This window comes from Streptomyces sp. NPDC001536 (genome assembly GCF_042894505.1).
Classification (GTDB): Bacteria; Actinomycetota; Actinomycetes; order Streptomycetales; family Streptomycetaceae; genus Streptomyces.
In genome coordinates, this window is sequence record NZ_JBIAVQ010000004.1 from 224,835 (window position 1) to 281,484 (window position 56,650).

At 71.4% G+C, this 56,650-nt stretch carries 50 protein-coding genes and 1 pseudogene (2 of these 51 only partly in view); 20 read left to right on the forward strand and 31 right to left on the reverse strand.

All coding sequences use genetic code 11. The features are described 5' to 3' along the window. Together ACFY0U_RS13920 and ACFY0U_RS13925 are read left to right on the forward strand one after the other, a co-directional pair. A protein-coding gene (locus ACFY0U_RS13920; protein WP_388634792.1) for an SDR family oxidoreductase crosses the window boundary here: on the forward strand, positions 1–600 show its 3' portion. It extends 186 nt beyond the left edge of the window; the window shows 600 of its 786 coding nt (coding positions 187–786); the start codon falls outside the window, past its left edge; its stop codon occupies positions 598–600. 125 nt (positions 601–725) lie between these two features. Beyond that, positions 726–2,294, forward strand: coding sequence for a sodium:solute symporter family protein (locus ACFY0U_RS13925; protein ID WP_388634794.1), 1,569 nt, complete (start codon positions 726–728; stop codon positions 2,292–2,294). A gap of 337 nt (positions 2,295–2,631) precedes the next feature. Here ACFY0U_RS13925 and ACFY0U_RS13930 read toward each other — a convergent pair whose 3' ends face one another. The 9 genes from ACFY0U_RS13930 to ACFY0U_RS13970 form a co-directional block, all read right to left on the reverse strand. After that, positions 2,632–3,747: an ADP-ribosylglycohydrolase family protein gene (locus tag ACFY0U_RS13930; RefSeq protein WP_388634796.1), complete on the reverse strand. Its 1,116-nt coding sequence runs from the start codon at positions 3,745–3,747 to the stop codon at positions 2,632–2,634. A 136-nt stretch (positions 3,748–3,883) separates the two neighbouring features. Continuing rightward, entirely contained in the window at positions 3,884–4,144 is a 261-nt protein-coding gene (locus ACFY0U_RS13935) for a hypothetical protein (RefSeq protein ID WP_388634798.1), read from the reverse strand. Further along, entirely contained in the window at positions 4,141–4,488 is a 348-nt protein-coding gene (locus ACFY0U_RS13940; RefSeq protein ID WP_388634800.1) for a DUF6247 family protein, read from the reverse strand. The genes ACFY0U_RS13935 and ACFY0U_RS13940 overlap by 4 nt, the downstream gene beginning before the upstream one ends. 100 nt (positions 4,489–4,588) lie before the next feature. After that, the gene (locus ACFY0U_RS13945; protein WP_388634802.1) at positions 4,589–5,356 is read right to left on the reverse strand and encodes a helix-turn-helix domain-containing protein; all 768 of its coding nucleotides are present in this window, start codon (positions 5,354–5,356) and stop codon (positions 4,589–4,591) included. Between the two features lie 331 nt (positions 5,357–5,687). Continuing rightward, positions 5,688–8,738 (reverse strand): tetratricopeptide repeat protein, encoded by a 3,051-nt coding sequence (locus ACFY0U_RS13950; protein ID WP_388634804.1) that lies wholly within the window; start codon positions 8,736–8,738, stop codon positions 5,688–5,690. A gap of 66 nt (positions 8,739–8,804) precedes the next feature. Then, complete coding sequence (locus ACFY0U_RS13955) at positions 8,805–9,350, reverse strand: hypothetical protein (protein ID WP_388634806.1); 546 nt, start codon at positions 9,348–9,350, stop codon at positions 8,805–8,807. A gap of 35 nt (positions 9,351–9,385) precedes the next feature. Further along, positions 9,386–9,946, reverse strand: a complete 561-nt coding sequence (locus ACFY0U_RS13960) for a L,D-transpeptidase (protein ID WP_388634808.1) — start codon at positions 9,944–9,946, stop codon at positions 9,386–9,388. A gap of 343 nt (positions 9,947–10,289) precedes the next feature. Next, positions 10,290–12,875: a bifunctional FO biosynthesis protein CofGH gene (locus ACFY0U_RS13965; RefSeq protein ID WP_388634810.1), complete on the reverse strand. Its 2,586-nt coding sequence runs from the start codon at positions 12,873–12,875 to the stop codon at positions 10,290–10,292. A gap of 79 nt (positions 12,876–12,954) precedes the next feature. Then, a complete protein-coding gene (locus ACFY0U_RS13970) occupies positions 12,955–13,800 on the reverse strand; it encodes an LLM class F420-dependent oxidoreductase (protein ID WP_388634812.1) in 846 nt (281 codons plus the stop codon). Positions 13,801–13,929: 129 nt separating this feature from the next. On the opposite strand from ACFY0U_RS13970, the gene ACFY0U_RS13975 reads away from it, so the two are divergent. Further along, positions 13,930–15,447 (forward strand): CehA/McbA family metallohydrolase, encoded by a 1,518-nt coding sequence (locus ACFY0U_RS13975; protein ID WP_388634814.1) that lies wholly within the window; start codon positions 13,930–13,932, stop codon positions 15,445–15,447. 11 nt (positions 15,448–15,458) lie between these two features. On the opposite strand, the pseudogene ACFY0U_RS13980 reads toward ACFY0U_RS13975, so the two are convergent. Further along, positions 15,459–16,290: pseudogene (locus ACFY0U_RS13980) on the reverse strand (endonuclease/exonuclease/phosphatase family protein). 36 nt (positions 16,291–16,326) lie between these two features. Between ACFY0U_RS13980 and ACFY0U_RS13985 the strand changes: the two are divergent. Beyond that, complete coding sequence (locus ACFY0U_RS13985) at positions 16,327–16,722, forward strand: nitroreductase family deazaflavin-dependent oxidoreductase (protein ID WP_388634816.1); 396 nt, start codon at positions 16,327–16,329, stop codon at positions 16,720–16,722. A 21-nt stretch (positions 16,723–16,743) separates the two neighbouring features. On the opposite strand, the gene ACFY0U_RS13990 is transcribed toward ACFY0U_RS13985, so the two are convergent. The 7 genes from ACFY0U_RS13990 to ACFY0U_RS14020 form a co-directional block, all read right to left on the reverse strand. Beyond that, a complete protein-coding gene (locus ACFY0U_RS13990) occupies positions 16,744–17,517 on the reverse strand; it encodes an alpha/beta fold hydrolase (protein WP_388634818.1) in 774 nt (257 codons plus the stop codon). An 86-nt stretch (positions 17,518–17,603) separates the two neighbouring features. After that, a complete protein-coding gene (locus ACFY0U_RS13995; protein ID WP_388634820.1) occupies positions 17,604–19,055 on the reverse strand; it encodes an aldehyde dehydrogenase family protein in 1,452 nt (483 codons plus the stop codon). Continuing rightward, complete coding sequence (locus ACFY0U_RS14000) at positions 19,052–20,773, reverse strand: amidohydrolase family protein (RefSeq protein WP_388634822.1); 1,722 nt, start codon at positions 20,771–20,773, stop codon at positions 19,052–19,054. Before ACFY0U_RS14000 ends, ACFY0U_RS13995 begins: the two co-directional genes overlap by 4 nt. 94 nt (positions 20,774–20,867) lie before the next feature. Further along, positions 20,868–21,986 carry an LLM class flavin-dependent oxidoreductase gene (locus ACFY0U_RS14005; protein WP_388634824.1) on the reverse strand — a complete coding sequence of 373 codons (1,119 nt, stop codon included), beginning with the start codon at positions 21,984–21,986 and terminating at the stop codon, positions 20,868–20,870. 100 nt (positions 21,987–22,086) lie between these two features. Beyond that, entirely contained in the window at positions 22,087–22,857 is a 771-nt protein-coding gene (locus tag ACFY0U_RS14010; RefSeq protein ID WP_388634826.1) for an SDR family NAD(P)-dependent oxidoreductase, read from the reverse strand. Positions 22,858–22,868: 11 nt separating this feature from the next. After that, positions 22,869–23,780 carry a TIGR03619 family F420-dependent LLM class oxidoreductase gene (locus ACFY0U_RS14015; protein ID WP_388635352.1) on the reverse strand — a complete coding sequence of 304 codons (912 nt, stop codon included), beginning with the start codon at positions 23,778–23,780 and terminating at the stop codon, positions 22,869–22,871. Further along, on the reverse strand, positions 23,777–25,015 hold the full coding sequence (locus ACFY0U_RS14020) for an amidohydrolase family protein (RefSeq protein ID WP_388634828.1): 1,239 nt from the start codon (positions 25,013–25,015) through the stop codon (positions 23,777–23,779). The genes ACFY0U_RS14015 and ACFY0U_RS14020 overlap by 4 nt, the downstream gene beginning before the upstream one ends. A gap of 208 nt (positions 25,016–25,223) precedes the next feature. On the opposite strand from ACFY0U_RS14020, the gene ACFY0U_RS14025 reads away from it, so the two are divergent. Both ACFY0U_RS14025 and ACFY0U_RS14030 read left to right on the forward strand, forming a co-directional pair. Then, positions 25,224–28,178, forward strand: a complete 2,955-nt coding sequence (locus tag ACFY0U_RS14025; protein ID WP_388634830.1) for a BTAD domain-containing putative transcriptional regulator — start codon at positions 25,224–25,226, stop codon at positions 28,176–28,178. Positions 28,179–28,383: 205 nt separating this feature from the next. Continuing rightward, positions 28,384–28,584 carry a hypothetical protein gene (locus ACFY0U_RS14030; RefSeq protein WP_388634832.1) on the forward strand — a complete coding sequence of 67 codons (201 nt, stop codon included), beginning with the start codon at positions 28,384–28,386 and terminating at the stop codon, positions 28,582–28,584. Between the two features lie 151 nt (positions 28,585–28,735). On the opposite strand, the gene ACFY0U_RS14035 is transcribed toward ACFY0U_RS14030, so the two are convergent. Next, entirely contained in the window at positions 28,736–30,313 is a 1,578-nt protein-coding gene (locus ACFY0U_RS14035) for a FadD3 family acyl-CoA ligase (RefSeq protein WP_388634834.1), read from the reverse strand. 94 nt (positions 30,314–30,407) lie between these two features. On the opposite strand from ACFY0U_RS14035, the gene ACFY0U_RS14040 reads away from it, so the two are divergent. The 3 genes from ACFY0U_RS14040 to ACFY0U_RS14050 are packed head-to-tail and all read left to right on the forward strand — an operon-like array spanning position 30,408 to position 32,737. Next, on the forward strand, positions 30,408–31,556 hold the full coding sequence (locus tag ACFY0U_RS14040) for a lipid-transfer protein (protein WP_388634836.1): 1,149 nt from the start codon (positions 30,408–30,410) through the stop codon (positions 31,554–31,556). A gap of 3 nt (positions 31,557–31,559) precedes the next feature. Further along, positions 31,560–31,967 (forward strand): Zn-ribbon domain-containing OB-fold protein, encoded by a 408-nt coding sequence (locus ACFY0U_RS14045; RefSeq protein WP_388634838.1) that lies wholly within the window; start codon positions 31,560–31,562, stop codon positions 31,965–31,967. Next, entirely contained in the window at positions 31,964–32,737 is a 774-nt protein-coding gene (locus ACFY0U_RS14050; RefSeq protein ID WP_388634840.1) for an enoyl-CoA hydratase/isomerase family protein, read from the forward strand. The genes ACFY0U_RS14045 and ACFY0U_RS14050 overlap by 4 nt, the downstream gene beginning before the upstream one ends. A gap of 1 nt (position 32,738) precedes the next feature. On the opposite strand, the gene ACFY0U_RS14055 is transcribed toward ACFY0U_RS14050, so the two are convergent. The 3 genes from ACFY0U_RS14055 to ACFY0U_RS14065 all read right to left on the reverse strand — a co-directional run bounded on the left by ACFY0U_RS14055 (position 32,739) and on the right by ACFY0U_RS14065 (position 36,706). Beyond that, positions 32,739–33,227 (reverse strand): hypothetical protein, encoded by a 489-nt coding sequence (locus tag ACFY0U_RS14055; RefSeq protein WP_388634842.1) that lies wholly within the window; start codon positions 33,225–33,227, stop codon positions 32,739–32,741. A 216-nt stretch (positions 33,228–33,443) separates the two neighbouring features. After that, positions 33,444–35,789, reverse strand: coding sequence for a PQQ-binding-like beta-propeller repeat protein (locus tag ACFY0U_RS14060; RefSeq protein ID WP_388634844.1), 2,346 nt, complete (start codon positions 35,787–35,789; stop codon positions 33,444–33,446). A 170-nt stretch (positions 35,790–35,959) separates the two neighbouring features. After that, entirely contained in the window at positions 35,960–36,706 is a 747-nt protein-coding gene (locus ACFY0U_RS14065; protein WP_388634846.1) for a VOC family protein, read from the reverse strand. A gap of 145 nt (positions 36,707–36,851) precedes the next feature. On the opposite strand from ACFY0U_RS14065, the gene ACFY0U_RS14070 reads away from it, so the two are divergent. Next, on the forward strand, positions 36,852–37,487 hold the full coding sequence (locus ACFY0U_RS14070) for a TetR family transcriptional regulator (protein ID WP_171147642.1): 636 nt from the start codon (positions 36,852–36,854) through the stop codon (positions 37,485–37,487). A 72-nt stretch (positions 37,488–37,559) separates the two neighbouring features. Here ACFY0U_RS14070 and ACFY0U_RS14075 read toward each other — a convergent pair whose 3' ends face one another. Further along, entirely contained in the window at positions 37,560–38,012 is a 453-nt protein-coding gene (locus ACFY0U_RS14075) for an Lrp/AsnC family transcriptional regulator (RefSeq protein ID WP_388634848.1), read from the reverse strand. A gap of 82 nt (positions 38,013–38,094) precedes the next feature. Between ACFY0U_RS14075 and ACFY0U_RS14080 the strand changes: the two genes are divergently transcribed. Beyond that, a complete protein-coding gene (locus ACFY0U_RS14080) occupies positions 38,095–38,700 on the forward strand; it encodes a LysE family translocator (RefSeq protein WP_388634850.1) in 606 nt (201 codons plus the stop codon). 16 nt (positions 38,701–38,716) lie between these two features. Here ACFY0U_RS14080 and ACFY0U_RS14085 read toward each other — a convergent pair whose 3' ends face one another. Beyond that, complete coding sequence (locus ACFY0U_RS14085; RefSeq protein ID WP_388634852.1) at positions 38,717–39,193, reverse strand: nitroreductase/quinone reductase family protein; 477 nt, start codon at positions 39,191–39,193, stop codon at positions 38,717–38,719. Continuing rightward, positions 39,190–40,362 carry an acyl-CoA dehydrogenase family protein gene (locus ACFY0U_RS14090; RefSeq protein ID WP_388634854.1) on the reverse strand — a complete coding sequence of 391 codons (1,173 nt, stop codon included), beginning with the start codon at positions 40,360–40,362 and terminating at the stop codon, positions 39,190–39,192. Before ACFY0U_RS14090 ends, ACFY0U_RS14085 begins: the two co-directional genes overlap by 4 nt. A gap of 83 nt (positions 40,363–40,445) precedes the next feature. Here ACFY0U_RS14090 and ACFY0U_RS14095 point away from each other — a divergent pair, with 83 nt between their 5' ends. Next, the gene (locus ACFY0U_RS14095; RefSeq protein WP_388634856.1) at positions 40,446–41,597 is read left to right on the forward strand and encodes an acetyl-CoA acetyltransferase; all 1,152 of its coding nucleotides are present in this window, start codon (positions 40,446–40,448) and stop codon (positions 41,595–41,597) included. A 3-nt stretch (positions 41,598–41,600) separates the two neighbouring features. On the opposite strand, the gene ACFY0U_RS14100 is transcribed toward ACFY0U_RS14095, so the two are convergent. Next, a complete protein-coding gene (locus ACFY0U_RS14100) occupies positions 41,601–42,911 on the reverse strand; it encodes a hypothetical protein (protein ID WP_388634858.1) in 1,311 nt (436 codons plus the stop codon). Between the two features lie 268 nt (positions 42,912–43,179). Here ACFY0U_RS14100 and ACFY0U_RS14105 point away from each other — a divergent pair, with 268 nt between their 5' ends. Continuing rightward, on the forward strand, positions 43,180–43,608 hold the full coding sequence (locus tag ACFY0U_RS14105) for a pyridoxamine 5'-phosphate oxidase family protein (protein WP_388634860.1): 429 nt from the start codon (positions 43,180–43,182) through the stop codon (positions 43,606–43,608). 26 nt (positions 43,609–43,634) lie between these two features. Continuing rightward, positions 43,635–44,300 carry a pyridoxal 5'-phosphate synthase gene (locus ACFY0U_RS14110; RefSeq protein ID WP_388634862.1) on the forward strand — a complete coding sequence of 222 codons (666 nt, stop codon included), beginning with the start codon at positions 43,635–43,637 and terminating at the stop codon, positions 44,298–44,300. Positions 44,301–44,384: 84 nt separating this feature from the next. Here the strand turns inward: ACFY0U_RS14110 and ACFY0U_RS14115 are convergent, their stop codons facing one another. Genes ACFY0U_RS14115 through ACFY0U_RS14125 form a run of 3 tightly spaced genes read right to left on the reverse strand, consistent with a single transcriptional unit; the run spans position 44,385 to position 45,899 of the window. Further along, entirely contained in the window at positions 44,385–44,987 is a 603-nt protein-coding gene (locus ACFY0U_RS14115; RefSeq protein WP_388634864.1) for a GNAT family N-acetyltransferase, read from the reverse strand. A gap of 55 nt (positions 44,988–45,042) precedes the next feature. Beyond that, complete coding sequence (locus ACFY0U_RS14120) at positions 45,043–45,435, reverse strand: Zn-ribbon domain-containing OB-fold protein (protein ID WP_388634866.1); 393 nt, start codon at positions 45,433–45,435, stop codon at positions 45,043–45,045. 14 nt (positions 45,436–45,449) lie between these two features. Further along, on the reverse strand, positions 45,450–45,899 hold the full coding sequence (locus ACFY0U_RS14125) for a DoxX family protein (RefSeq protein ID WP_388634868.1): 450 nt from the start codon (positions 45,897–45,899) through the stop codon (positions 45,450–45,452). Positions 45,900–46,121: 222 nt separating this feature from the next. Between ACFY0U_RS14125 and ACFY0U_RS14130 the strand changes: the two genes are divergently transcribed. From ACFY0U_RS14130 to ACFY0U_RS14145, 4 genes are all read left to right on the forward strand, one after another. Beyond that, positions 46,122–47,312, forward strand: a complete 1,191-nt coding sequence (locus tag ACFY0U_RS14130; RefSeq protein ID WP_388634870.1) for a flavin-containing monooxygenase — start codon at positions 46,122–46,124, stop codon at positions 47,310–47,312. A gap of 177 nt (positions 47,313–47,489) precedes the next feature. Beyond that, entirely contained in the window at positions 47,490–49,013 is a 1,524-nt protein-coding gene (locus ACFY0U_RS14135) for a flavin monoamine oxidase family protein (RefSeq protein ID WP_388634872.1), read from the forward strand. 163 nt (positions 49,014–49,176) lie between these two features. Continuing rightward, positions 49,177–51,402, forward strand: coding sequence for an acetate--CoA ligase family protein (locus ACFY0U_RS14140; RefSeq protein ID WP_388634874.1), 2,226 nt, complete (start codon positions 49,177–49,179; stop codon positions 51,400–51,402). Further along, entirely contained in the window at positions 51,402–52,193 is a 792-nt protein-coding gene (locus ACFY0U_RS14145; RefSeq protein ID WP_388634876.1) for an enoyl-CoA hydratase/isomerase family protein, read from the forward strand. The genes ACFY0U_RS14140 and ACFY0U_RS14145 overlap by 1 nt, the downstream gene beginning before the upstream one ends. On the opposite strand, the gene ACFY0U_RS14150 is transcribed toward ACFY0U_RS14145, so the two are convergent. Continuing rightward, the gene (locus ACFY0U_RS14150) at positions 52,180–53,136 is read right to left on the reverse strand and encodes a hypothetical protein (RefSeq protein WP_388634878.1); all 957 of its coding nucleotides are present in this window, start codon (positions 53,134–53,136) and stop codon (positions 52,180–52,182) included. The two genes, ACFY0U_RS14145 and ACFY0U_RS14150, sit on opposite strands and share 14 nt — an antisense overlap. An 82-nt stretch (positions 53,137–53,218) precedes the next feature. Here ACFY0U_RS14150 and ACFY0U_RS14155 point away from each other — a divergent pair, with 82 nt between their 5' ends. Beyond that, complete coding sequence (locus ACFY0U_RS14155; protein ID WP_388634880.1) at positions 53,219–53,812, forward strand: flavin reductase family protein; 594 nt, start codon at positions 53,219–53,221, stop codon at positions 53,810–53,812. Here the strand turns inward: ACFY0U_RS14155 and ACFY0U_RS14160 are convergent. Then, positions 53,809–55,113 (reverse strand): MFS transporter, encoded by a 1,305-nt coding sequence (locus ACFY0U_RS14160; RefSeq protein ID WP_388634882.1) that lies wholly within the window; start codon positions 55,111–55,113, stop codon positions 53,809–53,811. The genes ACFY0U_RS14155 and ACFY0U_RS14160 overlap by 4 nt on opposite strands. Positions 55,114–55,184: 71 nt before the next feature. Between ACFY0U_RS14160 and ACFY0U_RS14165 the strand changes: the two genes are divergently transcribed. Next, positions 55,185–56,186 (forward strand): GlxA family transcriptional regulator, encoded by a 1,002-nt coding sequence (locus tag ACFY0U_RS14165; protein ID WP_388634884.1) that lies wholly within the window; start codon positions 55,185–55,187, stop codon positions 56,184–56,186. A 123-nt stretch (positions 56,187–56,309) separates the two neighbouring features. On the opposite strand, the gene ACFY0U_RS14170 is transcribed toward ACFY0U_RS14165, so the two are convergent. After that, positions 56,310–56,650: the 3' end of a Zn-dependent alcohol dehydrogenase gene (locus ACFY0U_RS14170; RefSeq protein WP_388634886.1), read on the reverse strand. It continues 709 nt past the right edge of the window; 341 of the gene's 1,050 nt are visible here — the last part of the coding sequence; its start codon lies off the right edge, out of view; the stop codon is at positions 56,310–56,312.

Sequence of the window (56,650 nt, forward strand, 5' to 3'; positions counted from 1 at the left end):
GACATCACCGACGAGCGACAGTGCGTGGCGCTCGCGGAGTTGGCGAGCGAGCGGTTCGGGCGGATCGACGCGGTGGTCCATGTGGCCGCCTGGGACAGCTACTTCGGCGGTGTGGAGGACGCGGACTTCGCCACCTGGCAGTCGGTGATCGACGTGAATCTGCTGGGGTCGCTGCGGATGACGCGGGCGTGTCTGCCGGCGCTGAAGACGTGCGGCGGCTCGGTCGTCTTCATCGGGACGCAGTCGTCCGTGGCCGCCCCCTCGCAGGTGCGGCAGGCGGCGTACGCGGCCTCCAAGGGGGCGCTGACGAGCGCCATGTACTCCCTCGCACGGGAGCTCGGGCCGCACCGGATCCGGGTCAACACCGTGCTGCCGGGCTGGATGTGGGGACCGCCGGTGCAGGCGTACGTCCAGTTCACCGCGCACACGGAAGGGGTCGAGGAGTCCGAGGTGCTGGGAAGGCTCACCGAGCGGATGGCCCTGCCCGAGCTGGCCACGGACGGGGATGTGGCGGACGCGGCGGTGTTCCTGGCGTCGGATCGGGCGCGGGCGATCACCGGACAATCACTGCTGGTCAACGCCGGGGAGCTGATGCGTTGAGTTCATATAGGTGAACCAAGGCCATCATGTCGAATACTTTTACCTCCCTTTGACCTTACGCTCACTTGTCGTGTTCACGCGACAGCGCCCACGATGAGCGCCGGGCTGACCCTGGGAGGGCGCACATGAACGGTCTCGACTGGGCCGTACTGATCGGCTATTTCGGCGTGATGGTCGCGATCGGCGTGTGGTCGCACAAGCGCGTGGACAATGTCAGCGACTTCTTCACGGCCGGCGGCAAGATGCCCTGGTGGCTCTCCGGCATCTCGCACCACATGTCGGGCTACAGCGCGGTGATGTTCACGGGCTACGCGGGCATCGCCTACACCTACGGCGTCACGTCCTTCGTGACGTGGTCCTTCCCCATCGCCCTCGGTATCGCGATCGGTTCGAAGCTGTTCGCGCCGCGCATCAACCGGCTGCGCTCACGGCTCCATGTGGCCTCCCCGCTGGAGTATCTGAAGAACCGCTACGACCTGAAGACCCAGCAGGCGCTGGCCTGGTCCGGCATGCTGCTGAAGATCGTGGACGTGGGCGCCAAGTGGGCGGCGATCGCCACCCTGTTGTCGGTCTTCACCGGCATCTCGCTCAACCAGGGCATCCTCATCACCGGCACGATCACCGCCGTCTACTGCACGATCGGCGGCCTGTGGGCGGACGCGCTGACCGAGCTCGGCCAGTTCGTCATCCAGCTCCTCGCCGGTGTCGCGATGTTCGTCGCGGTCGTCGCCGAACTCAACGACAAGGGCATCGGCTTCTTCGAGGCCTGGGACCGTCCGGAGCTCGAAGGCCACGGCGAGCCGCTGGTCGGGCCGTACGGCACGGTCTTCCTCCTCGCGTTCCTCTTCATCAAGCTCTTCGAGTACAACGGCGGCATGCTCAACCAGGCCCAGCGCTACATGGCCACGGCCAACGCGTACGAGGCCGAGCGCTCGGCACGCCTGTCCGCGATCCTGTGGCTGGTGTGGCCGGTGGTCCTGTTCTTCCCGATGTGGATGTCCCCGCTGCTGGTGGAATCCCAGAAGCCGGACGGCTCCGATTCGTACGGCCTGATGACCGAACAGCTGCTGCCGCACGGCCTGTTGGGCCTGGTGATCGTCGGCTTCTTCTCCCACACCATGGCGATGTGCTCCTCCGACGCCAACGCCATCGCCGCGGTGTTCACCCGGGACTGCGCGCCGGTGGTGTGGCGCAGGGCGCGGGCGTGGAGCGAGGGTCAGGGGCTGAAGGTCGCCCGCATCACGACCGTCGTCTTCCTGGGCCTGTCGATGGCGGCGGCCACCCAGGTCAACTCCCCCGCGTTCAAGGACATCATCACCGTCGTCATCAAGTGGGTGGCCGGTCTGATGGGCCCGATGGCGATCCCGATGATGCTCGGCCTGCTGCGGCCCTTCCGCCGCTCCGGCCCCACCGCCGCGCTCACCAGCTGGTCGATGGGTCTGCTCACCTTCTGGCTGGTCAACTACCCGATCAACTGGAACGTCGACGGGGGCGTCCCGCTCCAGTACCAGGTCTCGATCCCGCTCGCGGTGTCGCTGATCCTCTACGTCCTCATCGGCTTCGTGAAGCCGGAGGACACCCCGGAGCGGCTCGCGATCATCGAGAAGATCAACACGGACGGGGACGGGGCGGCCGCGGCGGCCGTGCCGGTGCCGGCGGGGCCGGTGGACGAGGTGGTCCGGACGAAGGACTAACGCGGGTGCGGCGGTGGGGGTGCGGGTGGGGTTTCCTCGCCCCCGCCGCCCCTACCCGTCCCATCCCCCAGGGGCGCTGCCCCTTCGACCCCGGTCCCTGGGGGCTCCGCCCCCAGACCCCCATCGGCCCCTGAGGGCCTCGTCCTCAAACGCCGGACGGGCTGAAAGGCACGGACCGGCGTTGAGAGGCGCAGCCCCCCGCGGGCGGGTGGGGGATCGGGACGGCTGCCCTCGTCCTCAAACGCCGGACGGGCTGAAAGGCACGGGTGGGTGGGGGATCGGGACGGCGCGGTCTCGTCCTCGAACGTCGGGCGGGCTGAAAGGCATGGGCCGGGCGTCAGCCCCTCGGATACCTGGCCAGCCACCCCGGGGACGAGCCCGCCGGGCCGTGGAGGGCGGGGCCCTGGGTCATCTCCATGGCGAAGTCGTCCGCCAGTTCCAGCAGCGTGGGACGGCCCTCCAGCTCGGCCAGCCAGGCCGGGGGGAGGGCCGTTTCGCCGTGGAGGGCGCCGAGGAGTCCGCCGGTGAGGGCGCCGGCCGCGGCGGAGGGGCCGTCGTGGTTGACGGAGAGGCAGAGGCCGTGCCGGACGTCCTCGCCGACGAGGGCGCAGTACACGGCGACGGCGAGCAGCCCCTCGGCCGTCCCCTGCCCCATGAGCTCCCCGACCCGCTCCGGGGTCGGCATGCCCTGCCGTACGGCGCCCAGCGCGTGCTGCAAGGCCTCCGAGACGGGCTGATGCCCCGGCCGGGCGGCCAGGAGCGCCAGCGCCCGCTGCACGGCCCCGTCGAGGCTCTCGCCGCGGGCGAGCGCGTGCACGATGACGGCGTACGCCCCGGCGCAGAGGTACGCGACCGGGTGCCCGTGGGTCTGCGCGGCGCACTCCACCGCGAGCTGGGCGACGAGCTGCGGCTCCCAGCCGACGAGCAGCCCGAAGGGCGCGGACCGCGCGGCGGCCTCGGCACCGGCCTCGCCGGGGTTCTTGGGCACCTCCAGGGTCCCCATGTTCTCGTCGCCGAACCCGACGATCAGGGAGCGGGCGGGATCCCGCCGGGCGTACAGCCACTCCTCCCGCGCGAGCCAGCCGTCATCCTTGCGCCGCTCGTCGGGCCCCCAGTCCCGCTGGGTGGCGGCCCATCTCAGATACGCCCGGTGCAGATCGGTCGGCGGATGCCAGGCCCCTATGTCGCGGCGCACCTGGGCCCGTATGAGCCCGTCGACGGAGAAGAGCGTGAGCTGGGTGAGATGCGTGACGGCCCCGCGTCGACCGTAGGCGGCACCGAGATCGACGACGCCCTCAGCCCCGTATGCCTCCCGGATCCCGTCGAGACCGACCTGGTCGACGGGCGCCCCCAGCGCGTCCCCGACCGCGACTCCGAGCAACGTCCCCCGCACCCGGCTCCGAAAGTCCTGCTGCTCGACACGGCCCCATATGGCCCCGGCTGTCGCACCCACCAAGACCTCCCCAGCGGCACCGCCCGCGTACACGACGATTCAGCACTGTAATCGACCGGGAACGGTCGGTTCAGGGGGCGAATGGGTTTGCGGGGTGTGCACGGAGTGGTCGGGAATGGGCGTGGGTGGTCAGGTATCAGCCGTACCAGGTGACGTTGCAGACGTAGACGCACTCGTGGCGGGGCACGGCCAGGAAGCTGATGAAACCGCGGCCGCCGAGGATGTCGAACTCACGCAACCCGCCCTCCCTGTCCAGCGGCCTGCCGACCTTCACCGAGTCATGTCCGAGCGCGGCCAACTCGGTGGCGATCCGCTCCACCTCCGCCACCACTCCGGGCGGCAGCCCTCCCGTGACGTACTCGGCACTCGGGTTGTAGTCCCAGGCCCAGTCCGTCACAGTCCGGCCTCCGCCTCGGCCGCCTCCCGGATCGCGCGGATCTCGGAGATGGCCTCTGCCGGGTCCTCCTCGCCTGCGTCCACTAGCCGCTCCAGCTCACGCAACCGGGCGGCGCGCTCCGGGTGCCGCTCGATCGCCACGAAGACGGCCCAGGAGTGCACGAAAGCCCGCAACGGGGCCAGGCTCTGCGTCTGCTGGGCGTTCGTCGTGGCTTCGAACAGGTGCTGCGTGAGGGCTGGAACCCGGCTCGGAGCGATCCGCGTGACCGCCGCCCGCAATGCGTCCGGCGTGAGTTCGGGCATGGGGATCAGCGGTCCGTACGGGCCATCGGTCTGGGCGCTCACGGTGACCTCCGGTGCGGGTGGCTCGGTCCTCGTACGGTACCGGCGGAGTCGGTGGCGTGGTGCTTGGGCGGCGCTTGTCATGGGGGTCGTCTCCAGGGGTTCACGCCGCTTCGGCCGGGCGGCAGTCCCGGCACCGGCCTGGTTGTGGGGCTCTGAAGGCGCGCTCGCAGCCGTCACAGGTCTGGAGAGGGTCCGGGCGTAGGGCGCGAGGGGGTGGCGGGGGCGCGATCGGGAGGGGTGCGGGGAGGAGTGTGGTGAGGCGGCGGGCGAGGAAGGCCGCCGGGCGCTTGATCGGATCCTGCGGGAGCCCGCTCGTCAGGGCCTGCTCCACGACGGTGGCGGGTACACCACGCTCCAGCCACACCGACACGTCCGGCACCAATCGCCGTACGTCCCGTTCGGACAGCAGTAGCCGGGAGTCGTAGGCGCGCAGGCGGGTCAGGAGGTCAGCGGCCGGTGTCTTCTTCGGTTCGGACGCCCTCGGCGCGGTGAGTTCTGGAATCGGGGGCGCCGCGCTCCGCGGCTTGTTGTACGAGGTCGTCCGGGTCCTCACTTGCCCCGATTGAAGACGCTCCCTGGCACGCGTGAGGTATCCGTGTTCCTCCAGCTCCCGCAGCGCGGCGGCGATCCGGATCTCCCCTTCCGGGAACTTCCCCGCCAGCGTCTTGATCCCGATCGACGCCCCGGCGGGCAGCGACTGGATGTGTACCGCGAGGCCGATCGCCATCAGCGACAAGTCGGGGTGCTGGGCGAGGTGATTGCCGACCACGGTGAAGTTCTCGGTGTGCGGTTCATTCACATGGATGACACCCGAGTGGGAATGCCGGGTCTTCGCGGGCGCGGGCGCGCTAGGCTGCTTGTCAGTCATCGGGAAGCGTCTCTTCCTGGGTGATCAGGCCCTCGCAGCGGGATTGCCGTCCCCGCGAGGGCCGAAGTATGTCTGGAGTTGTTGTCGCAGACGCTGCACCACACCACCCCGCCGCGCCAGCCGAGTTGGGCATATTCACCCCGGAGAGTGATCGCCGGGGACGGTAGGGGTGGGTTGGGTTCTTTCCCCGGTTCTTTGGTTTTTGACGTCGGCGGCCACCGGGTCATGACGCACCGCGATCCGGTGCCAGTTCCGCCCATACGGTCTTGCAGCCGACAGTCCCTCCGCGGCGGCGTTCACCGGGCCCGGGATCCTCGGGACCCGGCAGCCCCTACTCCGCGTAACGCGCCCGCATCGCGTCCCGCGCGGCGACCACCCGCTCCAGCCTGGGCTCCAGCCGGGCGCGGTCAGTCCCGTCGCTGTGCAGCAGGATGTCCAGGCACCCGGACACTGCCGCAAGGTAGGGCCAACCGTGCGGAGCCACGAGGGCGCGGTGGAGGTGGTCGTCCAGTTCGGGCCACGAGGAGGAGGTGGCTCGGAGCGCGACCGCCAGGAGGACGCCGTCCTCGGGCCGGTCCAGGAGAGCGAGCCTTTCCCACAACGGCCGGGCGGCGGCCAGCCCCTCACCCCCGCTCACGGCCAGGGCCAGATTCAGCAGACCAGTGGCCTCGTCGAGGGCGAGATGCCGTTCCGCCACTTGGCGAGCATTCGGCCAGTCCCGCATGTACAGATACACGCTGCACCGGACGTCTGCCTCTTTCGCCGTGTCGCCACCGAGCGCGGCTGCCGCATCCAGCTCGGTGAGCGCCTCTTCGAACCGGCCGCTCCACAGGTGCACTTGGGCCAACCGCCGATGTTCGTCGCCTGACGTCAAACAGCTTTCGAGATCCTGCTGCGCCTGCTCCAACCGGCCGACGGCCATGTTCGTATAGGCCCTGTTCAGAAGAACTCCCGGGTAGCCCGTACCCAGCTCGACCGCCCGGTTCGCGTCGACGAGAGCATCGTCGTAGCGGCCCTGGCGGAGGTGCGCCCTGCAGCGATGGAGCAACGCCCACTGGTACTCGGGACGGAGGCGCAGCGCCTTGTCCAGGTCGGCCATCGCCGGTTCGTATCGACCGTGTTGGGCATGCAGGGCGCCCCGGCTGGCGTACACCGAGGCGTACGTGTCATCGAGGTCGATGGCCCGCTGGTAGTCGGCGAGCGCGTCCACCTCACGGCCCGCGGCGCCGAGCGCGTCGCCACGCTCGCACAGGACCCAGGCGATGTCGGGAGAGAGCTCCACAGCTCGGTCGAGGTCGGCCAGTTGGAGCTCATGCTCGCCTCGTGACCGACGTACCCGTGCCCGGTGCACGAGGGCCCAGACGTAGCCGGGTTTCAGGGCGAGGGCCTGGTCGAGGTCCGCGAGCGCGAGGTCGTACTGCTTGAAGACATCGCGGATCGCGCCCCTCGTGGCCCAGGCGTTGTACTGGGTCCGGTCCAGCTCTATCGCGCGGTCCGCGTCACACTGCGCCGCGTCGTAGTGGCCGACGAGCCGGTGGCAATCCGCGCGAGTCGCCAGAATCCTGGCGTTGTGGGGCTCCAGGGCATGGGCGCGGTCCAGGTCCGCCATCCCCGCCGCGTACTCGCCCGACTGGGATCGGGCGATACCCCGGCCGTGGTAGGCGTGGGCCAGATCCCCGTCAAGGGCGATGGCACGGTCGAACTCCAGCAGTGCACCGCGGAGTTCGCCGCTCGACCGGAGGACCGCACCACGGATGGCGTGCACGAAAGCTCGATGGCCGGTGTCGTCGAACTCCGCCCGGTCGAGCAACAGCCCCAGGGCACCCGCTGTGTTCGGCTCCTCCAGCGCGTCCAGCAGATCCCGCCCCCAGCGACCCAGCACTGCCGCTTGGGTGTCCTCCCCCGCCTCCGTCAGCACTCGTGCCCACCGTCGAGCCTCCTCAAGGCCCTGTACGCAGGCCTGCACCACATCGCCGAGCACCTCCGGCAGCGCGGCCGACTCCCGTGCGCACAACCGGTGATACGCCTCGGCCAGCCGCAGCTCCCGCCACCGCTTGTCCGTCCACGGGTCGTCGCCCGAATCCGCCCGCCGCTCCTCCCGCCAGCCGGCGAAGGCGTCCGCGAGCCGCCCATGCCGTTCCGCCCACCCTCGCGGCGAGCGGCGTCGCTCCAGGCGGAGCATCGGCGCGCGTACGACGTCGTGGTACTGGGCCCGTTCGCCCCGCTCACTGACGAACGGCATCGCGCGCAGCCAGTCGTACAACGCCCTGGCCTCGTCCTCCGCACAGTCCTGGACGACCGCACGGAACACGTCGGCGTCCAGGAAGCGGGGCAGGGCGCACTCCAGGGCCACCCGTCGCCGTACCGGATCCTGCTCCCATTTGAGGAATCGCTCCACGGCGGTCGCCCCGGGGTCCCCCACGTCGTCGGGGTCGTCCGGGCGGGACTCTGCGAGGGTGGAGACGAGTACCGGCAGACCACCCGTGAGGCGTAGTACCTCGGCCACGACCGGCTCGGCCACAACCCCTCGTTCCGCGAGCAGGCCCCGCGCCTCCGCCTCGGTGAACGGGCTGAGCGACACGTCGGTCATGAAGTCGGCGAAGGCGCCCCAGCGGGCGGTGTCGAAGGGGTATTGGCCGGCCGTGACGACGATGACGTTGGCGGGGAGTTCGCCGTATCGGTCGGTGGTCATGAGCTGATGGAGCCAGCTGTCGAGGAAGGTGCCGGTGCTTTCGTAGGTGTCGAAGAAGAGGACCAGCCAGGGTGCGGTGGAGGCCACGTCCGCCAACTCGTCCAGGAACTTCGGGGTCAGAACGCGTTCCGGTGCGAGAACCAGCTGCACGTCCTCCTGGTTGCGGAAGCGGGCGCTGAGGCGGGTCTTGATCCGGGCCGCGCCTTCGGCCAGTTGGGCGGAGTCGACGGCTCCGACGAAGGGGCCGGCGCCGGGGATCAGGCCCAGGCCGGCCACACCGAGACGGACCGCCGTCGTGGTCAGCGGAGACGGGCCCTCGGGGGTGGGTTCCAAGGCGGCCACCTCGGCCTCCGCCTCATGACGTCGTTCCCGGTGAGCGGTGAGCGCGTCCTCCAGTTTCCTCAGCCGGGCTCCCTGAGCGGCAAGTTGCTGACATATCGCGGCGAGGGCCTCCGGCACGCTCCCGGCACTCTCGTCGACGTATGCGGTCAAGGTGCCTTTCTCACGGGCCAGTTGTTCCAACTCGCGGACCAGAAAGGTCTTTCCGACCCCCGCGTTACCGTGCACATGGAAAAGGAACCGGTGCCGTTCGTCCTCCGGGGGGATCTCGAGGTTGGCGCGGAAGGCCGCCCGTTCGTCGTTCCGTCCCACGAACCCGGCCCGCCTGCGCTGTCGGATCAGTTCCTGCATCGACGGCCGCGCCCGCACCATCCGTACGTCCCCTCGTTCCGGAAGTCCGCCGACACCATTCTGGCCTCAGCTCATCAGCCCGAGGCCCGACCGTCTGCGCCGGATCTCGGACATCCGCTCGCGGGCGTGCTGCGGCGGCAGCTCCGCCGCCAGCCGGGCCAGCTCCTCGAAGATCGACAGGTATGTTCCGCCGCCTCCTTCGCCCCGCAGTTCCCGTTCCCGCTCCACGAACGGCCGGACCGCCTGCCAGACCGAGACGATCCGGGTGCGCAGGACCGTGACCAGCAGGGATTCGTCGAGGAGTCCGAAGACGGCGAGGTTGGCGAAGGACTGGTAGTAGTACACGACGCTGTAGAAGGCCGACTTGGCCTCGTCGGGCAGCCCGCGGACTCCGGCCTCCGGGTCCTGCTCCGCGCCCAGGCGCATGGTCACGTAGTCGTGCTGCTCGTGGAACTCGGCGGACCGGAACTCCGCGAGCAGGTCGATCATCACGGATATGTGGTTGGCGTGGTTCGCGATGCGGGCCTGCCGTGCGCTGAACACGACGGAGGTCACCACGGCGACGACGGCGATGCCGGTGGTCGCGACGTTGAAGACGACGGAACTGTCCATCCGGCCACGGTACGGAGCCCGCACCGCGAGCGGGGCTAATCGACGACGACTACCGACGTTCCCGTCTCGCCGAACGTCCACAGTGCCGACCCGTCCGCCTTTGCCATGCGGATGCCGCTCGTCCGTGCTCCCGAGGCGACCGGCGGCGGTGACGCGCCGTCCACCGCGTTGGAGAAGGCGATGGACAGGCCCGACTTGCTGGCGAAGTAGATGATGTGCTCGATCTGGACGCCGTCGGAGCCGGTCGTGGCGTCGCGGCGGACGTCGACCTTGTAGCTGCCGGGGTCGGGGCTGACCGTGCCCGGCCAGACCGGGAAGGTGCGCTGGGTCGCGTCGCTCGCGTCGACCAGCCAGACCCTCTTCTCGGCGAGGGAGTAGACGATACGGCGGCCGGTGCCGGAGTCGTCCGGTACCGCGGTGGCCGTCGACTTCGTGGGGGACGCCGAGGGCTGCGCGGAGGCGGAGGCGCTCGGGCGGGGGGCGGCGGCCGTGGGCTTCGCGCCCTCGTCCGCCTTGACGGCGAGGAACGCGACGGCGGCTATCGCCCCCACCGTCAGACCGGTCACCCAGACCTTCGGGGCAGGCACGGCACGCATCTCCTCAGCTACGGCCCCCTCCGGACAAACAGGGGTCCGATCATCGTACTGCGACCCATCCAGGCTCCCGCCCCAAGCCCAGCCCACACCCACCCTCAGCCCGGCCCGAGCCCGCGCGCCTCGTCAGCCCGGCCCGAGTCCCGAGGCCGGGGCCCGGGCGCCGGAGACCGGGGCCCGGAGCCGGAGACCGGAGCCGGAGACCGGGGCCCGGAGCCGGAGACCGGAGACCGGAGCCGGAGACCGGGGCCCGGAGACCGGAGCCCCTGGGCCGGGGCCCAGCCCAAGCCCCAAGCCCCGAGCCCGCGCCCCAGCCCAGCCCGCGCCCCCAGAACGGCGCCCGCTCTCAGTCCAGCACCGGCAGCAGCTCCGGCAGATGCCCGTCCGACGCCGTCGCCGCCCGCTGTCGCTCCTCCGGTACCTCGCCGTACAGCGTTGTGCGCGGCCGGGCGGGGCGGCCCGCCAGTTCCGCCACCGCCACCAGGTCGCGTACCGACTTGTAGGAGCCGTACGACGAGCCGGCCATGCGCGAGATGGTCTCCTCCATCAGCGTGCCGCCGAGGTCGTTCGCGCCCGAGCGCAGCATTTCCGCGGCGCCCTCCGTGCCGAGCTTGACCCAGCTGGTCTGGATGTTGGGGATCCAGGGGTGCAGCAGCAGCCTCGCCATCGCCGTGACCGCCCTGTTGTCCCTCATGGACGGGCCGGGGCGCGCGATGCCCGCCAGGTACACCGGGGCGTTGGTGTGGATGAAGGGAAGGGTCACGAACTCCGTGAAACCGCCCGTGCGTTGCTGGATACCGGCGAGGGTGCGGAAGTGGCCGAGCCAGTGCCTCGGCTGGTCCACGTGGCCGTACATCATCGTCGACGACGACCTGATGCCCACCTCGTGGGCCGTCGTGATCACCTCGATCCATGTCGCCGTAGGCAGCTTGCCCTTGGTCAGGACCCAGCGGACCTCGTCGTCCAGGATCTCGGCCGCGGTGCCGGGGATCGAGTCCAGGCCGGATTCCTTCGCCGCGCTCAGCCACTCGCGGATCGACATGCCGGTGCGGGTCGCGCCGTTCACCACCTCCATCGGGGAGAACGCGTGGACGTGCATGCCCGGGACCCGTTCCTTCACCGCCTTCGCGATGTCGAAGTACGCCGTCCCCGGCAGGTCCGGGTGGATGCCGCCCTGCATGCAGACCTCCACCGCGCCCACCTCCCACGCCTGCTGGGCGCGGTCGGCGACCTGGTCCAGGGACAGGGTGTAGGCGTCCGCGTCCGTGCGGCGCTGCGCGAACGCGCAGAAGCGGCAGCCCGTGTAGCAGACGTTGGTGAAGTTGATGTTCCGCGTGACGATGTACGTGACGTCGTCGCCGACCACCGACTTCCTGACGTCGTCCGCCACTCCGCACAGCGCGTCCAGCGCCGGACCGTCCGCGTGCAGCAGCGCCAGCGCCTCCGCGTCGGTGAGACGGGTCGGGTCGTCGGCCGCCACCCGCAGGGCCTGGCGTACGTCCGTGTCGATCCGTTCCGGGACCATGCCGGGCGCCGCCGCCTCCCGCAGGGCGCCCCAGTCGCCGTACACCTCGTCGAAGTCGTCACGGCGGTCGGACGTACGGCCCTCGGTGTCGATGGTGGTGTGGAGGTCCGTACGGCCCGACGACACGAACACCTCCTCCGGCTCCTGCCACGGGTGGCCCTCCACGACGGCGTCGGGAAGCGCCAGGCCGGTCTCCGGGTCCGCCAGCGCCCGTACGTGCGGCAGCAGCCGCGGGTCCAGCCACGGCTCGCCGCGGCCCACGAACTCCGGGTAGACGCACAGGCGTTCACGCAACGAGAAGCCGACGGCGGCCGAGCGCTCGGCCAGCTCCTCGATCTGGGGCCAGGGGCGTTCGGGGTTCACATGGTCGATCGTGAGCGGCGAGACCCCGCCCCAGTCGTCGATGCCGGCGCCGATGAGACGTTCGTACTCGGAGTCGACCAGGTTCGGCGGGGCCTGGAGACAGGCCGAGGGGCCCATGATGTGCCGGGCCACGGCCACGGTCGCCACCAGCTCGTCCAGCTCCGCGTCCGGCATGCCGCGCATCGCGGTGTCCGGCTTGGCGCGGAAGTTCTGGATGATCAGTTCCTGGATGCCGTGGTAGGAGCGGGAGACGCGGCGCAGCGCGAACAACGACTCCGCGCGCTCCTCGTACGTCTCACCGATGCCGATGAGGATGCCGCTGGTGAAGGGGACCGACGAGCGGCCCGCGTCCTCCAGCACCCGCAGCCGGACGGCCGGTTCCTTGTCGGGGGAGCCGTAGTGCGGGCCGCCCGGCTCCGACCAGAGCCGTTCAGCGGTCGTCTCCAGCATCATGCCCATCGACGGCGCGACCGGCTTCAGGCGCTGGAAGTCCGTCCACGACATCACCCCGGGGTTCAGGTGGGGCAGCAGGCCCGTCTCCTCCAGGATGCGGATGGAGATGGCACGGACGTAGGCGATGGTGTCGTCGTAGCCGTGCGCGTCGAGCCACTCCCGAGCCTCCGGCCAGCGATCCTCCGGTTTGTCGCCCAGGGTGATCAACGCTTCCTTGCAACCCAGCGCGGCCCCGCGCCTGGCGATGTCGAGCACCTCGTCGGGGGACATGAACATTCCGTGTCCGGCGCGGCGCAGCTTGCCGGGGACGGTCACGAACGTGCAGTAGTGGCATTTGTCCCGGCACAGCCGGGTCAGGGGGATGAAGACGCTCTTCGAGTACGTGATGACGCCGGGGCGGCCCGCCGCCTCCAGGCCCACGTCACGGACGCGGGCGGCGGAGGCGGTGAGATCGTCGAGGTCCGTGCCGCGGGCCTGGAGAAGGACCGCGGCCTCGGCCACATCGAGGGCCACGCCGTCACGGGCGCGTTTGAGGGCGCGACGCATGGAGTTCTCGGTCGGGCCGGTTCCGGGAGTCGCGGAAGTCGTCATCCTTCGAGCATACGAGCGAGGTGATCAGGCCTGGCAGGCGCCGCCCGATTCGTCCCCTCCCCCCGGGCGTTACAGGGTGTCACTGGAAGCGGGCGTAGTCGTCGAGTAGCCGCAGGACCTCCGCCTCCCCCGCAGGCGGCAGCTGCACCACGACCTCCTCGATGCCGAGGTCCGCGTAGTGGGCGAGCTTGCCGGGACTGGGGAAGACCGCGTACGGCACGATCTGGAGGGCCTCCGGGTCGCGGCCCGCGTCCGCCCAGGCGACGCGCAGCACCGGCAGCGACTCCGTCAGACCGCGCCCGCCGATCGGCAGCCACCCGTCGGCGTACTCGCAGATGTGCGCGAACAGCTTGGGGCCGGCGGCGCCGCCGATGAGGGTGCGGGGGCCGACGACCGGGCCGCGCGGCTTCTGGGCGGGCTTGGGGTAGGCGTGCGAGGCCCGTACGCTGCCGAACTCGCCCTCGTAGGCGGTCGGTTCGTCCGCCCACAGGGCGTGCATCAGCCGCATCCGGTCCCGGACCAGCTCACGCCGGGTGCGCCAGGCGACGCCGTGGTCGGCGGCCTCCTCGACGTTCCAGCCGAAGCCGAGGCCGAGGGTGAGGCGGCCGCCGGAGAGGTGGTCGACGGTCGCGATCTGCTTGGCCAGGTCGATCGGGTCGTGCTGGGCGACCAGGGTGATGCCGGTGCCGAGACCGAGCCGCTCGGTCACCGCCGCCGCCTGGCCGAGCGCGACGAAGGGGTCCAGGGTGCGGCCGTACTCGGGCGGCAGCTCGCCGCCCGCCGGGTACGGCGTCACCCGCTCCACCGGGATGTGCGTGTGCTCGGGCAGATACAGGCCGGCGAACCCCCGCTGCTCCAGCTCACGGGCGAGCCGGGTCGGGGTGATCGTCTCGTCGGTGAGGAAGATCGTCGCGGAGATACGCATGACCTATCTGTACCCGGAGGGCCCTCATCTGTCCATACCGACTGGTCGGCATTGTCCGTCGGATTTCTCAGTCACCTCAATTCCCCTGTCTTTCCACGGCAGTTCACAGACGTCCGGAAGAGTTGAGGCATGTGTGACGACAACGAGCTCCACCACAGCATCGGAAGACGCACACTCCTCGTGACGGGAACCGCCGCCGCGCTTACGTTGGGAAGCGTGACCTTCGCCGCGGCCGCCGACGGTGACCAGGAGACCAGGACGATCCGGGGCACCCTGCCCACCGGGTCCCCCGACTTCGTTTATGTGCCGGTCGAAGTCCCGTCCGGCGTAAGGGAGATCAAGGTCTCCTACACCTACGACCGCCCCGCCGTCCCGGCAGGCACGGCCGGCAACGCGCTCGACATCGGCATCTTCGACGAGCGGGGCACCGAACTGGGCGGGAAGGGCTTCCGGGGCTGGTCGGGAGGGGCCCGCAGCGAGTTCTTCCTGCGCGCCGACGACGCGACGCCGGGATATCTGCCGGGACGGGTGCGGGCGGGCACCTGGCACATCGCGCTCGGTCCGTACACGGTGGCGCCGCAGGGGCTGTCGTACGAGATCACCATCACGCTCACCTACGGCGAGCCGGGCACCGTCGTCGAGCCGGTCTACCCGCCCTCCCGCGCGCAGGGCCGGGGCCGTGCGTGGTACCGGGGCGACTGCCATCTGCACTCCTGGTACTCCGACGGCCGCCGCACCCCGGCCGAGATCGCGGCCCTCGCCCGCGCGGCGGGCCTGGACTTCATCAACACCTCGGAGCACAACACCCATGCGGCACACGCCCATTGGGCCACCGAGGCGGGCGACGACCTGCTGATCCTGCTGGGCGAGGAGGTCACCACGAGGAACGGCCACGTGGTCGCCCTCGGCACCGACCCCGGCACCTTCGTCGACTGGCGCTACCGGGCCCGCGACAACCGCTTCGGCCGCTTCGCCCGCAAGATCCGCAAGGCCGGGGGGCTGGTCGTCCCCGCCCATCCGCACGCCACCTGCATCGGCTGCAACTGGAAGTTCGGCTTCGGCGAGGCGGACGCGGTCGAGGTCTGGAACGGCCCCTACACGCCCGACGACGAGGTGGCGCTGGCCGACTGGGACGGCATGCTCGTGGCGTCCGTGCGCGAGGGACGGGACTGGATCCCGGCCATGGGCAACAGCGACGCCCACCGGGACCCGGACGTCGTGGGGTCGCCGCAGACGGTGGTCCTCGCCGACGACCTCTCCCGCGAGGCGATCCAGGAGGGAATCCGGGCGGGGCGGTCGTACGTCGCCGAGTCGAAGAACGTGTCCCTGGCTTTCACGGCGACCGGTGCCAAGGGCGAACACGCCGGTATCGGCGAACGGTTGGCGACCGCCCCGGACACCCCGGTGACGGTACGCCTGGAGGTCTCGGGCGCACCCCGCTGCACCGTCCGGTTCGTGACCGACCAGGGCGTGCTGTTCACCAGCGCGCCCCTGCCGGTCGCGGGCTCGGGGGTGGTCGAGTGGCGGACCACGCCCGCCTACGCGGCGTACGTGCGGGCGGAGCTGCGGCACGAGGCGGCGGCGGGGCCCCTGCCGGGCGCGCTGGCGGCGTTCTCGAACCCGATCTTCCTGGGCCGCGTCCACTAGACCCGCGAGGATCAGGGTCGCCGGAGCGCGAGGTCGGCGACGACCGCCGCGTGATCCGACGGCCACACCCCGTCCACCGGACCGTCCCCGGCCCGCCGTACCGCCAGTACCGTGCCCTCCCCTGCCGGTCCCGCCGGGGCGCCGACGTGGATGTAGTCGATGCGGCCGCCGGGGCCGAGGCCCGGGTGGACGTAGGGGTTCTCCGGGCCCCAGGTGGGCGGGGGCGGTCGGGTCGGTGTACTCCCAGGTGTCGAAGAAGACCTGGCCGGGGATGGCGGGGGCGGTCCGCAGGCCGGCGAAGAGGCGGATTTCGTCGGAGTCGGGCCAGGCGTTGAAGTCGCCGGTCACGACGGGTGGGTAGTCGGTGCCGTGGCGGTGGGTGGCGATGAACTCGGCCAGGGCGGTGACCTGTTCGCGGCGTACCGCCGAGGCGTGGAGGGGGGAGGCGAGGTGGGTCGTGAAGAAGGGGACGGGGTGGTCTGGAGCGGCCAGCCGGGTGTAGAGGGTGAGGCGGCCGTCGTCCAGGTCGGGCGGGGCGGGGAGGCGGAGCACCTCCTGTTCCAGCACCGGCCAGCGGCTCAGTACCGCGTTGCCGATGTCGACCGTCGGGTCGCCGATGCGTCGCTGCCAGCGCTCGGGTGCGTTCGAGGCGGCCCAGGTCCAGTGCAGGCCGAGCTCCTCGGCGAGCCACGCGGCGAGGTTCTCCCCGGTCCGCCGGTCGGACCACACCTCCTGCAACCCCACCACATCGGGCCGCAGTTCCCGCAGAACGGCGAGAATCGCCTTCTGTCGCTCGGCCCACGGACCGAACCGCCACCACAGGTTCCACGTCACCACACGCATGGCCCACCACCGGAATCTCCAGGAGACTCAGTAACCATGCCCCGCCACAACGAACGCAAGTACCGGGCCGTGACCGCCTTCCAGCGCCGGATCGGCAACCCGGTCCTGCGCCGCCTGCCCTTCCAGACCCTCCTGGAGACGACCGGCCGCACCTCCGGCCTCCCCCGCCGGACCCCGGTCGGCGGCCGCCGCATCGAGGGCTCCTTCTGGCTGGTCTCGGAGTTCGGCGAACGCTCCCAGTACGTCCGCAACATCAAGGCCGACCCGCGCGTCCGGGTCCGCCTGCACGGCCGCTGGCACACCGGAACGGCCCATCTCCTCCCCGACGACGACCCGATCGCCCGGCTGCGGAGTCTGCCGCGCATGAACAGCACGGCCGTCTGGGCGATGGGGTCGGGGCTGCTGACGGTGCGGGTGGATCTGGACGACTAGGGATTGGCGAACGTCCGACGACTAGAGCTTGGCGCACAGCTCCAGCACCAGGTCGCGCACCACCTCCGGCGCCCGCAGGGTCGGCAGATGGTCGCAGTCCGGCAGGCGTACGAGGTGGCAGTCCGGGATCGCGGCGGCCATGGCCTCGTTGCAGCGGACCGTCCTGGCCGTGTCCTTCTCGCCGAGGAGGAGGGTGCAGGGCATGGTCAGTTCACCGAGGCGCGGGAAGGCTGGAGGGTCCTCGGTCTGGTGGCCGTACGTCGTGAACCAGGCCGGGATCGCCGCCCGCAGCCACTCCGCCGCCTCGGCGTCGGGAGGTGTGCCGGCCGCGGCCCAGGTCTCCAGGGACAGCGCGAGCAGACCGGCCATGTTCCCCGCGGTGGCCAACTCGGCGATCCGGGCGGTCAGTTCGGGGTCCTCCAGGTCCGGGTAGCCGGTGATGCCCGGCACCAGCAGCACCAGCCCCGCCACCCGCGACGGCTCGTTCAGCGCCCCGCTGACCGCGGTCACCCCTCCCATGCTCGTACCGACGAGCACCGCGCGCCCCACGCCGAAGTGGTCGAGCACGGCCCGCAGATCCTCGGCGAGGGAGTAGGAGGCGGTCGGGTTCGGTGAACGCCCGAACCCCCGGGCGTCGTAGCGGATCACCCGGTGACGGGCGGCGAGCCCCGGCAGCACGGGTTCCCAGCACCGGGAGTCCGCGATCCCGGGATGCAGCAGCACCACCGGGACCCCGTCCCCTCCGGTGTCCTCCGCCCAGACCTCGCCGTCCTTGACCCGCACCATGGTCTCCATGGGACGACTGTGCCCGAGTCGGGCGCCGGGAGACAGCACCGGACTGGCCAACAGGGCACCGGCGTGGCCCGACCCGTGTCCCTCGGTCACCCCGGCCAGACGATCGCCTGCACCTCGCTGTACGCGTGCAGCGCGTACGACCCGACGTCCCGCCCGACCCCGCTCTTCTTGAACCCCCCGAACGGCGCCTCCATGTTCCGTCCGACGGTGTTCACCCCCACCCCGCCGGCCCGCAGCCGCCGTGCCACGCGGAAGGCGCGGGCCACGTCCCCGGACCAGACGTAGTCGATGAGGCCGTAGTCGGAGTCGGCGGCGAGCGCGATGCCTTCCTCCTCCTCGTCGAAGGGCACCACGGACACGACCGGCCCGAAGATCTCCTCCCGGACCACCCGCATCCCGCTCGTGCAGTCGGCGAGGAGCGTGGGAGCGACGTAGAAGCCGGTGTCGTACGACGGCCGCTCGCCCCCCGCGACCACCACCGCGCCCTCCTTGCGCCCGAGGTCGACGTAGGACTCGACCCGTTCCCGGTGCGCGGCGGAGATCACCGGCCCGACGACGGTGTCCGCCGCCCGCGGGTCCCCCACCTTCAGCTGCCCGGCGTACGCGGCGAGCCCGTCCACGAGCCGCTGGTACACCCCGCGCTGCACCAGCACGCGGGTCGGCGCGGTGCAGATCTGCCCGCTGTAGAAGGAGAAGGTGGTGCCGATCCCGGCCACGGCGGCGGCGATGTCGGCGTCGTCGAAGACGAGGGCCGCGCCCTTCCCGCCCAGCTCCAGCAGCTGGCGCTTCATGTCGCGCCCGCACACCTCGCCGATGCGCTGTCCGACGGCGGTGGAGCCGGTGAAGGAGACCATGTCGACGTCGGGCGAGTCGACGGAGGCCTCCCCGACCCCGGCCGACCGGCCGGACACCACATTGAGCACCCCCCTCGGCACCCCGGCCGCCTCCAGCGCCTCGGCCATCCGGTACACCGACAGCGGGTCCTGCGGGGCGGGCTTCACGACGACCGTGTTGCCCATGGCGAGGGCGGGGGCGATCTTGCCGGCCGGGTTGGCCCAGGGGTTGTTGTACGAGGTGATGCAGGTGACGACCCCGACGGCCTGGCGGACGGCCAGCGCGCCCATCACCCCCGCCTTTCCCATGGGCCCGGCCTCGTTGATCTGCGGCGGGATCGCCCACTCGGCGGGCTCCACGCGCGCGTACCGCTGAAAACGGGCGGCGGCGACCCCGACCTGCATCGCCCGCGCGGTCCCGGTCGTGGCGCCGGTCTCGGCCTGGGCGAGCTCGGCGTACTCCAGGAACCGCGACCGGATGAGGTCGGCGGCCCGCGCGAGCACCGCCGCCCGTTCCTCGGGCGCGGTACGCGACCACGGTCCGAAGGCCTCGCGGGCCGCGGCACAGGCCGCGTACACCTGATCCCGCGAGGCCTCCGGCGCCCACCCGACGGTCCGCTCGGTCGCCGGATCGACGACCTCGTAGTGCCCGCCCTCCGGCTCGGTCCACGCGCCGCCGACGAACAGCCGCTGCTTCGAGGTCACTTGGTCGCCACCGTCCGGGTGTCCCGCCCCGACCGCAGCACCTTGCCGGGCACGGCCCCGCTCACCGCGTCGTCCCGGATCGCCTCGACCCCGTTGACCCACACGGCCCGGATCCCGATCGCCTTCGAGTCCAGCCGCGGACTGTCACCCGGCAGGTCGTGCACCAGGGTGGCCGTGCCCGCGTCGATCCGCTCCGGGTCGAAGAGCACGAGGTCCGCATGGAAACCCTCCCGGATCCGGCCGCGCTCCCTGAGCCCGAAGAGCCGGGCCGGGTCGTCGGTGAGCATCTTCACCGCCTGCTCCAGGGTGGCGAGTTTCCGCCCGCGCAGACAGTCGCCGATGAAGCGGGTGGTGTACGGCGCCCCGCACATCCGGTCCAGATGCGCCCCGGCGTCCGACCCGCCGAGCATGACGTCCTCGTGCTGCCAGGTCTCGGCGCGCAGCGCCCAGGACGCGGGGTCGTTGTCGGTGGGCATGGGCCACAGGACCGTACGCAGATCGTCGGCGGCGCAGATCTCGACCAGGCAGTGGAAGGGGTCCTGCCCGCGTTCCGCGGCGATGTCCCGGACCACCCGCCCGCTGACCCCACGGTTCGCCTCGCTGTACGTGTCGCCGATGACGTACCGCCCGAAATTGGCCAGCCGCCGGAAGACGCCCGCCTCCTTGGAGTCGGCGCGCCGGAGCATCTCGGCGCGTACGTCCGGGTCCCTGAGCTTGGCGATCCGCTCGGGCACGGGCAGCCCGAGGATCGGTCCCCATCCGGGGATGAGGTTCAGCGCGCAGAAGGTGCCCAGCGACATGTTCATCGGCGTGAGGATCGGCATGGTCAGCGCGACGATCCGCCCGCCGGCCTTGCGCGCCTGCTCACTGGCGAACAGCTGCCGGGGCACGCGTTCGGGCACGGAGGCGTCGATGGTCAGCACGTTCCAGTTGAGGGGCCGTCCCGCCGCCGCGCTCATCTCCACGAACAGCTCGATCTCGGCGTCACTGAACTGGTCGAGGCACCCGGCGACGATCGCCTCGATCTGCGTCCCCTCGTGCTCGCCGACCGCCTTGGCGAGAGCGAGCAGCTCCGCGGGTTCGGCGTGCCGGGACGCGACGGGCTGTCCGTCCCCGTCGGAGTGCGTGGACGACTGGGTGGTGGACAGCCCCCAGGCGCCGGCGTCCATGGCCTCGTGGAAGAGGCTCAGCATGTCAGCGAGTTGCCGGTCGGTGGGCTGCCCGCCGATGGCGCCCGGTCCCATGACGTACCGGCGCAGCGCGCAGTGCCCCACCATGAAGCCGGCGTTGACGGCGATCCGCCCCTCCAGCGCGTCCAGGTACTCCCCGAAGGACCGCCAGCTCCAGGGCGCTCCTTCCTCCAGAGCCACGAGGGACATCCCCTCGACCTTGGACATCATCCGACGGATGTAGTCGGCGTCCTCCGGCTTCAACGGGGCAAGGGTGAACCCGCAGTTCCCGGCGGCGACGGTGGTGACACCGTGATTGAGGGAGGGGGTCGCGTACGGGTCCCAGAACAGCTGGGCGTCGTAGTGCGTGTGCGGATCGACGAAGCCGGGGGCGAGGACGAGCCCGGAGGCGTCCTCGGTGGAACGGGCCTCTTCGGTGACCTGACCGATGACGGCGATACGCCCGTCACGAATGCCGACGTCGGCGGTGTACGAGGGCGCACCCGTCCCATCGACGATGGCCGCACCTTTGATGACGTGATCGAGCACGGAGCTCACCTCCTGGTATGGGGTGGGACCACCTGCCTAGGGGCGCGGGGAACTGCGCGACCAGCCACAGCGAACCCGCACCCCGCAACGGCGACTAGGACGCAGCCCGGAACCGGGACGTCCGATGCACAGGATCCGTATCGATCTTCGGAATCACATGCTCACCGATGAGCCGAATCGTCTGAAGCGTCTCCTCCTTCGGCACCCCCACCGGCAACCCGAAGCTCAACTGATCCGCCCCCGCCTGCTCCCACCGCTTGCACTGCGTGAGCACCTCGTCCGGATCCCCGCAGATCAGCAACTCCTCCTCGATGAGCAGCTCCACGAACTCCGCGGTGTACTCCGGCAACGTCTCGGGCCACACCGGGAACCCCTCGGGACGAGGGAACGTGTCGTGGTACCGGAAGACGAGCGAGGGCAGATAGTGCAGCCCACCGTTCACGGCGACCTCGATCGCCTCGGCGTGGGTCGGCGCGCAGATCGCCGTCGTCGTCACCATCACGTTGTCGTTGACGAAGTCCCCGATCGGCTCCGCGTTCACGATCGCCGTCTTGTACTGCTCCAGCACCCACTCCATGTCGGACACCTTCTGGATGCTGAACCCGAGGACCCCGAGCCCCTTGCGCGCCGCCATCCCGTACGACGGCGGCGACCCGGCGGCGTACCACATCGCGGGGTGCGACTTCCCGTACGGCTTCGGCAGGACCTTGCGCGGCGGCAGCTGCCAGTGCTTGCCCTGGAAGCCGACGTACTCGTCCTGGAGCCACATCTTGGGGAACTCGGCGATGGTCTCCTCCCAGATCTCCTTGGTGTAGTTCATGTCGGTGATGCCGGGAAGGAAGCCGAGGATCTCGTGCGAGCCGGCTCCCCGCCCGCTGCCGAACTCGAAGCGGTTGCCGGTGAGATGGTCGAGCATGGCGACCTTCTCGGCGACCTTCACGGGGTGGTTGACCTGGGCGAGGGGGTTGAAGATGCCTGATCCCAGATGAATCCGCTCGGTCGCGTGCGCCAGATACCCGAGGAACACATCGTTCGCGGAGAGGTGCGAGTACTCCTCCAGGAAGTGGTGTTCGGAGGCCCAGGCGTACTTGAACCCGGACTTGTCCGCCTGGATGACGTACTCGGTCTCCTCCATCAGCGCCTTGTGCTCGGCCAGCGGGTCGGTCTCGGCGCGTTTGCCCACGTATCCCTGTACAAAGAGCCCGAATTCCAAGGAGGTTCACCGTCCCCACGAGTCGTTACCTGACGCATCGTCAGATTCACTGCCCAGACTGTTCCACCGGGCGCATGGAGCGTCAATAGCTGATGGGCCGTCAGCTGAGACTGACTCCGGCCAGCCATCCGCCGTCGATCACGAAGGGCTGCCCGGTGATGTACGAGGAGTCGTCCGAGGTCAGGAAGAGCGCGAGCCGCGCCACCTCCTCCGGCTTGCCGATCCGTCCCAGCGGCACGAGCTTGCGGTAGAGCTTCCCGACCGCCCGCGAGGTCTCCTCCGCGTCGCCCCCGGGGTCGAGCCAGGCGGGGTTGGACATGGCGGTGTCGATGGCCCCGGGACAGACGGCGTTCACGCGGATCCCGCGCCGCGCCAGCTCCAGCGCGGCGACCCGGGTGAGGCCGAGGATGGCGTGCTTGGTGGCGGCGTACGAGCCGACGGCCGCCATCCCCGTGACCGCCGTGTAGGAGGCGGTGTTGACGATGGTCCCGCCGCCGGCCATCTCGGGGGCGACGGTCTTGATGCCGAGGAAGCAGCCGACCTGGTTCACCTGGACGACCCGCATGAACTCGTCGAGGGGGGTGTCGAGGAGGGAGTTGAAGCGCAGGATGCCGGCGTTGTTGACGAGTCCGTCGACATGGCCGTACCTGTCCTTCGCGGCCGTGACGGCCGACCGCCACTGCTCCTCCTCGCCCACGTCGAGATGGACGTACGAGGCTCCGATCTCCTTCGCGAGGGCCTCCCCCTGGTCGTCGAGCACATCGGCGACCAGGACCTCGGCCCCTTCCGCTCTGAAGAGCCGTGCCTCCTGCTCCCCCTGTCCGCGTGCCGCGCCGGTGACGATGACGACGCGTCCGTCCAGCTTGCCCATGCGGTGACTCCTCAGAGGTGGGGTGCCACGTCGGTGCCGAACGCGGCGATCTGGTCGGTGAGTTCGGCGCTGCCGCGGCTGCGGAAGCGGACCTGGATCTGGTCGACGCCCATCTCGCCGTACGCCCGTAGCGACTGGGCGAGCCGCTCGGGGGTGCCGGTGAGGGTGCGGCGCCCGACCTCCCAGGTGGGCCGGCCGACGTAGAGGGGCTCGACGATGGCGCCGATGGTGAAGGGGCCTTGTTTCTCCTGGCGCAGCTCCCGGACACGGGCGATCTGTGCGGGCAGCCGGTCCCGCGGGTCGCCCTGCGGCAGCCAGCCGTCGCCTTTGAGCGCCGCGCGCCGGACGGCCGCGGGCGAGGAGCCGCCGACCCAGAGGGGGACGTGCGGCTGGGCGGGCCGGGGGCGTTGGCCCAGGCCCTCGAAGTCGTAGAGCTTGCCGTGGTGTTCGGGGAACTCCTCGGGCCCGAGGCAGGCACGCAGGGCGTCGAGGCACTCGTCGAGCACCGCGCCCCGCTCCCGGAAGTCGACCCCGAGCGCCTCGAACTCCTCCTGCACATGCCCGGCCCCGACCCCGAGGATCAGCCGGCCGCCGCTGAGATGGTCGAGGGTGGCGTACTGCTTGGCGGTGAGCAGCGGGTGGCGCAGTCCGACCACGGCGACATGACTGAGCAGTCGTACCCGCTCGGTCGCGGCGGCGAGGTAGGCGAGGGTGGCCACGGGGTCGTACCAGACCGTGCTCATCGCGGGGGCGAGCCGGCGCGGGATGGCGACGTGGTCGCAGGTGGCGATGTAGGCGAAGCCGGCGCGGTCGGCGGCACGGGCGATGTCGAGGAGGTCGGCGGGGCCGGCGGCGGCCTCCCAGGGTTCGGCGTAGATCGTGCTCTGGGACTGGACGGGGAGCTGGATGCCGTACTCGGTCACTTCGCCCACAGCCCCTCCGGGGTGAGGCCGAGGAGGTCGATGGCGTTGCCGCGCACGATCCGCTCGACGACATCGGGGGCGAGGTGGCCCATCTGGGCCTCGCCGACCTCGCGGGACTTCGGCCAGGTGGAGTCGGAGTGGGGGTAGTCGGTCTCGTAGAGGACGTTGCCGACCCCGATGGCGTCGAGGTTCCTCAGACCGAAGGCGTCGTCGAAGAAGCAGCCGTAGACGTGCTCGGCGAACAGCTCGGACGGCGGCCGGTGGACCTTGTCGGCGACGCCGCCCCAGCCGCGGTTCTCCTCCCACACCACGTCGGCGCGTTCGAGGATGTAGGGGATCCAGCCGATCTGCCCCTCGGCGTACATGACCTTGAGCCCCGGGAAGCGTTCGAACTTCCCGCTCATCAGCCAGTCGACCATCGAGAAACAGCAGTTGGCGAAGGTGATGGTGGAGCCGACGGCGGGCGGGGCGTCGGCGGAGGTGGAGGGCATACGGCTGGAGGAGCCGATGTGCATGGCTATGACGGTGCCGGTCTCGGCGCAGGCGGCGAGGAAGGGGTCCCAGGCGTCGGTGTGGACGGAGGGCAGGCCCAGGTGCGGGGGTATCTCGGAGAAGGCGACGGCCTGGACGCCGCGGGCCGCGTTGCGCCGTACCTCCGCGGCGGCCAGCTCGGCGTCCCACAGCGGGATGAGGGTCAGAGGTATGAGCCGCCCCCGCGCCTCGGGCCCGCACCACTCCTCCACCATCCAGTCGTTGTAGGCCTGGACGCACAGCAGGCCCAGCTCACGGTCCGCGGCCTCGGTGAAGGTCTGGCCGCAGAAGCGGGGGAAGGTCGGGAAGCAGAGGGCGGACTGGACGTGGTTGACGTCCATGTCGGCGAGGCGGGACGGGACGTCGTACGACCCCTGCCGCATCTGCTCGTAAGTGATGACTTCGAGTTTGATCTCGTCCCTGCTGTACCCGACGGCGGTGTCGAGACGGGTGAGCGGCCGGTGCAGGTCCTCGTAGACCCACCAGTCGCCGAGCGGGCCGTCGGTGCCGGGGGCGCCCATCACGGGCTTGAAGCGGCCACCGAGGAAGGTCATCTCCTTCAGCGGGGCGCGGACGATGCGGGGCCCGGTGTCCAGGTACTTCTTCGGAAGCCGGTTCTGCCAGACGTCCGCCGGCTCCACGGTGTGGTCGTCGACGGAGATGATCAACGGAAGGGCCGGGGTGGGGTCCGTGGTCTCGGTCATGGGGGTCACGGTAGCGCCGATCTGACGACCCGTCAGCTACGGTGACAGCGCCCGACCGTGACGCTTTCTGTGCGGAAGTGTGCGAAGACCACGTGAGGGGCTTGTGATATCCCGCGTGGCTCCCTGTGATCGGGGTCTCCACAGCTGACGCATCTGCCATGAACAAGGCAAACTGGCGTGGTTGCTCACTGTGTCTAGGGGGACGGCGATGGACGGAGTACCGCGGGTGCCTGAGCAGCGGCGTCCCGACTCCTCGGCGGAGCCGGAGCTGCCGCTGCGCTTCAGCGTGCTCGGACCGGTCCGCGCCTGGCGCGGCGAGGAGTCGTTGCCCATGGGCTCCCCTCAGCAACGGGCCCTGCTGGCCGCCCTGTTGCTGCGGGAGGGCCGGACGGCCACGGCGGCCGAACTGATCGACGCCCTGTGGGGCGAGGAGTCACCGTCCCAGGCGCTGGCCGCGCTGCGGACGTACGCCTCCCGGCTGCGCAAGGTCCTGGACCCCGACGTCCTGGTGAGCGAGTCGGGCGGCTACGCGATCCGCTCGCTGGGCGAGGGCGCGCTGGACCTCGTGGTGGCCCAGGAGCTGGCCACGGAGGCGGAGAAGGCGCGCGGCGCCGGGGATCTGTGCCACGCGCGGGAGGTGCTGGGCCGGGCGCTCGCCCTGTGGGACGGCGAGGTACTGGCGGGAGTGCCGGGCCCGTACGCGTCCTCGCAGCGGGTGCGCCTGGAGGAACGGCGACTCCAACTCCTGGAATCCCGCCTGGACATGGACCTGGAGCAGGGCTGCCACGCGGAGGCGGTCTCGGAGCTGACGGCCCTGACGGCGGCCCACCCGCTGCGGGAGCGGCTGAGGGAACTCCTCATGCTCGCCCTCTACCGCAGCGGCCGCCAGGCGGAGGCACTCGCGGTCTACGCCGACACCCGCCGCCTGCTCGCGGACGAACTGGGCGTGGACCCCCGCCCCGGTCTCCGTGACCTGCAACAGCGGATCCTCCAGGCCGACCCGGGGCTCGCGGAACCGTCGTCCCCGCAGCCGCAGCCGGCGGCCGCACCGGTCCGCCCCGCACAACTCCCGGCGACGGTGCCGGACTTCACCGGCCGAGCGTCCTTCGTCTCCGAACTGGGCGAGGTGCTGGCGTCGGCGGAGGGCCGCGTGATGGCCGTATCGGCGCTGGCGGGCATCGGCGGCGTGGGCAAGACGACCCTGGCGGTGCACGTGGCACACCAGGCGCGCGGGGCCTTCCCCGACGGTCAGCTGTACGTCGATCTCCAGGGCGCGGGATCCCGGGCGGCGGAGCCGGAGACCGTACTGGGCTCGTTCCTGCGGGCGCTGGGCACGGCGGACTCGGCGATCCCGGACTCGCTGGAGGAGCGGGCGGCGCTGTACCGCTCGGTCCTGGACGGCCGCCGGGTGCTGGTGCTGCTGGACAACGCGCGGGACGCGGCCCAGGTACGTCCGCTGCTGCCCGGCACGGAGGGCTGCGCGGCGCTGGTGACCTCCCGGATGCGGATGGTGGACCTCGCCGGGGCGCACCTCGTCGACCTCGACGTGATGTCGCCGGACGAGGCGCTGGCCCTCTTCACGAAGATCGTGGGCGAGGAGCGGGTGGGCAGCGAGCGGGACGCCGCCCTGGACGTGGTGGCGGCGTGCGGCTTCCTGCCGCTGGCGATCCGCATCGCCGCCTCACGCCTCGCGGCCCGCCGCACCTGGACGGTGTCCGTCCTGGCGGCGAAGCTGGCGGACGAACGCCGGCGCCTGGACGAGCTCCAGGCCGGTGACCTCGCGGTCAAGGCGACCTTCGAGCTCGGATACGGCCAGCTGGAGCCCGCCCAGGCCCGCGCCTTCCGCCTGCTCGGCCTCGCCGACGGCCCGGACATCTCCCTCGCCGCGGCGGCCGCGGTACTGGACCTGGGCGTGGAGGAGACCGAGGACCTCCTGGAGTCCCTGGTCGACACGTCCCTGCTGGAATCGGCGGCGCCGGGCCGGTACCGGTTCCATGATCTGGTGCGGCTCTACGCGCGTGCTTGTGCGGAGCGGGACGAGTGGCCGCCGGAGGAACGGGGGGCGGCGGTCTCCCGGCTGCTGGACTTCTATCTCGCGACCGCTGCCGGGGTCTACGCGATCGAGCGGCCCGGGGACCGGCTGGTGGACCACCTCTACCCGACCGGTCCGGCAGGCCTGGCGTTCCCCGACCGGCAGGCGGCCCGGGACTGGCTGTACTCCGAGGCCGTACCGCTTCTGGCCTGCGTACGGCAGTCGGCCCAGGGAAAGACACTGGGACGCGCGATCGACCTTCTGTGGGCTTCCGTCGACCTTGCCGAGTCGGGTGCCCATTCGAAGGAGTACGAGGCGTCCGCCACGACTCTGCGGGATGCGGCACGCACCGCGGGGGACGTACGCGCCGAGGGCCGGGCCTCCGTCGTGCTGAGCAACGCGCGGCTGTTCTCCGGCCTGTTCGACCTGGCGTACCCGGAGGCCCAGGAGGCCATCCAGCTCGCCGAGGCCACGGACGACCCGCTGCCCTCCTGCTGGGCGGCGAACATCATCGGCAGCATCGCGTTCTACAAGAACCGCCACAGCGAGGCCGAACGGTACTTCAGCCAGGCGATCGACAAGTTCCGCGGCTGCGGTGACGTGGCGGGTTCCGCCAGCCCGCTGTGCAACCTGTCCCGCCTCCACCTCGCCACCGGGCGGGCCGACACGGCCGTCGCCTTGGCCCGTCAAGGTACCGACATCTACCAGGAGTTGGGGCACACGCTGAGGGGGGCCAACGGTCGTTACGCCCTCGGCATGGCACTCGGCAAGACCGGACAGCACGCCGAGGCCTCCGAGCAACTGGAGGAGGCGCTCCGCGTCTTCCGCGACAGCCGGCAGCGCCTGTGGGAGGGGATGACCCTCTGCCGTCTGGCGGAGGTCGAACTGGACGCGCGCAAACCGGCCCTGGCCGCGAGCAACGCCGAGATGGCGCTCACCGTCCTCAGGGGTATCGGGGGCGAATGGCGCCGAGGGCACGTCCTCACGGTCCTCGGCCGGGCCCTGAACGGCATCGGCCACTCCGGCAGGGCGCAGGTCTGCTGGCGCGAAGCACTGGAGATCTACGAGCGGTTGGACTCACCGGAGGCGGTCGAGGTGCGGGGGCTTCTGACCCCCGTCGCCGCCGCGTGAGGGTGCGCGTTCATCGTTCGTTTATCGCGACCCGGCAGTCTCCTGGTTGTCGATCCGTCGCGTCGGGGGGCAGACGGACCGCTGGTAAGGCCGCACCACCCGCGGTTTAGGGTGAGCGGCCCGAGTAGCCCACCCGGGCACCCACGGGGGAGTGACCGGGTGGGCCCTCAGTTCCACGATGATCCGCCCCAGGGGAGGCAGCACCATGAGCAGCACCGAGAAGGACCCGGTCGTCAAGCCGGACAACACCCACGTCACCGACGTGGACAGCAGCGAGGAGATCAAGCCGCTCAACACCCACGTGACGAGCAGCCCGATCAAGCCGCTCAACACCCACGTCACCGACGTGGACGAAGAGGTCGTGGCCACCCCGGACAACACGCATGTCACGGAAGAGCCCGCCTGATCGCACTTCTTTCCCGCACGGGGATCGGCCGCGGCGGCGCGGAGGGGGAGCCGTCGCGGCCGAGGTGTGTCCGGGGCCGCACGAGGGGGCCGAGCCGACGCTCGGCCCTCTCGCCGCGTCCGGGGTATCTGGCGGCGGGCGGATCCGCCGATCAGCCCCGCAGCTCGCCCTTGACCACCTTCCCGCTCGCGTTCCTCGGGAGTTCCGTCACGAACTCCACCGACCTCGGCACCTTGTAGTTCGCCATCTCCCTGCGGGCCCATGCGATCAGGTCGTCGCCTGTTGTCACCGCGCCCGGGCGGCGGACCACGTACGCCTTTCCGACCTCGCCGAGTCGGGGGTCCGGGACGCCGATGACCGCCACGTCGGCGACGTCCGGGTGCAGGTCCAGGAGTTGCTCTATCTCGGCGGGGTAGGCGTTGAAGCCGCCGACGATGAACATGTCCTTGAGGCGGTCGGTGATGCGGAGGTTGCCCGCCTTGTCGAGGACACCCACGTCGCCGGTTCGCAGCCAGCCGTCCGGGGACAGGACCTCCGCCGTCGCCGTCTCGTCCTCGTAGTAGCCCCGCATGACGTTGAAGCCCCGGACCAGCACCTCGCCCGGAACGCCGGGCGCCACCGCCCGGCCCACGGGGGACACCACCCGTACCTCGGTGCCCGGGATCGCCCGGCCCGACGTCGACGCGATCACGGCCGGCTCGTCGCCGCGGCGGCACATCGTCACCACGCCGCTCGCCTCCGACAGGCCGTACGCCGTCAGGACCGTCTCCACGCCCAGTTCGGTCCGCAGCCGCTCCACGAGGGTGAGGGGGACCACCGCCGCGCCGGTGACCACCAGGCGCAGGGCCGAGAGGTCGTACGCGGCGCGGGAGGGGTGGTCCAGGAGGGACTGGTGGAGGGTCGGCGGGCCCGGGAGGACCGACACGCGCTCCGCGGCGATGTTCGCCAGGGCCGTGTCCACGTTGAACACCGGCTGGGGGATCATCGTCGCGCCCCGCATCAGACAGGCGATCACGCCGGCCTTGTAGCCGAAGGTGTGGAAGAAGGGGTTCACGATCAGATAGCGGTCGCCCCGGCGCAGGCCCGCCAGGTCGCTCCACACCTCGTAGGCCCGCAGGGTCTGGGCATGGGTGATCACCGCGCCCTTCGGGCGGCCCGTGGTACCCGAGGTGAAGACGATGTCCGAGGGCCACGAACCGCGTACCGAGGCCGCCCGGGCCCGTACCTCCGCCTCGCCCACGCCCTCCCCGCTCGCCAGGAAGTCCTTCCAGGTCCAGTAGTCCGCCGGGGCGTCGTCCGACAGGACCACCACCTGGGCCAAGGACGGCAACCCCGGCCCTTCCGCCAACGCCCGCCGCAGCGACGCCACGTACGACGTCCCCAGGAAGGTCCCCGTCACGAACAGCAGCCGCGCCCCGCTGCGGCGCAGCACGTCCGCCGCCTCCGTCCCCTTGAACCGGGTGTTCAGCGGGACCAGGACCGCGCCGGCCGACACCGCGCCCAGCGCCGACACCATCCAGTCCAGGGAGTTGGGGGCCCAGATCGCGACCCGGTCGCCCGCCTCCACCCCGTTCGCCACGCACGCCGCCGCCGCGCGCTCCACGCGGACGCCCAGTTCGGCGTACGTCACTCGGGTACGGCCCTCCACCACGGCCTCCACGTCCGCGTACCGCTCCGCCGCCGACCGGACCAGACCCGGAACGCTGCCCCATTCCTCGTCTCCGCGCACAACCAGCCTCCAGAACCCAGTAGCTGACTACCCGTCAGATTAGCTGTAGCCTGACGCACTGTCAGCCCGGAGGACAGCCCCGCGGAGGTGCCCCATGACAGGACTCAAGGACGCCACCGCCATCGTCGGCATAGGCCAGACGCCCTTCGCCAAGAACCTTCCCGAGGACGAGAGAACCCTCGCCTGCCGTGCGGTCCTCGCCGCCCTCGACGACGCCGGCATCGCCCCGGGCGAGGTCGACGCGCTGGCCTCCTTCACCATGGAGGAGACCGACGAGGTGGAGCTCGCGAAGGCGGTCGGCTTCGGTGACCTCACCTTCTTCAGCAAGGTCGGGTACGGGGGCGGGGGCTCCTGCGCGACCGTCGGCCATCTCGCCGCCGCCATCGCCACCGGCCAGGCGACCGTCGGGGTCGCCTGGCGGTCGCGGAAGCGGGGCTCGGGGCCCCGGCCCTGGCGGAACACGACGGTTCAGCTGCCGACTCCCGCCCAGTGGACCCGGCCCTACGGGCTGCTGCGGCCCGTCGACGAGATCGCCATGCTCACCCGCCGCTACATGCACGAATACGGCGCCACCCGGGACCACTTGTTCAACGTCGCCCTCGCCTGCCGGAACCGGGCCAATCAGAACCCCGCCGCCGTCATGTACGAACGGCCGCTCACCCGCGATATGTACATGACCTCCCGCTGGATCAGCGAGCCGCTGTGTCTCTTCGACAACTGCCTGGAGACGGACGGGGCGTTGGCGTGTGTCGTCGTCAGCAAGGAGCGGGCTCGGGACTGCCGCCACAGGCCCGTCTACGTCCACTCCGCCGCCCAGGGGCTCCCCGCCCAGCACCACGGCATGGTCAACTACTGGAACGACGACCCGCTCACCGGCCCGGCCTGGACCGCCGCCCGGCATCTGTGGAAGCACTCCGACTTCACCCCGCAGGATGTCGACGTCGCCCAGATCTACGACGCCTTCACCGCCCTCATCCCGCTCTCCCTGGAGGGCTACGGCTTCTGCGGGCGCGGGGAGGGCGGTGCCTTCACCGAGCAGGGCGCGCTGGAGATCGGCGGGCGGCTGCCGCTCAACACCGGCGGGGGCGGGCTCAGCGAGGCCTATGTGCACGGCTTCAACCTCATCAACGAAGGCGTGAAACAGCTACGCGGGACCAGCACCGCCCAGGTGCCGGGCGCCGCCACCTGTCTCGTCACCGCCGGCGAAGGGGTCCCCACCTCCGCCCTGCTGCTCAGGAGCTGACCCATGCTGAAACCCGTCACCGACGACACCGGCGCCCCCTTCTGGCAGTACGCCGCCCGGGGCGAACTGCGCGTCCAGTCCTGCGCCGACTGCGGCGAACCCCGCTTCCCGCCCCGGCCCTGCTGCCCGCACTGCCAGTCCTTCGGCATCGCGTGGAGCAAGGTCGAAGGACGCGGGCGGATCTGGTCGTTCGTCGTCCCCCACCCGCCCCTCCTCCCCGACTACGCGGCACAGGCGCCCTACAACGTGATCGTCGTCGAGCTGGAGGACGCCCCCCGGATCCGGCTGGTCGGAAACCTGGTCAGCGCGGCCGGGGAGCCGCTCAACTCCCTTGACCCCGCCCGGATCCGTATCGGCGCCCGGGTGCGTGTGGTGTTCTCCGACGGGCTTCCGCAGTGGGTTCCGGCGTGAGCGCCCTGCGGGTCACCGCCGACAAGGACACCGGGGTGGCCGTCGTCACCCTGAACCGGCCCGAGCGGCTCAACGCCATCGATCTCGCCATGCGGGACGAACTCGTCGACACCTGGCGGCAGTTGCGGTTCGACGACTCCGTGCGCGCGATCGTCCTCACCGGGGCGGGTGAGCGGGCCTTCTGCACCGGGCTGGACCGGGACGCGGAGGTCCCGCAACCCGACTCCCCCTACATGTCCGACGATCCGCTGCTCCGCGTCGGCCCCAAGGCCAACGACCTCTGGAAGCCCGTCGTCGCCGCCGTACGCGGAATGGCCTGCGGAGGCGCCTTCTACCTGCTCGGCGAGAGCGAGTTCATCGTCGCCGACACCACGGCGGTCTTCTTCGATCCGCACACCACCTATGGCATGGTCAGCGCCTACGAGTCGGTCCTCATGGCGCAGCGGATGCCGTACGGCGAGGTCGCCCGGATGATGCTCATGGGGACCGCCGAGCGGATCTCCGCGCGGCGCGCCCATGAGACCGGGCTGGTCTCCGAACTCACCGAGCCCGGCGCCGCGTTGGAGGCCGCGGTGCGGTGTGCCGCCGTGATCGCCGGGTATCCGCCCGAGGGTGTGCAGGGCACCGTCCGGGCCCTGTGGGCGGCCAGGGAGGCCGCGCTCGCCGCCGGGTTCGCGCAGGCCCCGCATCTCATCTCGCTCGGGAACCTGCCGGACGAGCGGCAGGCGGAGCTGTTCGCCGCCCGCCGCCCGGAGTTCAGGACGCGCTGAGCTATCCGGCGATGCGCTGCGGGTCCACCAGCTCGCAGGTGCCGTCGGTCACCGTGGAGTTCGCGGTGACGAGGGCGGAGTCGGTGGCGCCCGCGGCGACGGAGAAGATGCCGCTGCTTCCGGTCGCGACCGTCGTACCGGAGGCGTCCTTGAAGGCCACCTGGAACATGTAGGTGTACGTCTGGCTCGTGCTGCTGTTGGTGGCGCGGACGTCGGCGGTGAGGGTCCCGCCCTCGACCTCGCACTCCTCGATCCTCAGGTCCTGGGTCGCCTCGCCCAGGGAGCTCGACTCGACGCCGCCGCCACCGGGGACGGAACCGGAGTCGTCGTCATCGTCGTGGTTGCCGCTGCCGCCGGTCGAACTGCTCGACGAACCGCCGGAGTTCGAGCCGCCGCCGAAGCAGCCGCCGCCGGACGAGTGCCGGGCCCCGGTCAGGGCGACGACCACCCCGACGACGACGGCCACCTGCCGGACATGGCGAAGCTTCACTGCTGATCCCCCGTTGTCAAAAAGCCCCGAAAGGCACTGCCATGATCGTGAACACGTCACGCTAACAGCCGCCACATGGCGTCCCGCCCGCCCCGGGCGTAGCGTCTGGTGTGAGAGCGGTGAAGGAACAGGGAACCCGCTCTCCGCATCGACGGCCGCCGTCTGGAACCCCTTCCGAGCTCCCGGTACGACGGCCGTCCCGGCCGCGAGAACCGCTTACGCGGTCCTGGCCGTCCCCGTTCCCTTCTCCGCGTCCAGCGCGTACACGCAGCGGTCCTTGCTGCACGCGTACACCACGCCGTCCTTCACCACCGGGGCGCCGGTGATCTCGCCGCCGGTCGCCAGCTTCCAGCGCAGCCGGCCGTCGTCGGCCTTCAGGGTGTACAGCAGGTGGTCCGTGGAGCCGAAGTGGATACGGCCCTCCGCCACCGCGGGCGCGCCCACGATGTCGCCGCCCGCCTGGAAGCGCCACTTGGGGGTGCCGGTGACCGCGTCCAGGGTGTACAGCCCCTTGCCGCTGCCCACGTGCACATGCCCCGCCACCACCAGCACCGGTTCGATCGAGGCCCGCGCTTCGGTGGCGATGCGCCAGCGGTCACGGCCGTCGGCGGCGTCGAGGGCGTAGACCGTGCCGAGGTAGTCGGCCAGGTAGACGCCACCGCCGGTGACGGCCGGGCCCGGCACGAAGGCGGGCGGGCACAGGAAGACCGCCGGGGCCTCGAAGTGCCACTTCACATGGCCGCTCGCGACGTCCAGCGCGAGCACCCGGGTGCCGGCCGAGACGTACACATAGCCGTCGGGCGCCTGCGTCAGCCGGATCGGTACGCCTCCGCAGGAGGCCGCGTCGCCGATGGGGTAGGACCAGCGCTCGTCGCCGGTGCGGGCGTCCAGGGCGCGCAGCCGGGCGTCCTGCCAGACGTAGACCGTGCCGTCGTGCAGCACCGGGCCGGCCTCGGGGGACTCGAAGTCCGTCTGCGCCCCGGTGATCTCCCACAGCTTCTGGCCGCCCGAGGCCTCCCAGCCCTGGACGCCGCCGCCGCGGCTGCCGGTGACGACCGTGCCCCGGTCGGCCTTGAGCGAGTACACCCAGGCGTCCGTCTGGATCCGCCACAGGTCGGCGCCCTCGCGGGCCTCCAGGGCGAACAGGGTGGGGCCGTCGGAGGCGTGGATACGGCCGTCCGCGACCGCCATCGACCAGGCGACGTCCCGGGTCTTGAAGCGGCGGCGGCCGGTGGCCACGTCGAGGGCGTGCACCTCGAAGGAGGTGACGTAGACGAGGTCGTCGGCAACAGAGGGGGTTCCCCACACGTCGTTCGACATGCGGAAACGCCACGGCCGCCAGCCGCCGCTCGGCTCCTGTGCGGGCGGTGCGGGTACGGCGGGGCCCACGGCGGCGTCCGTGCCGTTGACGCCGGGGCGCGGCTTGGACCAGCTGGCGACCAGGCCGGCCTCCGGCGGCGGCGCCTTGACGGCGGCGGCGCGGGCGTCGGCGACGCGCGGTCCGGGTCCGATGGGCACCTGGGCGCCCGCCAGGCGCACCGGGCCGGTGTCGGGGGCGCCGACGGGCACGGGGGCGGGGACGACGGGGTCGTGCGGGGGCGGCGGCGGTACGGACGAGACCCGGCCCCCGCCGCTGCGGCCGCCCTGGCCCGGCTTGACGGCCGGGCGCCCGTTGCGGCGCGCCTCGATCAGGCTCACGGCCCGCTCGGGCAGCCAGGCCGACGCCGTACCGCTGTCGTCGGAGCCGGAGCCGAAGAGGTGCGGGGCGAGCTGGGACTGGAGGTCGGCCGGGTTGGGGCGGCTGGTGGCCTCCATCTGCATACAGGACTCGATGAGCGGACGGAGCTCGTCCGGGAGGCCTTCGAGGTCCGGGCCCTCGCGGAGCAGCATGAAGACCGTCTCGACCGGGTTGGCGCCGTGGAAGGGCGGGTGGCCGGTGGCGGCGAAGACGAGCATGGAGCCGAGCGAGAAGACGTCGCTGGCGCCGGTGACGCTGCGGGAGTCCTTGGCCTGCTCGGGGGACATGTAGGCGGGGGTGCCCACCGCCACATTGGTCATCGTCAAACGCGTGTTCGATACTCCGGAGGCGATACCGAAGTCGATCACCCGGGGGCCGTCCTCGACGACCAGCACGTTGGACGGCTTGAGGTCACGGTGGACCAGGCCCGCGCCGTGGATCGACTGGAGCGCCTCCGCGACACCCGCCGCGAGCCAGCGCACCGCCTGGGCCGGCATCGGCCCGCACTCGTTCACTATCTCTTCGAGGGAGGGCGCGGGGACGTACGCGGTGGCCAGCCAGGGCACGGCGGCGCGGGCGTCGGCGTCGACGACGGCCGCCGTGTAGAAGCCGGAGACCGCGCGGGCCGCCTCCACCTCGCGCGAGAAGCGGACGCGGAACAGCTGGTCCTCGGCGAGTTCCGTACGGACCGTCTTGATCGCCACGCGCCGGCCGGACGCCGAGCGCGCGAGATAGACCAGCCCCATGCCGCCGGCGCCCAGCCGTCCCAGCACCTCGAACGGCCCGATCCGCCGCGGATCGTGCTGTGTCAGCTGATCCACCACTTGCCTGCCACCTCCCCGTACGGGCCGCGTCACACCCTTATGCACGCGACCCCCGTGCAGCGTCTCACCACCGCACCGCCATGGCGGCACGCACCCTGATTCTTCCTGGCCGAGGCGCAGGTTGCGAACCCGGGTGCAAATCGGGATGTCTCATGACCAACCGGAGCGTTTCACCACCCCGGTCGGCCGTCGAGACGCTCCAGTACGGCGAACGACGCCCCCTGATTGTCCGTGACGACGGCGACTTTCCCGTACGACGTCTCGAAGGGTGGAGCCTGGGCCCGCCCCCCGAGCCGGTTCACCGTCCCGAGGACAGCCTCGCAGTCCTCGACTCCGAAGTGGACGACGAAATGGGGCGGCATCTCGGCCGGAAAGACGTCGGAGACGGGGGCACGGCCGAAATCGGGCCTGGCGTCCGGTCCGAACAGGGCGTCGTGGAACAGCCCGCCGTAGAAGGTGTTGGCGCCCTCGGTGTCCCGGGCGTACAGCTCGGCCCAGACGAAGGTGCCCGGCTCGTGCCGTACGCCGAAACCGCTGTGGGCGTCCGGCTCCCACAGGCCGAAGACGGCGCCGTCCGGGTCGGTGACCAGGGCGCTGGTGCCCAGGTCGCCCACCGGCATGGGGGCGGTGACGACCTGTCCGCCGGCCGCCCAGACCCGGTCGGCGAGCCCCTCGATGTCGGGGGTCGCGAAGTACACCGTCCAGACGGTGGGCATCCGCCCGTCCGTCTTGTGCGCGAGCGCGGCGACGGGCTCGCCCTCCTTCAGGGCCCATACGGCACCGCCGTACCGCTGCTCCTGGAAGGTCCACCCGAAGAGCTCACCGTAGAACCGCTTGCCCGCCTCCACGTCGGGAAGCTGCGCGTCCACCCAGCAGGGGACGCCCTCTCCGTACGTGGATGCCCTGTTTTCGGCCATACCGCCAAACTAACGGCGACTCACGCAGCGCGCAGACCAGCGCACCAGGGCAGGTCCTGGCCCCAAAGAGCCCGCGCACCCCATTTGCAGTCGGCCGAATCGCGCTCCGATCACCCCTCGGTAAGCTGACGGCATGACAGGACAAGTGCGTACCGTCGACGGCCGCGTGGCCGGCCGGCGTGGGCAGGCGACCCGGCAGAAGCTGCTCGACTGCCTCAGCGAGATGCTCAGCTCCTCCCCTTACCGGGACGTCAAAGTCATCGATGTCGCCCGGAAAGCGGGCACTTCGCCCGCGACCTTCTACCAGTACTTCCCGGACGTCGAGGGCGCCGTCCTGGAGATCGCCGAGCAAATGGCCACCGAGGGCGGCCAGTTGACCCAGCTGCTCGAGGGCAGGTCATGGGTCGGCAAGGCGGGCTGGCAGACCGCGCAGGAACTCGTGGACGGCTTCCTCGAGTTCTGGCGAAGGAACGACGCGATCCTCAGGGTCGTCGACCTCGGTGCCGCCGAGGGCGACAAACGGTTCTACAAGCTCCGTATGAAGATCCTGAACTCCGTGAACAACTCCCTGTCCGACTCGGTCGCCGAGTTGCAGTCCAAGGGCAAGGTCGACAAGGACGTGAACCCGGCGGCGGTCGCCGGTTCACTGGTCGCGATGCTCGCGGCGGTCGCCTCGCACCAGAAGGGCTTCCAGACGTGGGGCGTGAAGCAGGCTGAACTCAAGCCGAACCTCGCGCTGTTGGTGCATCTGGGCGTGACCGGGAAGAAGCCGACCAAGTAGCCGGAAGTCTTTTTCAGGCACCAAGTCCTGTCTGGCGGGCGGTGGTTCACACAGGTGAGCCGCCGCCTGCCGCTATGCCGGCAGCGGCCGGTCCTTGACGACGTGCTTCATCACCAGCGTGGACGTCAGCCGCTGCACCCCCGGCAGCGTGGCCAGCCGCTCGTCGTACAGCCGTTGATAGGCCGCGAGGTCCGCCGCGACCACCCGCAGCAGATAGTCCGGCTCCCCGAACAGCCGCTGCGCCTCCTGCACCCCCTCCACCTCGGCGAGTGCCCGCTCGAACCCGGCGACGGTGTCCCGGTCCTCCTGCCGCATGGTGACGAAGACGAGCGCCTCGAAGTTCAGCCCGACGGCCGAGGGCTCCACGACCGCCCGGTACCCGCTGATGGCACCGGCCCGCTCCAGCTCCCGCAGCCGCCGGTGGCAGGGCGAGACGCTGAGCCGCACCCGCCCCGCCAGCTCGGTCACGGTCAGCCGCCCGTCCTGCTGGAGCTCGGCAAGGATTTTCCGGTCCACGTCGTCCATGAGGCAGATCCTCCCCCAGAACCTGCGATCATGGGCAAATTTCAGGAACACTTTCGGGCCATTCACGCCTAATGTCCCCGGCATGGACATCGGACCGCTGCTCTCCTTCCTCGCCGTCGACCTGCTCCTGGTCTGCGTGCCGGGCGCCGACTGGGCGTACGTGATCGCCGCCGGGGTGCGCGGCCGGTCGGTGGGACGGGCGGTGGCGGGGCTGGTCGCGGGGTACGCGCTGCACACGGTGCTGGCGGTCGCGGGACTGGCCGTCCTCGTCGCGGGATCGCCCCGGCTGCTGACCGCGCTGACCGTGGCGGGCGCCGCCTACCTGGTGTGGCTGGGCTGGGGCGTGCTGCGCCGCCCCGCGACACCGGAGGCGGACGGCGGGGCGCGGGGCTCCCTGTTCCTGCGCGGCGCCGCCATCAGCGGCCTGAACCCCAAGGGCCTGCTGCTCTATCTCTCGGTGCTCCCCCAGTTCCTCGTCACCCGGGGCTCGCACCCGCCGGTGGCCGTCCAGACGGCCGTGCTCGGCGTCCTGCACATGGCGTGCTGCGCCGCCGTCTACCTGGCCGTCGGCACCCTCTCCCACACCCTGCTGGCCGCCCGCCCCCGCGCCGCCCGCGCGGTGACCCGCACCTCGGGGGCGGCGATGCTGGGCATCGGCGCGGTCCTGCTGGCGCAGCACACGCTGTGACGACCATCGCGGCGCGCTACGGCTCTCGCCGGGTGAGCCGGAACAGCCGTATCTCCCGCTCGATCCGCGCCTGGTAGGTCGCGTACGGCGGCCAGAACGCCAGCGCCGTCTTCCATACGGCGGCCCGCTCCTCCCCCGCCAGCAGCTGGGCCGTCACGGCGATGTCGGCGCCCTTCCAGCTGATCTCGACGTCGGGACGGGCCATCAGGTTGGCGGTCCAGGCGGGATGCCCGTCCCGCCCGAAGTTGGACCCGATGAGAATCCAGCTCCGCCCGCCCTCCTCGGGCATGCACGCGAGGGGCGTACGTCGGGTGAGCCCGCTGCGGGCGCCTGTGGAGGTCAGGATCACCCCCGGCAGCATCTGCGCACTGAGGATGACCTTCCCGCGGGTGAGCCGGTGCACGGCCCGGTCGAGGGCCGGGATCACATGCGGGGCGACCTTCGCGAAGCCCCGCGTCGACGAAATCCGCTGTACGGCCCGCTCGCCGATCACACCGTCACCTCCCGTTCCGTGAAGAGCCGCGCCGCGTCGGCCGCGTGCGCCCGCAGCCGGTGCACCGGCCCGAACAGCAGCTCGTCACCGGCGGCCCGCTTGAAGTACAGCTGCACGTCGTGCTCCCAGGTGAAGCCGATGCCTCCGTGCAGCTGGATGCCCTCGGCAGCGGCGGCCCGCAGCGCCTCCAGCGCCTGAGCGAGGGCGAGCCCGCCCACCCGCTCGCCGTGCACGGTGGCCCAGGCCGCGTAGTACGCCGCCGAACGCGCCGCCTGCACTCGCACATACACATCGGCCAGCCGGTGCTTGACCGCCTGGAACGACCCGATCGCCCGCCCGAACTGCTCGCGCTGCTTCACGTACTCGACGGTCCGTTCCAGCACCCGGTCGGCGGCCCCGACGGCCTCACAGGCGAGGAAGGCGGCGGCGGAGTCCCCGAGCCGGGCGAGCGCGCCGAGCACATCGGCACGCTCGTCGCCCAGCAACCCGGCGTCGACGTCCCGCAGTTGGAGCCGGGCGAGCGGACGGGTGGCGTCCAGGGCGGTCTGCCGTACGCGCACGAGCCCCTCGGCGTCTCCGGGAACGAGGAAGAGAAGGGTGCGGGACCGGGCGAACCCACCGGTGTGCGCGGCGACGAGCAGAACCCCGGCGGAGTGCCCGTCGAGGACGTGCTCGATCTCCCCGTACAGCCGCCACCGGTCACCGGCCCTGCGGGCCTGCACACCTCCGGAACGCCCGCCTCCCGCCCAGTCCCCGCCGTTGTCGCCGGTGAGCGCGAGACCGGCGGCGGGTACGGCGAGGGCGGCCGTGAGGGAGCCGTCGGCGATCCGCGGAAGCAGCTCGGCACACCGGTCCTCGGCGCCGAGGGCGAGCAGCAGGGGAGCCGTGAGCACGGCGGTGGCGAGCAGCGGCGAGGGGGCGAGGACCCGTCCCGTCTCCTCTCCCGCGAGGGCGAGTTCGGTGGGGGTGCAGCCGACCCCGCCGTACGCCTCGGGCAGGGCGAGTCCGGGCAGTCCGAGCTGCTCGGCGAGGGTGGCCCACAATCCGGCGTCGTACCCCTCCGGACGGTCGACGGCGGCCCGCGCCTCCTCCGCCCCGCACCGCTTGTGCAGGAGTTCGCGCAGGGTACGGCGGATCTCCTCCTGTTCGGTGGTGAAGCCGACGTCCATGGCGACCCCTTCCCTCCGGATCTGACGGTCCGTCATATTAGGAGCGGCGGGTCGATATGGACAGACAGAGGGAGAGACCTTTCATGACTGCCGGAACCCGGAAAGTCGCCGTGGTCGGCGTGTCCCTCTCCGACTGCGGCCGCGTGGCCGAGGCGACGCCGTACACCCTGCACGCCCAGGCCGCCCGCCGGGCCCTGGCGGACGCGGGGCTCGACAGGTCGGTGGTGGACGGTCTCGCCTCGGCGGGCACGGGCGTGCTGGCCCCGGTGGAGGTGGCGGAGTACCTGGGCCTGCGCCCCACCTGGGTGGACTCCACCTCGGTGGGCGGTTCGACCTGGGAGGTCATGGCCGCCCACGCGGCCGACGCGATAGCCGCTGGCCACGCGAACGCGGTCCTGCTGGTCTACGGCTCGACGGCACGGGCGGACATCAAGGCGGGCCGGCGCACCGGAAACCTCTCCTTCGGCGCCCGCGGCCCGCTCCAGTTCGAAGTCCCCTACGGCCACACCCTGATCGCCAAGTACGCGATGGCCGCCCGCCGCCACATGATCGAACACGGCACGACGATCGAGCAGTTGGCGGAGGTCGCGGTCCAGGCGAGGGCGAACGCGGCCCTGAACCCGGAGGCGATGTTCCGCGATCCGATCACGGTCGACGAGGTGCTCTCCGGCCCGATGATCGCGGACCCCTTCACCAAGCTGCACTGCTGCATCCGCTCGGACGGCGGGGCGGCGGTACTGCTGGCCGCGGAGGAGTACGTACGGGACTGCCGCACCGCCCCCGTCTGGGTCCTCGGCACCGGGGAGCACGTCTCGCACGCGGCCATGTCGGAATGGCCGGACTTCACGGTGTCACCGGCGGCGGTGAGCGGACGCCTGGCGTTCGAGAGGGCGGGCGTCCGCCCGGAGGAGATCGACCTCGCCGAGATCTACGACGCCTTCACGTACATGACCTTGGTGACCCTGGAGGACCTGGGCTTCTGCAAGAAGGGGGAAGGCGGAGCGTTCGTGCAGTCCCGCACACTGCCGGTGAACACGGACGGAGGCGGCCTGTCGGCCCAGCACCCGGGGATGCGGGGACTGTTCCTCCTGGTGGAGGCGGTACGTCAGCTGCGGGGCGAGGCGGGCGCACGGCAAGTACGCGCGAGGGACGGCGAGTTGCCCCGCCTCGCCGTCGCCTCCGGCACGGGGGGCTGGTTCTGCTCGTCGGGGACGGTGGTCCTGGGGCGGGGGTGACGGTCAGTCCGGCAGTACCCGGACGACCGCCTCGTCGTTGGTCGCGTCCGGGTCGCGGCGGCCGAGGTCCCAGGGGCTGGACGGGCCGCTGTCCGCCAGGGACAGAGTGCCCTCGCCCGGTTCGCCGAGGGTCATGGTGAACTCGAAGGAACGGGTCTTTCCGGGCTCCAGGTCGCCGACAGCGCAGGTGTACGCGTACCCGTTGCTCTCGCAGTACTCCTGGTAGACGCCGTCGTCGTACTCCTCCATGGGCTGCTCGAGCATGGTCATCCCGAAAGGCGGGCTGAAGATCACCTCGGCGGCGGCATCGGCGTCGGCGGGGCCGTTGTTGCGGACCTTGATCTCGAAGGCGCGCTTGTCGCCGGGGTCGCCGTGCAGGTCGACGTCCGAGACCTCGTAGTCGGCGTACGAGTCGAGCACGACGTACGTACTGCCGCCACCGCCCACGAAGGCGCCCTTGGGGGCCTTGGCCGGCGTGACCTCGAGTTCCGGCCCCTCGCCGAAGTCGCCGCCCCTGAGCTCGGTCTCGTAATGCCCCGGCCCCATGTCCATCGCCCAGACGTCCTTGCCGTAGGACACGTACATGTCCGACTCGGACGTACGCATCCGCACGGCGGGCCGGACGGCGACGGCCTCACCGGGGTTGATGGTCAGCCCGGGGAACTCGCAGACGGCGATGTGCCCCTTCTGCAGCTCCGGGTAACGGCAGTTGGAGTACTTCTCCACGAACTCGACCGTGCTCGCGCCGAGTTGGATCGCCAGCCCCTTCACCGGCACCTCACCGCTGTTCCGCACGACGACGGAGTCGGTCAGCTCCGCGCCGGGCCGGGGCCCGTTCTTCACGTACTCGGGCGCCACCGCCTCCACCACCGGCTCCCCGACGACGAACCGGGTCCTGGCGGTGAGCTTCTTCCCGTCCTTCGTGGTGTACGTGTACGTCACGACCGCCGAGTCCCCGGCCTTCGCCCCCTCGGCCGCCACCACCTTGGCGCGGGGCGCGTCGGACCAGTTGCTGTAGTCGCCGTCGACCTCACATGTCACATGCGCGGAACTGCCCTCGCAGCCGCCGTACTTGCGGATCAGGACCGTGTCCTCCGCCCCCTTCGGCACATCCGCGGCGAGCGTCCGGACGCCGGGCTCGTCACCGTCCTCGGCCTTGAGCTCGTACGGCATCTTGTCCTGCACTCCGGCCTTGTCGCCGTGGGGACGGAGGTAGAAGACGGCGGGCGCGGTGAGGGACGGCGGCTCCTCGCCGTCGCCGGCGCACGCGGTGAGGGAGGCGGCGAGGAGGGCGGCCGCGGCAAGGCGCCTCAACGGACGGTCGGGGTTGTGTCGGGGCAGGGGCCGCCTTCGTCGTCGTGGTGGCTCGCCGTGGACCACGTCGGTTCGGTGTGCACAGCTTCCCCGCCTTCTCGCTCCGCCCTGGAGATCAACGTACTGCCACCGCCCCTTCGACGTATCCGCGTCGGAGGGGAACACCCACCCCCTCGGCCGGCGTTGTGATGTACCGGAGATCGGTGAGCTCGCGAGTTGGTGAATCCGTGAGTTCGTGAGGCATCCGCACCCCGCTGGAGGAGATCGTATGACCGCCCTGACCCGGTTGGAACGCGAGCAATTCCTGGCCGAGCCCCATGTGGCCGCGCTGTCGGTGGACGGCGGAGAGGGACGGGCGCCGCTGTCCGTGCCGATCTGGTACCAGTACGAACCCGGCGGCGACATCTGGATCCTCACCGGCCTCGGTTCCCGCAAGCAACGCCTGATCGAGGCGGCCGGCCGCTTCTCCCTCATGGTGGACACGGTCGAGCCGAAGCTGAAGTACGTGTCCGTGGAGGGCCCGGTCCTCGACACCACCCCCGCCACGATCGAACTCCTCCGGGAGATCTCCGCGCGCTATCTGCCGCCCGAGAAGGTGGAGGCGTACGTCGACTTCGCCTGGAAGAACCACGGCGAGCAGGTGATCATCCGGCTGCGCCCGGAGCGCTGGGTGTCTTCGGACATCGGTTCGTTGTAGACGCCGTCCCGGGCGAGAATCGGGGCATGGGAACGGATCTTCACGCACTCCTGAGGTCACTGCGGGTATGGGCCCCCGAGACCACCACCCTGTCCCCCTTCGACCCGGCCACGGCCCCCGCCGAGCCACTCCCCCTCTTCACGGAGTGGCTCGCGCGGGCCGTGGCGGCGGGCCAGCCCGAACCGCACACGATGTCCCTGGCCACCTCGGACGAGGCCGGCCACCCGGACGTCCGCACGGTGATGCTGCACGGCGCCGACACCACGGGCTGGACCTTCGCCACCCACCTGACCAGCCGCAAGGGCCGGCACCTCACGGCCCGCCCCTACGCGGCCCTCGGCTTCTACTGGCCGGCCCTGGGCCGCCAGGTCCGAGTCCGCGGCCCGGTCACCGCGGCCCCCTCCCAGGAGGGCCAGGCCGACCTCCACGCCCGCTCGACGGGCGCCCTGGCCGCCGCCCTCACGGGCCACCAGAGCGAACCCCTGGGCTCACTGGAGGAGCTGGCCGAAGCCTCCGAGACAGCCTGGACCGAGGCCCAGTCCCGGCCGGACGCCCCGGTCCCGACGTGGACCCTGTACCGCTTGGCTCCGGAGGAGGTGGAGTTCTTCCAGGGGGACGCTCAGCGGCGCCATGTGCGGCTGGCGTATCGGCGCAGGGGGGAGGGGTGGACGTCTACGTTGCTCTGGCCCTGACGGGATGGTCACCCCAGGAGGTCGTACACCTCGCCCCCCCGGCAACGCCGAGGAACTCACCGAGATCCTCGATCACCACCCACCTCATCGAACCCCCGCCTCCGGATCCGTGGCCAACCGGGCATGCAGATGCACATCCCGGAACGCGTCCTGCCTGCCCGCCTCGAACATCGCGCCGCGGAGCGTCCCCTCGTAGGGGAATCCGCAGCGCTCCGCTATCCGGCAGGACGCGTCGTGGCCGAGGGCGTGGCCGAGTTCGAGGCGGTGGAGGCGGAGGTCGGTGAAGGCCCAGCGGGCGACGAGGGTGAGGGCGCGGGCGGCGACGCGGTGGCCGCGGGCCTCGGGGAGGACCCAGTAGCCGATGCGGGCGACGCGTACGACGTGATCGATCTCGTGGACGCCGACGTGCCCCAGCGTCGTACCGCTGACCGCGTCCGTGACACGGAAGGCGACGCTGACGCCGTCCGCCGCGGCCTGCGCGCCCGCGCGGAGCGAGGCGCGGGCGTCGTCGAGGTCGGCGATCTCCTTGAGGGGGGTGTTCCAGCGCCGGAACTCGGGGTCGGAGCGGCCGCGCAGCCAGGTCTCGGCATCGGCGTCGGACTCCGCGTCCCAGTGGCGCAGCCGCAGCCCGTGGCCGAGCAGTTCGGGAGCGGGGTGGCTCGGGGACCGTTCACGTGTATGGGCCATCGGGCCATTGAATACGGAAGGAGGGCCGCCGATCACCCCTCTCCGCCGGAACATGTCATCCTCGCGGCCGGAACACCGGGACTCCCTGCCGGAAATCGACCTCCAGCGCCATGCCGGCCCGCAGCGTCTGCGGCGGGGAGTCCACCAGCTCCGTCATCATCCTTGGCCCTTCGGCGAGTTGGACGACGGCGGCGACGTAGGGCGTGCGCTCGTCGAAGGGCGGCAGGTCGTTGCGGTGGACGACGGACCAGGTGTAGAGCTCGGCCCGGCCGCTCGCCGGCTCCCATGTCACGTCCTCGCTCCAGCAGTGGGGGCAGAACTCGCGAGGGTAGTGGTGGGTACGTCCGCACGCCCCGCAGCGGCGTACGAGCAGTCGCCTTTCCGCGGCCGCCTCCCAGTACGTGCGGGTGAAAGCGTCGGCCTCAGGCAGATCGAAGCGCGCGTCCATCAGAACCCCCTCCGTCAGAAGAACCCCACCACCGCGTCCAACGACCACTCCTGCCACGACATCCCGAACAGCGCGACCACCGATATCAGCCCCATCATCGCGTTCTGCCCCTGCTCGGCCCAGTCGTGGATCATCAGCGTGAAGTAGAGGACGTTGAGCAGCAGCCCGCCCACCAGGGCCACCGGTGTCAGAAGGCCGGCCACCAAGCCCAGGCCCACCGCCAGCTCCGCGTACACGACGACGTACGCCATCGTCCGCGGCCGTGGCGCGACGACCGTCTCGAAGCCCGAACGGACCGCGTTCCAGCGGTGCTTGGCGGCGACATCGGCCGCCCAGGCGATGCCCGTCCCCCGTTCGAACCAGCCCTTCTTGTCCTTGTGACGCCAGCTCTCCAGCCACCACAGCCCGAGCCCGATCCGCAGCAGGGCCAGCCATTCCGCACCCGTGAGCCAGATGGAGTCCATGGATCTGACGGTACGTCAGGTAAAGGCTCACGGGGAAGACCGTGTGTTTCGCGTGAGAGAAACCTGTGCGGCGGCCGCCGTGGCCTTTCCGCACTCCGCCACCACAACCAGGTGACGTACGCCACGAGCCCCACCCACTCCTCCTACAGGCGTGATCAGACCGAAACCAATTCCGGTCTTGACCGAGACCCATCAACCGGAACCCTGATTACGCTCGCGCACATGGCCGACTCCGCAGCGCCCCCCGCGTCCTCCACCGCCCGCCCCGTGTACGTCATCGGCGGCGGCCCGGGCGGACTCGCCGTCGCGTACGCGCTGCGGGCCCAGGGCATACGTGCCGTGGTGCTGGAGAAGTCCGACCGTGTCGGGGCGTCCTGGCGGCGCCACTACGACCGGCTCCATCTGCACACCACCCGCCGCCTGTCGGCCCTCCCGGGCCTCGGGATGCCGCGCCGGTTCGGGCGCTGGGTGTCGCGCGACGACGTCGTCCGCTATCTGGAGAAGTACGCCGAGCACCACGAGCTGGAGATCGTCACCGGCGTGGAGGTCTCCCGCGTCGACCGCTCCCCCGACGGCACCGGCTGGCTGCTGCACGCCACCGGCGGCCGCGAACTGACCGGCGCCGCGGTGGTCGTGGCGACCGGCTACAACCACACGCCGCTGGTGCCGGACTGGCCGGGCCTCTCGTCGTTCACCGGCGAGCTCGTGCACGCCGCCGACTACCGCAACCCCACGCCCTACGCCGGCCGGGACGTCCTGGTCGTCGGGATCGGCAACACCGGCGCCGAGATCGCCGTGGACCTGGTGGAGGGCGGGGCCTCCCGGGTACGCCTGTCCGTGCGCACCGCCCCGCACATCGTCCGCCGCTCGACGGCGGGCTGGGCCGCCCAGTACACGGGCGTGCTCGTACGACGCCTGCCGGTCGGGCTCGTCGACCGGCTCGCCCGGCCCATGGCGAAGCTCAGCGTGCCCGACCTGTCCGAGCACGGCCTGCCCCGCCCCGACACCGGCCTCTACACCCGGGTCCGCGAAGGGGCCATCCCCGTCCAGGACGTCGGCCTGATCGACGCCGTACGCAAGGGCAAGGTCGAGGTCGTGGCCGCCGTCGACGGCTTCGAGAAGGACGAGGTCCTCCTCACCGACGGCACCCGCGTCACGCCGGACGCCGTGATCGCGGCCACCGGATACACCCGCTCCCTGGAAGACCTCGTCGGCCACCTCGATGTCCTGGACGCCCGGGGGTTGCCGGTGGTCAACGGCGCCCGCACCCCGCAGGACGCGCCCGGCCTCTTCTTCAGCGGTTTCGTCACTCCCATCAGCGGCACGTTCCGGGAAGTGGCGATCGACGCGGAGAAGATCGCGAAGGTGATCGCCAAGGACGGGGCCCGGCAGGTCTCCAGACTTCCCGTCTGACGGTCTCCAGACTTCCCGTCTGACGTAGGATCCCTCAACTCGCTGACGTACTCCTTTCGTTACTCATGGGTCAGAAGTGACGAGAGAGCTGTACGGCGCCACCGCATGGGGCCAGAATGTGAGCACTGTTCATGTTCTGGCTCCACTCCAACCTCTCGCACCTGACGGAGGATGCACGTGGCACGCGAAAGACAGCTCCCCCAGCCCGCCCAACTCCCCCGGCCCACCCGGCTCTCCCGCCGCTCCCTGCTGGGCGGTGCCGCCGCCACCGCAGGTGCCGCCGCCCTCGCCGGCACCGCGGCCTCGCCCGCCGCCGCGGCCACCCGTGAGGCCGACGTGGTCGTCGTCGGCGCCGGGCTCGCCGGCCTCACCGCGGCCCGCGACCTGGTGGCGGCCGGCAAGTCCGTGGTCGTCCTGGAGGCCCGTGACCGCGTCGGCGGCCGGGTCGTGAACCTCTCCCTGGCCAACGGCGGGGTCACCGAGGGCGGCGGCGAGTTCATCGGCCCCACTCAGGACCGCATCAAGGCCCTCGCGGACTCCCTCGGCGTGGGCACCTTCGCCACCTACAACACCGGCAAGAACCTCCTCTACAAGGACGGCAAGAAGACCGCGTACGCCACCGACGGCCTCCTCGGCTCGGTCCCGCCCATCGACGCGGCCGGCCTCGCCAACGCCGCGATCGTGCAGGCCACCCTGGACGACCTGGCCAAACAGATACCGGTCGAGGCACCCTGGACGGCCGCGAAGGCCGACGAATGGGACCGCCAGACCTTCGAGACCTGGCTGCGCGCCAACGCCGTCATCCCGTCGGCCAAGTTCCTCTTCGACGTGGCCTGCACCTCGATCTTCTCGGCCGAACCCCGCGAACTCTCCTTCCTGTTCGTGCTCTTCTACATCGCCGCCGCCGGCAACGAGTCCAACGTCGGCACCCTGGAGCGCCTCACCGAGACCGCGAACGGCGCCCAGGAACTGCGCTTCGTCGGCGGCTCCCAGCTGGTGCCGATCAAGCTCGCCGCCACCCTCGGCGACCGGGTGGTGCTGAACGCCCCGGTGCGCACCATCGCCAAGTCCGGCGGCAAGTACGTCGTGACGGCCGACGGCACCACCGTCACCGCCAAGAAGGTCGTCGTCGCCGTGCCCCCGCCGATCGCCGCCCGCATCACCTACGACCCGCTGCTGCCGGCCGCCCGCGACCAGCTCACCCAGCGGCTCCCGATGGCCTCGGTCGGCAAGGCCATCGCGATCTACGACACCCCCTTCTGGCGGGCCGACGGCCTCAACGGCCAGGTCGTCAGCGACACCGGCGTGGTCAGCTCCACCTTCGACAACTCCCCGCCCGACGCCTCCTACGGCGCCCTGATGGGCTTCATCGAGGCCGACGAGGCCCGCAAGTACGACGCGGCGAGCGAGGCGGAGGTCAAGGCGGCGGTCCTGAAGGACTACACGACCTACTTCGGCGCGAAAGCGGCCTCCCCCACCTCCTTCGTCCTGCAACGCTGGAACAACGAGACCTACACCCGAGGCGGCCCCGTCTCCATCGCCGCTCCCGGCGTCCTGACCCAGTACGGCCCCTCCCTGCGCACTCCCGTCGGCGGCATCCACTGGGCCGGCACGGAGACCTCCATCCACTGGATGGGCTTCATGGACGGTGCGGTGCGGTCGGGCGAGCGGGTGGCGAAGGAGGTGCTGGCGGTGCTGTGAGCGGTACCGACGGTGCCGTGAGCGGTGCTCGCGGCGCCGTGCGGGCGGTGCCGTCGGTGTGCTCTGCCCAACTTTGTGTGCACGGCCATTCCTGACACAGCGTCAGTTCCTTTAATCTGACACTGCGTCAGTTAATCGCTGTCACACAGGAGCGGGCGGACCGATGCTTGGATCAACCCACGGCACCCTCACCACCGACTCCCGCCGGGCCCGGGTCATCGCTTGCGGCGAGCAACCCGGGCCCGCCGTCCACGGCAGGCCGGCTGATGTCGACGACCTCGACGTCAGCGGCCGGCCGCTGTACTGCGACGTCCCCGATCTGGACCGGTTCTTCCGGCCGGAGTCGGTCGCCGTGATCGGCGCCTCGGACGCCGAGGGGCGCCCGAACACCGGTGTCACCCGGCAGTTGGTGGCCTGGGCCGAGCGGGTCGGAGCCCGTCTGCACCCGGTGCATCCCACCCGCCCCTCCGTCTTCGGCATCCCCTGCTCCCCTTCCGTCGCCGACCTGCCCGAACAGGTCGATCTCGCCGTGCTGCTGGTCGCCGACCCCCTTCCCGTGGTCGAGGAACTGGCCGAGGCCAAGGTCAAGTTCGCGGTCGTCTTCGCCTCCGGGTTCGCGGAGACCGGCGAGGAGGGCGCCGCCGCCCAGGCCCGGCTCTCCACGGCCGTGCGCCGGTCGGGGATGCGGCTGCTCGGGCCCAACACCAACCTCAACGCCTTCGAGCGGTTCCGCGAGGACCTCGACGGACCGGCCATCGCCCTCATCACCCAGTCCGGGCACCAGGGCCGCCCCGTCTTCGCCCTCCAGGAACTCGGCATCCGCCTCTCCCACTGGGCGCCGACCGGCAACGAGGCCGACCTGGAGACCGCCGACTTCCTCTCCTACTTCGCCGAGCGGCCCGAGGTGGGCGCGATCGCCTGCTACGTCGAGGGGCTGAAGGACGGCCGCTCCTTCCTGCTCGCCGCCGACCGGGCCGCCCGCCGCAAGGTGCCGGTGGTCGCCGTCAAGGTCGGCCGCACCGAGACCGGCGCCCGCACGGCCGCCTCCCACACCGGCAAGCTGACCGGCGCGGACGCGGTGGTGGACGCGGCGATGCGGCAGTACGGGGTGATCCGCGTCGACGGTCTCGACGAACTACAGGACACCGCCGCCCTGTTGGCCCGCGCCCGCCCGCCGCAGGCCGACGGGGTCGTCGTCTATTCGATCTCGGGCGGCACGGGCGCGCACTTCGCCGACCTGGCGACGGAAGCGGGGCTGAGGCTGCCGGAGCTCTCGGCTGCCAAGCAGGCCGAGCTGCACCAGTGGATACCCGAGTACCTGAGCGTCGCCAACCCGGTCGACAACGGCGGCCATCCCGTCGGCGACTGGCGCGGCCGGAAGATCATCGACGCGATCCTCGACGACCCCGCGGTCGGGGTGCTGATCTGCCCGGTCACCGGCCCCTTCCCACCCCTGAGCGACAAGCTCGTCCAGGACCTGGTGGACGCGGCCGAGCGGACGGACAAGCTGGTCTGCGTGGTGTGGGGCTCGCCCGTCGGCACCGAGCCGGCCTATCGCGAGGTCCTCCTCGGCTCCTCCCGGGTGGCCACCTTCCGCACGGTCGCGAACTGCATCACCGCGGTCCGCGCCTACCTCGACCACCACCGCTTCGTGGCCGCCTACCGCTCGCCCCTCGACGAGGCCCCGCGCACCACGTCCCCGTCCTTCCGCAAGGCCCAGGCCCTGATGCGCCCAGGTCAGCAGCTGAGCGAGCACGCGGCGAAGCAGCTGCTGCGGGCGTACGGCATCCGCGTGCCGCGCGAGCAGCTGGTGACCAGCGCGGCGGCGGCCGTACGGGCGGCGGGCCAGGTCGGCTACCCGGTGGTGATGAAGGCGTCCGGCGCGCAGATCGCCCACAAGACCGAGCTCGGCCTGGTGAAGATCGAGCTCACGTCCGCCAGCCAGGTCCGCGACGCCTACCGGGAGTTGACCGACATCGCCCGCTACGAGGGCGTCCTGCTGGACGGCGTCCTAGTCTGCCAGATGGTCGAGCGGGGTGTGGAGATGGTCGTCGGCGTCACCCACGACGACCTCTTCGGACCGACCGTCACGGTCGGGCTCGGCGGGGTGCTGGTCGAGGTGCTGCGCGACACCGCCGTACGTGTGCCGCCCTTCGGGGAGGACCAGGCGCGGCACATGTGCGGTGAACTGCGCGGGCGGGCCCTGCTGGACGGGGTCCGGGGGCGCCCCCCGGCGGATCTCGACGCGCTCGTCGAGGTGATCCTGCGGGTGCAGCGCATGGCACTGGAGCTCGGGGACGAGTTGGCCGAGCTGGACATCAATCCGCTGATGGTGCTGCCCCGCGGGCAGGGTGCGGTGGCGCTGGACGCGTTGGCGGTGTGCCGCTGATGCCGCCGACAGGGGTGCGGCAGGAGACGCGCGACCACGTCTCGCACATCACGCTCGACCGACCCGAGGCTCTCAACGCCCTCACCCCCGATCAGCGGGACCACATCATCGGGTTGCTCGGCGACGCCTCCGGCGACCCCGATGTGCGGGCCGTGGTGCTGACCGGTACGGGGCGGGGGTTCTGTGCGGGCGCGGATCTGCGAGGGGTGCCCGCGGCAGGCGACCGGGTCTCCGGTGACGTCGCCCGCACGATCCGGCTCGGTGCGCAGCGGCTGATCGCGGCCGTCCTCGACTGCGAGAAGCCGGTGATCGCCGCGGTGAACGGGACGGCGGCGGGCATCGGCGCACACCTCGCGTTCGCCTGCGACCTCGTCCTCGCGGCCGAATCGGCCCGGTTCATCGAGGTGTTCGTGCGCCGGGGGCTCGTGCCGGACGGCGGTGGGGCGTATCTGCTGCCCCGTCTCATCGGCCCCCAGCGCGCCAAGGAGCTGATGTTCTTCGGCGACGCGCTGAGCGCCGCCGACGCCGAGCGTCTCGGCCTGGTCAACCGGGTGGTGCCGGACGGGGAGTTGGACAAGACGGCCCGTGAATGGGCGGCCCGTCTCGCCGCGGGGCCGACCCGCGCCCTCGTCCTGACCAAGCAGCTCGTCAACGCCTCCCTCGACAGCGACCGCGCCACCGCCTTCGCCGCGGAGGCGGCCGCGCAGGAGATCAACATGACGACCGAGGACGCCCAGGAGGGAGTGGCGAGCTTCGTGGAGCGGCGGAGCGCGGAGTTCAGGGGGCGGTGACTCGGTCCCGCGTGAGGATCCGCAGGTCCCCCGCGTCCGGATCGCCGAACAGGACGAACAGTTCGGGCTCGCGCTCGGTGCCGCCGATCGTCCAGAACGTCGGCGTCCCGCAGCCACCGTCGACGCGCAGGCCGACGCCGTCACGGTCCGCGTCCTCGCCCTTGTCCCCGCGCACCGGTTCCCAGGCGCCGGTGCCCTCGCACACGGTGTAGGGCGGGTCGGCGAGCCAGTCGTCGTCCTCCGACACGGTGGGCAGCGCGGTGAGTTCGGCCCGGCCGCCCGGGTGCAGCCGCAGGACGGCGCCGTCCTCGCCACGCCATACGCCGGCGAGCTGCCCGGTGGACAGCTCCGGGGGCTCGTACTCCTCGACGATCCCGGTCTCGGTGGCCAGTACGGCGCCGCCGAAGACGACCACGAACAGCACGAAGGAGACGCCCGCCGACAGGATCCAGGTCCCCGTGCATCCCCATGCCCGTTCGCGAGAGCGGCTGCTGCGTCTGAAGTACGCCACGCCGAGCACCGGGAGGACCCCGAGGGCCGCGAAGGCGGCGGCCGTGGCGGCGAACGGCAGGCCACTCGCCACGGCGACAGCGCCTGCCCAGACCACCCCGAGCACCGCCGCCCACGCCAGGTGCCACGCCCACTCGGGTCCGCGGGCGCGGCGGACGGTGAGCCGGGCGAGCACCGCGGCCGGCAGGGTCTGCACGCACGCGTGCAGCAGTCCCAGGAACGGCATCCACAGCGGTGCGAGGAGGAACAGGCAGACCAGCGCGAACGCGCCGCCTCCGGCGCCGTGGTCATCGCCCGTCGCGGCGCCGACGTACCAGATCAGAAGGGCCGCCGGCAGCTGCGCCGCCCCCACCGCCGCGGCCGCGTTGACCGCGACCGAATCCCCGGCCCGCCGGGCCCGCCCGAGCTCCCGCCGTATGTCTCCCCACCCCATGCACGCAGCGTACGCAGCCGTCTTGCCCGCCTTCGCTCAGCCCTTCCCATCTGACGAACCGTCAGCTTCAATGGGAGACGTGATGGGACAAGCAGGCATGGCCGAAGCCGCCGTCCGCTATCTCCGGTCGGCCGGAGCGGCGCCCGTGGAGGCGTTGCCGCGGCCCGAGCTGCGCTGTGTCCGCGAGGACGAGCGCGCGCCGGTCGGACAGGGCGAGTTCCGGCGGGTGCTGGGGAACTTCGCGTCCGGCGTGGCCGTTGTCACCTCACCCGCCGCCGACGGCGAGGACGGCCCCGCCGGCTTCGCCTGCCAGTCCTTCGCCGCCCTGTCCCTCGACCCGCCCCTGGTCGCCTTCATGGTCGGCCGTACGTCGACGACCTGGCCCCGCATCGCCCGCGCCGGGGTCTTCTGTGTCAACGTCCTCGCCGCCCACCAGGGCGAGTTGTGCCGTGGCTTCGCGGTGAGCGGTGCGGACAAGTTCGCGGGGGTCGCCTTCGACGCGGCACCGGCGTCCGGTTCACCGCGCCTGGCGGACACGCTCGCGTGGATCGACTGCACGATCCACGCGGTGCACACGGGCGGCGACCACCTCATCGTGGTGGGGCGGGTGGAAGCGCTGGGGACGGGTGACGAGGACCGGGCGCCCCTGCTGTTCCACAAGGGACGGTTCGTCTAGGCCACGGCCGGGACCGGCGTGGCCGGCCTGCGCCGGATCACCAGCGCCATCAGCGCCGCCGCCGCGCACAGCGCCCCTGACGCGTACCAGATCATGTCGTACTCGCCGAAGACGTCGCGCACCACACCGCCGGCGAAGGCCACGAGCGCCGCCCCGACCTGGTGCGAGGCGAGGACCCAGCCGAAGACGATCGCGCTGTCGTCGCCGTAGTGCTCGCGGCACAGGGCGACGGTGGGCGGGACGGTGGCGACCCAGTCGAGGCCGTAGAAGACGATGAAGAAGAGCATCGGCGGGTGGACGCTCGGTCCGAGCAGCATGGGCAGGAACAGCAGCGAGACGCCGCGCAGGGCGTAGTACACGGCGAGCAGCCGGCGCGCGTCGAAGCGGTCGGTGAACCAGCCCGAGGCGATGGTGCCGACCACGTCGAACACCCCGATGACCGCGAGCAGCGAGGCCGCCGCCGTGATGGGCATGCCGTGGTCGTGGGCGGCGGGCACGAAGTGGGTCTGGATCAGGCCGTTGGTGGAGGCGCCGCAGATCGCGAAGGTGCCGGCGAGCAGCCAGAACGGGCCGGTGCGGGCCGCCTTGAACAGCACGGTGACCGCGCGGCGGGCGGCGCCCGGCACCGGTTCCGGCTTGGGCACGAACTCCTTCGCGCCGTACGGCTTCAGGCCCACGTCGGCCGGGTGGTCGCGCAGCAGCAGCCAGACGAAGGGGACGACCGCGAGGGCGGCCAGGGCCACGGTGACGGCCGCCGGGCGCCAGTCGTGCTTCTCGACCATCCAGGACAGCACGGGCAGGAAGATCAGCTGGCCGGAGGCGGAGGCGGCGGTCAGGATGCCGGTGACCAGGCCGCGCCGTTCGGTGAACCAGCGGTTGGTGACCGTCGCCGCGAACGCCAGCGCCATCGAGCCGGAACCCAGACCGACCAGCAGGCCCCAGCACAGCAGCAGCTGCCAGGCCGCCGTCATCCACACCGTCAGCCCCGAGCCGGCCGCGATCACGGTGAGCGCCACCGCGACGACCCGGCGGATGCCGTAGCGGTCCATCAGCGCGGCCGCGAAGGGGGCGGTGAGTCCGTACAGCGCGAGGTTGATCGAGACGGCCGCGCCGATCGTGCCGCGTGACCAGCCGAAGTCCTCGTGCAGCGGGTCGATGAGCAGTCCGGGCAGCGAACGGAAGGCGGCCGCGCCGATGATCGTCACGAAGGTGACGGCGGCGACGAACCAGGCGCGGTGGATGCGGGCGGGCTTCTTTCCCGTGCGGGGCGCCTGTACGGCGGGTTCGGTTGTCTGGGTCACGACATAGAGCTTGCGATCTGCGGCTCTCCCGATCGAGTGGCCCGAAGGACAGCGTTCGTTAGGATCGGGCCATGAGCCGTGAGCCGGAGTTCCGCCCGCACCGCGTCGTCGTCCTCGCCATGGACGGCCTGCTCCCCTTCGAGCTGGGCATCCCGCACCGCATCTTCGACCGTCCGAGGGACAGCCGGGGCCGGCGTCTGTACGAGGTCGTCACCTGCTCGATCCGGCCGCCGGGCCCGGTCCGTACGGACTCCGACTTCGACGTCATGGTCGCCAACGGCCCCGAGACCCTGGCCACCGCCGACACGGTGATCGTCCCGGCGTCCTACGAGTTCGGCCCGGTCTACGAGGACGGTGTCCTCACCCCCGAGCTGGCCGCCGCGCTCGCGCACATCCGGCCCGGCACCCGGCTCGCCTCCATCTGCACCGGCGTCTACGTCCTCGCCGCCGCCGGCTGCCTCGACGGCCGCCCCGCCACCACCCACTGGGCCGACGCCGAGCGCCTCCAGCGGCTCTTCCCGCGGATCAAGGTCGACCCGAACGTCCTGTACGTCGACGACGGCGACGTCCTCACCTCCGCGGGCGTCGCCGCCGGCATCGACCTGTGCCTGCACATCGTGCGCCGCGACCACGGCAGCGCCGTCGCCAACGCGGTGGCCCGGCGCACGGTCGTACCGCCGCACCGCGAGGGCGGCCAGGCCCAGTACATCCGGCGCCCCGTACCCGAGCCGCAGCTGGCCACCACGACCACCGCCCGCGCCTGGGCGCTGGGCCGCCTCCACGAGCCGATCCAACTGCGGGACATGGCCGAGCAGGAGTCGATGTCCGTACGGACCTTCACGCGCCGCTTCCGCGAGGAGGTCGGCATCAGCCCCGGCCAGTGGCTCACCCAGCAGCGGGTGGAACACGCCCGCCACCTCCTGGAGTCCACCGACCTCTCCGTGGACCAGATCGCCCGCGACGCCGGCTTCGGCACGGCCCAGTCGATGCGCCAGCACCTACAGACGGCGCTCGGCGTCACACCCACCAGCTATCGGCGCACCTTCCGCGCGGGGAGCGGCGTCAGCGGGTAGGCCGGCGGCAGCGCTTGAGCCCTCGCGGGCGGGATCGGGGGACAGCTCCGCGGCCGCACCCGAGCCCGACGGGACGGCAACAGCGATGCAGGCCCAGATGAGCACCGGCAGTCCGGAACCCCCTCAGAAGGTCAGCACCCCCCTCGCCACCTTCCCCGCCTCCGCGTCCGCCACCGCCCGCTCGAACTCCTCGACCGGATAGGTCTGTGTCACCAACTCGTCCAGCAGCAGCCGCCCTTCCCGATACAGCTCGGCATACAGCGCGATGTCCCGCTGCGGCCGGGACGACCCGTACCGGCAGCCCAGGATCGACTTGTCCAGGAACATGGACGCCACGACGAAGGACGCCTCGGCGCCGGGAGCCGGCATCCCGAGGAGGACCGCCTGACCGTGCCGGTCCAGGAGGTCGACGGCCTGGCGGACGAGCTCCACCCGCCCGACGCACTCGAAGACATGGTCCGCCC

Excerpts from the sequence above, each read along its gene's own strand:
- ACFY0U_RS13925 (WP_388634794.1), top strand. The coding sequence starts at position 726 with ATGAACGGTCTCGACTGGGCCGTACTGATCGGCTATTTCGGCGTGATG.
- ACFY0U_RS14115 (WP_388634864.1), bottom strand. The coding sequence starts at position 44,987 with ATGGCCCATACACGTGAACGGTCCCCGAGCCACCCCGCTCCCGAACTG.
- ACFY0U_RS13960 (WP_388634808.1), bottom strand. The coding sequence starts at position 9,946 with ATGCGTGCCGTGCCTGCCCCGAAGGTCTGGGTGACCGGTCTGACGGTG.
- ACFY0U_RS14065 (WP_388634846.1), bottom strand. The coding sequence starts at position 36,706 with ATGGCCGAAAACAGGGCATCCACGTACGGAGAGGGCGTCCCCTGCTGG.
- ACFY0U_RS14165 (WP_388634884.1), top strand. The coding sequence starts at position 55,185 with ATGAGCCGTGAGCCGGAGTTCCGCCCGCACCGCGTCGTCGTCCTCGCC.
- ACFY0U_RS13985 (WP_388634816.1), top strand. The coding sequence starts at position 16,327 with ATGCCCCGCCACAACGAACGCAAGTACCGGGCCGTGACCGCCTTCCAG.
- ACFY0U_RS13970 (WP_388634812.1), bottom strand. The coding sequence starts at position 13,800 with ATGCGTATCTCCGCGACGATCTTCCTCACCGACGAGACGATCACCCCG.
- ACFY0U_RS13965 (WP_388634810.1), bottom strand. The coding sequence starts at position 12,875 with ATGACGACTTCCGCGACTCCCGGAACCGGCCCGACCGAGAACTCCATG.
- ACFY0U_RS14105 (WP_388634860.1), top strand. The coding sequence starts at position 43,180 with ATGACCGCCCTGACCCGGTTGGAACGCGAGCAATTCCTGGCCGAGCCC.
- ACFY0U_RS14040 (WP_388634836.1), top strand. The coding sequence starts at position 30,408 with ATGACAGGACTCAAGGACGCCACCGCCATCGTCGGCATAGGCCAGACG.
- ACFY0U_RS14150 (WP_388634878.1), bottom strand. The coding sequence starts at position 53,136 with ATGGGGTGGGGAGACATACGGCGGGAGCTCGGGCGGGCCCGGCGGGCC.
- ACFY0U_RS14125 (WP_388634868.1), bottom strand. The coding sequence starts at position 45,899 with ATGGACTCCATCTGGCTCACGGGTGCGGAATGGCTGGCCCTGCTGCGG.
- ACFY0U_RS13955 (WP_388634806.1), bottom strand. The coding sequence starts at position 9,350 with ATGGACAGTTCCGTCGTCTTCAACGTCGCGACCACCGGCATCGCCGTC.
- ACFY0U_RS14020 (WP_388634828.1), bottom strand. The coding sequence starts at position 25,015 with ATGACCGAGACCACGGACCCCACCCCGGCCCTTCCGTTGATCATCTCC.
- ACFY0U_RS14010 (WP_388634826.1), bottom strand. The coding sequence starts at position 22,857 with ATGGGCAAGCTGGACGGACGCGTCGTCATCGTCACCGGCGCGGCACGC.
- ACFY0U_RS14075 (WP_388634848.1), bottom strand. The coding sequence starts at position 38,012 with ATGGACGACGTGGACCGGAAAATCCTTGCCGAGCTCCAGCAGGACGGG.
- ACFY0U_RS14030 (WP_388634832.1), top strand. The coding sequence starts at position 28,384 with ATGAGCAGCACCGAGAAGGACCCGGTCGTCAAGCCGGACAACACCCAC.
- ACFY0U_RS14140 (WP_388634874.1), top strand. The coding sequence starts at position 49,177 with ATGCTTGGATCAACCCACGGCACCCTCACCACCGACTCCCGCCGGGCC.
- ACFY0U_RS14155 (WP_388634880.1), top strand. The coding sequence starts at position 53,219 with ATGGGACAAGCAGGCATGGCCGAAGCCGCCGTCCGCTATCTCCGGTCG.
- ACFY0U_RS14090 (WP_388634854.1), bottom strand. The coding sequence starts at position 40,362 with ATGGACGTCGGCTTCACCACCGAACAGGAGGAGATCCGCCGTACCCTG.
- ACFY0U_RS13950 (WP_388634804.1), bottom strand. The coding sequence starts at position 8,738 with ATGCAGGAACTGATCCGACAGCGCAGGCGGGCCGGGTTCGTGGGACGG.
- ACFY0U_RS14130 (WP_388634870.1), top strand. The coding sequence starts at position 46,122 with ATGGCCGACTCCGCAGCGCCCCCCGCGTCCTCCACCGCCCGCCCCGTG.
- ACFY0U_RS13975 (WP_388634814.1), top strand. The coding sequence starts at position 13,930 with ATGTGTGACGACAACGAGCTCCACCACAGCATCGGAAGACGCACACTC.
- ACFY0U_RS13990 (WP_388634818.1), bottom strand. The coding sequence starts at position 17,517 with ATGGAGACCATGGTGCGGGTCAAGGACGGCGAGGTCTGGGCGGAGGAC.
- ACFY0U_RS14110 (WP_388634862.1), top strand. The coding sequence starts at position 43,635 with ATGGGAACGGATCTTCACGCACTCCTGAGGTCACTGCGGGTATGGGCC.
- ACFY0U_RS14025 (WP_388634830.1), top strand. The coding sequence starts at position 25,224 with ATGGACGGAGTACCGCGGGTGCCTGAGCAGCGGCGTCCCGACTCCTCG.
- ACFY0U_RS14145 (WP_388634876.1), top strand. The coding sequence starts at position 51,402 with ATGCCGCCGACAGGGGTGCGGCAGGAGACGCGCGACCACGTCTCGCAC.
- ACFY0U_RS13945 (WP_388634802.1), bottom strand. The coding sequence starts at position 5,356 with ATGACTGACAAGCAGCCTAGCGCGCCCGCGCCCGCGAAGACCCGGCAT.
- ACFY0U_RS14045 (WP_388634838.1), top strand. The coding sequence starts at position 31,560 with ATGCTGAAACCCGTCACCGACGACACCGGCGCCCCCTTCTGGCAGTAC.
- ACFY0U_RS14120 (WP_388634866.1), bottom strand. The coding sequence starts at position 45,435 with ATGGACGCGCGCTTCGATCTGCCTGAGGCCGACGCTTTCACCCGCACG.
- ACFY0U_RS14095 (WP_388634856.1), top strand. The coding sequence starts at position 40,446 with ATGACTGCCGGAACCCGGAAAGTCGCCGTGGTCGGCGTGTCCCTCTCC.
- ACFY0U_RS14080 (WP_388634850.1), top strand. The coding sequence starts at position 38,095 with ATGGACATCGGACCGCTGCTCTCCTTCCTCGCCGTCGACCTGCTCCTG.